The organism is Paenibacillus lacisediminis (assembly GCF_046567315.2).
On record NZ_JBKIAX020000011.1, the window covers coordinates 1 to 57,671 of the forward strand.

Below are 57,671 nucleotides of genomic sequence, written 5' to 3' on the forward strand. Positions count from 1 at the left end.
GACGAAGCCGTTTGGCCACTTCATCGCGATCAGCGCCTCCATGCAGGCCTGCTCGCTGTTATAACGGCTGGTGAATGGCTGAAGTTCCGTTCCCGCATTGATCTCCATGTTTGCTCGCCCCCAGATCAAGAATTTACGAACATAAGTTCCATTTATTTCATTATACCAAACGTACGTTCTCTTATCAAGCCGAAAATCTCACCTGAACCGCCTCATTTTTTTCCTCATCTTTTTATTTTTTCTTCTCTCTTTTGTTGGAACCTTTGCCTAGCCCCCACCCCCTGCCCTCTGAACGAAAGGGATAATTGTACAAAGGCTGCTGCAGGGACACCAAAACACCAAAACACCAAAATACGAACCCACTGGGCAGCTCCCCTCACCTGGCGTCGATTTGTGACACTGCTCGAGGGCGGCTACAGTGCAAAAGGTAGATGCGCTAACCTCGGCGGATCGTGATGGCCTCTTCATCGTTGACGCTTCCATGCTTCCATGTTTGAGCGGAATCGCAGCAAAGCGGTCGAGTTGCTTGCCCGATTTAGAGATCATGCAACCGTCACATTTTACAAGGGATCTCCTATGCTCTTGATCAACGAAGTAGCCCGAAAAGCCGAGAAGACACTGTCCGCCTCTGATTCAGCGTAAACTCCGGCAATGGATTGCTGCTTTGCCCAGCTAAATCAAGGCTTGTCCGCCGATTTTTTGCTGCGAAAGTTGAGTTATAAGTACAAAAAATGGCGTTATTCCGACGATACCCCCGACTTTGAGTAAAATAAAGGAAATTTATGTCGCTATTTTCTCAAATCGCAGAGTGGTGGCCGCTTTTTGCACCATTCATAGGAAAATAAGAACAAAAAATTCCGCTAATGGAGACGAACATGCTCATATCCGGATAATAAGTACATAAAGTTCCGCTATTTATGTGAAGGGGGGTTTTAGGCAGCCGCGTGGGCCATCATGCAAAGCCGCCGATATCATTGCCCGCCCCGGCTCCGGTAGCCGCTGGGGGAATGCCCGGTAATTCTCTTGAACACCCGCGAAAAATAAAACATATCGTGATAGCCGAGCGCCTCCCCGATTTCCTTGATGCTCATTTCCGTATTGAGCAAAATGTTTTTCGCTTCGGCCACCTTCAGCCGGTGGATAAATTCGCCTAGCGGATACCCTGTGTACTCGTGAATGATTCTGCGCAGCGTCGATACGGAAATATGATGCCTGGCCGCCAGCTCCCCCGGCTCCCGGCGGGCGTACAGCGACCCGGAGATGTCTTCGATTACCTTGAGTACGAACCGCCCCCGATTGCCCGTTTCAGCCTGGTCGGCCTGGGCTGCCAGCTCGTACAGGAACGCTTCGAGCAGCAGCGAGGCGCGGTCCAGATTGCTCGGCACGCCGCTCTCCAGAAGCATGAACATCATCTCCATCCGGTTTACGGCCGAATCATCGATCGCCGCCTTTTGGACCTCCCCCGGATGCTGCAGCCAGCTGCCCAACCATTCTCCAACCCGTTCCCCTTCGACGGTAAAATAATACTCGTCCCAATCCCCGCCCGCATGAGGACCGTAATTAAACTCGGCGCCGGGGAACAAGCAAAACCAGGAGCCTGCGGAAACCTCCTGCTTCTCCCCGCCGTTAACCTGGTAATAACCTCCGCCGCCGGTAATCACCACAAAAGCCCAATAGTTAAACTTCGCTTGGATGCGCTGCATCGTTCTGCCGGGCAAGTGGCCGGCGTTGACCACCGTTAGCGAACGGATTTTCCGCCTGCTGGAGTCGACGACCGGATTGAATACGCGGATTGGATGCGGACTGATCATATAATCCAGATATTTTGTCATCCTGCACATTCTCCCTTTAGAATTCCTGTGCTAAATTAAGGGTGCCTGAACAAATAAAACAAATTCGCGGCGAATTTTGCTTTATTGTAGCAAATTCATGCCGATGACGAAAGGGAGCTAAGCACGGAATATGAGCGAACTCAAAATCGGACTGATCGGCGCCGGATCGATCTCGGAATCCCATCTGCTGGCCTATCAGGCCAACCCGAAAGCCACGCTGTGGGCCATCTGCGACCTCAACGAAAGCAGAGCCCGGGCCATGGCGCGGAAGTACAACATTCCTCATGTGTACACCGACTATCACGACCTGCTCGCGAACCCTGATATACAGGCGGTCAGCATCTGCACCTGGAACAACAGCCACGCCGAAATCAGCATCGCCGCCCTCGAAGCGGGCAAAGACGTCCTTTGCGAGAAGCCGCTCTGCATTACCGTAGACGAAGCGCTCCAGGTACAGGAAGCGGTAAAGCGGACCGGCAAGCTGCTGCTGGTCGGCTACGTGCGGCGTTATGCTTCGAACATCGCCGTGCTCAAAAAGTTCATCGCTGCCGGGGACCTCGGCGAGATCTATTTTGCCAAAGCGAGCCTGGTCCGGCGCCTCGGCAATCCCGGCGGCTGGTTTGCCGACAAATCCCGCTCCGGCGGCGGCCCGCTAATCGATATCGGCGTGCACGTCATCGACCTGTGCTGGTATCTGATGGGCCGGCCCAAGGTGAAATCGGTTAGCGGCAACACCTATTACAAGCTGGGCAACCGGTCCAACATCGAGAACTACGCATTTTACCAAGCGGCGGACTACGATGCTTCCCTGAATACGGTGGAGGATATGGCCAATGCGCTGATCCGTTTCGAAAATGGGGCCTCCCTGATGGTGGACGTCAGCTTTTCGCTTCATGCCAAGCAGAACTCCGCTCTGGTCAATATTTACGGGGAAAAAGGCGGCGCCGAAATTGAACCGGAACTATCGATCGTTACGGAACGCCATAATACGATCATCAATATCGACCCGCAAATCAGTACGCCCGCTTTCGATTTCCAAGGAAGCTTCCAGAACGAGATCAACCACTTCGTGGACAGCTGTCTGGACGGCGTGCCGCCGATCAGCCCGGTGGAAGACGGTGTGGAGATCATCAAAATATTAAACGCGATTTACCAATCGGCCGAGGAAGGCCGAGAAATCCAGTTTTAGGAGGCCGTTAGCATATGAAGCTGAACAATAAGATCGGTATCATCGTCGACAGCTTGGGCCTGAGCGTTACGGAAGGCCTGAAAAAAGCGAAAGAACTCGGAGCCGAAGGCGTGCAAATCTACGCCGTATCCGGCGAAATGGACCCAGCCGCGCTGAGCGCGGCCAAACGTAAAGAGCTGCGGAGCTATATCGAAGGGCTGGGCCTGGAAATATCGGCGCTTTGCGGCGATCTGGGCGGCCACGGATTTCAGGACGCCGCCGCCAATCCGGCCAAAATCGAAAAGTCGAAGCGCATTCTCGATTTGGCCGTCGAGCTCGGCACGAACATCGTGACGACCCATATCGGCATCGTGCCGGAGGACCGGAACAGCCCGATCTACGCCGCCATGCAGCAGGCCTGCGAGGAGCTTGGCGTCTACGCCAAAAGCTTGAACGCCTATTTCGCCATCGAGACAGGCCCGGAGCCGGCCGCTCATTTGAAAAGCTTCCTGGACACGCTGAGCACGAACGGCGTTTCCGTCAATTTTGACCCGGCCAATATGGTGATGGTGACGGGCGATGATCCGGTGCAGGGCGTCACGACGCTGCGGGACTATATCGTGCATACGCATGTGAAGGACGGCGTACACCTGCGCCCGGTCGACCCCCGGGACGTATACGGCTATCTCGGCTACGAGGCGATGGATCACGAAAAGATCGCCGACATGGCTTCCTCGGGCGGCGCCGGGTTTGAGGAAGTTCCGCTGGGCGAAGGCCGGGTGGATTTTCCGGCTTATTTTGCCGCCCTGCAGGAAATCGGCTACACCGGCTATCTGACGATTGAGCGGGAAGTCGGCGACAAGCCGGAGGAAGATATCAGCAAAGCGGTCGAATTCATCCGGTCATTCCGGGAGCGAGGTAATATATGAAACTCGGAATAAGCTCTTATAGTCTTTATCAGGCCATGCAGGCGGACGGTATGACCATTCTGGAGGCGATCGATTGGATCGCCGGCATCGGCGGCGAGCATGCCGAAATCGTGCCGCTGGGCTTCGATTTAAGCCAAAATTCCGAGCTGATCGGGCAAATTCGCGAGCGGGCCGCAAAGGCCGGCATCGCCGTTTCCAACTACGCCATCGGCGCCAACTTCATAACGGACTCGGAGGAAGCTTACGAGGCGGAGATCCGCCGGGTCATGCGGGAAGTAGACATTGCCCATGCCCTCGGCGTCAAGCTGATGCGCCATGATGTCGCTTCCCGGCAGGATACCTCGATCGTGCGCTTTCAGGAGGATCTTCCGCGCATCGCCGAGGCCTGCCGGCGGATCGCCGATTATGCCGCGCAGTACGGCATTACGACCAGCCTGGAAAACCACGGCTATTACGTCCAAGCCAGCGACCGGGTGCAGGCGGTAATCCACGCGGTCGGCCGGCCGAATTACAAGACGACGCTGGACGTCGGGAACTTTGTGTGCGTGGACGAACATCCCGTAATTGCGGTAAACAAAAACATCGGCTACGCGTCGATAGTTCACGTCAAGGACTTCTACATCCGTCCGGCGGACCACAATCCCGGAGAAGGCTGGTTCCGCAGCGCGGGCGGCCAATATTTGCGCGGCGCGATCGCCGGCCAGGGCGACCTCGACCTGTGGGAGATTCTCCGCAACGTCAAGCGCTCCGGCTTTGACGGCTTCCTGTCCATCGAATACGAGGGCATGGAGGACTGCCGCAAAGGGACAAAAATCGCTTTTGACAATGTGCGGCGGATTTGGGAGGAAGTGTAGGCAGGCGGCCGTGAACTTCATTAGAAACATGCGTTTATAGGGGCGGGGTATACTAAAGTATACCTCGTAAAATCCAATAGAATTCCCTCAAACTGCCCGTTTTGCCGCTCCAACGCATATAAAAGGGACGGCCATCCGTCGGTATTACGACTTGACGGTGCCGCCCCCCTTTTACGTAATACAATTTACAGGTGAAAAATAAATCGGGTATCGCCGAGGTTATTACGGAATCAGGTCAAGCGCCTGCTGCGGCACAAAAGCTTCAGTTCCGTTGTACACGACCACGCCTTCCAGTTGCGTTTTCTTGCCGTTTAGGATGGCGATACTTTGGTACAGCGGCAATTCCAGCTTATCGCTGCCTTTGGTGACGACGATCTTGCCGTTTTTGTCATCGAGCTTGTAGGTCGCACCCTTGGCCGTGAAGGCTGGCTTGGCTTTTACAAACAATTTGTCCGTCGCTGCGTCCAAATCAAGCCCCATCACGCGTGCCATGTACTTGGCCACATCGGTGTTGTCGATCACACCCGTCGGACGGTCGCCGTTTGGCGCATAGGTGTACAATACCACATCGCCGCCCGTATGTCCGCCGGTCGTCCAGCCAATCCCCGACCGTTTGCTGATCATCGGACCCACCGTATAATTCAGGCTGCCCGCTTCGGCCTCTTTAATGGCTTTAATCTCGTCCGCCGTCAGGTCGGTAATGCCGAAATACTGGGCCATCACTTCTTTGATGTTGGTCCGCTTCGCGTTCAGCCTGGCTTCCAGCCCTTCGCCGGTCAGCTTGGCTTTTTTGAGCGGGCCGATAAACGTGGACAACGGCTCCTTGTCATAACTTCCGGTCGTCGACGCGTTGCCGATCGTCAATCCGCCGTTGCCGTGGTCGGTTACGGCCACAAGTGCGGTCTGCCCGTCTCTTTTGGCGAAATCGAGCGCAACCTTGACCGCCTCGTCAAAAGCCAGCACATCGCTAATGACCCCGATCGGATCGTTGGCGTGGGCGGCCCAGTCGACTTTGCTGCCTTCAACCATGAGGAAGAAACCGTCCTCGTCTTTGGACAACAATTCAATCGCTTTGGCAGTCATTTCCGCCAGGCTCGGCTCCTTGGACGGATCACGGTCCATGTCGTAGGCCATTCCGGCCGGTGCAAACGCTCCCCATATCTTGTTCGATTTCGACGACTTCAGTGCCGCCGAAGTCGTCACATAATCGTAACCGAGCGCTTTGATGGATGCGACCAAGTTGGCCCCGTCATTGCGGCCTTTAGCGTCCAAATATTTGGCGCCCCCGCCCAAAACGACGTCCATCCCGTTGTATACTTGCTGCATGCTAAGCGCGTCATAATTTTTGCGATCCGGATAATGGGCGGAAAAGTCCGCCGGAGTGGCGTGCATAATTTCGGAAGTAGCGATAATCCCCGTGGCTTTCCCCGACAGCTTGGCCGCCTCAAGCACCGAAGCGACCGGCTTCTTTTCGTCACCTGCCTGGATTTTGGCTTGCCCCGGCATTGTCGCTTTGTCCGGCAGCACTCCAACATAGCCCGTATGCGACTTATGCCCGGTGGCAAAAGCGGTCCCCGCCGGAGCCGAATCCGCGATCGCCGCGTCGGCCGAATGGGTGCGAACGAGACCGCTTGCCATTTGATCCAACGTCAGGCTGCCGCCTTTATACCATCTGGACAACGCCGTAGCGTCGTTCGCCATTCCGTCCGGAATGAGAATAATTACATTTTTGATAGCCGCCTCCGTCTCCTCCGCGGCCACGGTACCGCTTCCACCCGCCGATGCCGTGAAAATGACTGCCGAGGCAATCAGCAAGCTTGCCACCCTTTTCAAACCTTGTCCAAGCATGAACCATCCTCCATCTCATAAAATTCGCATGATTTTACATTTTCTAGTTTAATGGTTGTGCATTAACAACATGTAAATTGATTTCCTTATTTATGTAAAATTTCAACTACCCACCCGCTCGGACTGGTCGTGGGAATGTTAATAAAATGGTCAATGTTTTTAATACGATTGTATTATTTTTCCATTCCCCTTTGACGATAAATATGGTGTCAGTACCACAATCATTAGGCGGAATGGAGGTGAAATCGATGAATATACTTACGCCGGGAGTGATCAGCGGATTGATAGGAGCTTCCAATTATGTGCATGCGTCCAATACACCTATGGCGGTTTACAATAAGGAAGCGGCGAAAATTAATCCCGATACGGAAAAAATGGGAAGAGCTTTAGGCGTTGCCGGCAACGCTCTCAACTCTGCCAGAAGTGAAAGCGATAATGCGGCGGAGGAATTGGAAAAGGCACAGGAACAAGCAAAAAAGCAAGAAAAAGCCGAACAGGAAGCAAAACTGCAAAAGGATATGGAAGCGAAAATAAAGGCGCAGCAAGAGTATGCAAACCAACCTGCCGATACGGTAGAGATTAGCAAAGAAGGGCAGTTAGCACTCCATGGCAACGATCCGGCCAGCGTGCAACAAAAACCGGCTGCTGTTGAGACCAAGAGCCAACCCGCAGTTGAGCCCAAAATATACACATCCGACGGTACGGCCTCCACAGTATCCGCAGACATAAATATATCGCCGGCCATTTCGGTCAGGGTATAAGCTAGGAGAAAAAAAGGGCTGCGTCCCCGCTTGACCAACGGGGCAGTAGCCCAAATCATTTATCCGTTAAAAAGTCTTCGTCCGGCTGCGTTAACGCCGAATCCCGATCGTGACGATTTCGCAAGGTCCGGTCATTAGGGACAGACAGCCGACGGCGTCTTTACCCAGCGGGGTTCCCTCCTCCTCCAGAATCGTCGTTTTATAAAAATGCTCGTGGTCAAATTCCGCGCAGAACGTCAGCTCTCCCGGCAGCCGGCTCATATTGTACCAACGGAGCAGCAGATCGCCGGTTTCCGCGTTCATTTTCAGCGAAGAAAAAGCCAACTCCTTGCTTTCCCAACGGAACGGGGCAAAATTCGGGGCAAAGGTTCCTTCATGCACCCCGGTTTGGCACACGGTCCAAGGCACCTGGAACTGGTATGCCTCCGCAAACGTCCCGGAAGTGATGACTTCTCCACTGTGCGGAATCAGCTCCATCCGAGCCGTATGCGTGCCAAGGCACTGGGCTTCCGGCGTCGGGAACAAGCCCCAGTCGCCAAGTTCGCCCACGCAGCGCAGCAAAGTAACAGCGATTGTGTTACGGCCGTCACGCAGTATTTCGTATTCGTTCAGGCCGAGGTTAGCGACCGTCAATCCGCCCTCTTCCCCGCTCACGTCCACAAACGCTTGCTGATGCTGCGTGTTGCTCGGGTTCTCCCACTCCGGCGCCGGAACGTTGCTGCGCTCCGCGATTTCGAACATCGAATCGGCGCGGTGGACGGAAGCCTCCAGATCGGTCGGGAACAGCGCCCGAATGCGGTGGTCTTTCGCCGTATTGTCGATCGTCGTTTCGAGCTGCACGCCTCTGCCGCCGGCTTCAAGCGAAATGACCGTGCGCAGCTTCAGCGTCGTCAGCTTGCTGCTGCGCTGCGCCTTGCGCTGCGGATAATACACCAGCTCGCGCATCTCCTCGTCCAGCTTCTCATCGGCGGATGCCGGGATTTCCCATTCATGGCATACTTCCACCGCAGCGCGGTACGGCGTATCTTCCAGCACGCGAATTTGCGCCGCAAGTCCTTTGGTGGTCAGTGCTTTTTCGCCTTCCGGCTGCTTGTACATATATTCGTTGCCGATATCGCCGGTATCCTCATAGATGCCGAGATCGCGGTAGATTTTGCCGGTCGCTTTATCGGTCAGCGCAAACGATCCGTCGCCGGCGATCTCCACTTTCAGCCCGGCGTTTTCCATGGCCAAGCCGCCGGTGAACAGCGAGGCCGGTGCTGCCGCGGCGGCCGTTTGGCGGCGCACCCAGGCATAGGCGCGATGCCCCAGCGCCGGCACCTGCTTGGCCTGGAACGTCAGCTTCACCCGGCGGCACATGTACGGCTGCCGGAACTTGTCGTCCGGCAGATCGTAGCCAAACAGCAGGCCGAGGTCATCCACCGTGCAAGGCACAGCGTTCCCCGCCTCGTCCACCAGCTCACGGCCGGATAGGTTCACCGCCTTCATACGGCGGGCGGTTTCTTCAAGGCCGAGCCCCTCGCGCAAGTACAGGCGGGCGGCGTCCAGCTCCACGGTCACCGTGCCGGTGCGGTTCCAGCCGGTCGTGTTCATAACGACCAGCGGCAGCGGATCTTCGCCGTACCCGGCGAAGACCGAGGTGTTCACCGCCTCGGCGATGACTCGCTTGCTGTCGTCGATAATCGCCTCGGCGACGTGGCGGCTCTTGGCGAAGCGGGTGACCATCTCGCGGTGCACCTCGTCCACGCTGCAGCCGCAGATGCTGTCGTGCGGATGGTTTTGCATCAGCGTTTTCCAGGCATAGGTGAACAGATGGTGCGGATAGGCTTGCCCGAGCATATTCGCCACCGAAGCAAGTGGTTCAGCGACTTTTTCCAGCAGGGCCTGGCCTTCCTGGTTCATCTGCTTCAAATACACGCGCGCGGAAGCGGTATTGACCAGCGTGCCCCAGCCATCGGTGCGCTGGCTGCGCAGCTCGCCTTTGACGGTGGACAGTTCGCGGCCGCTCAGCGCCCCCTCCAGCGCCTTCAGGTAGTCCGGCAGGTTCGAATGCACAAACTTCGTGTCCGGGTACATCTGCTCTGCCGTGCGGATCGCTTCCGGCAGGTCGAGCTGCAGCGGCTGGTGGTCGCAGCCGTTCATGAACAGCAGCTCGCCTGTGGCCGCGTATTTTTCCGCGTCCGCCAGCTTGCGGTCCCAGAACGCCTTCGCCTCCGCTTCGTGTACCGGCACCTCGTTGCCGTTGGAGTACCAGTTGGCGAACAAAATGCCCAGCACCTTCGAGCCGTCCGGCCCTTCCCAGATCAACTCCGAGAAGGAGGATTCATACCCGCTGTCGGAGACGGTGTTATTGAAGCCGGTCGGCTTCACACCGCGGCCGAAAAAGGCGTTGTCGATGCCGGATTGCCGCATCAGCTGCGGCGTTTGGCCGACGAGCCCAAACGTGTCGGGGAAATAACCGATTTTCGCCGGCGCGCCGTATTGTTTTGCGTCTTGATGGCCGATCTGCATGTTGCGGATATTCGCTTCCCCGCTCGTCAAAAAAGCGTCCTGCAAAATGTACCATGGCCCGATCAGGATACGCCCTCTGCGGATATACTTCTCCAGCCGCTCCTTGTTTTCGGGGCGGACCTGCAGGTAATCCTCCAGAATAATCGTTTGCCCGTCGAGGTAAAAGCTTTTGAACGCCGTATCGCCGTCCAATTTGTCCAGCAGCGCGTCCACCAGCTGAACGAGGCGAACGTGGTGCTTCTCGTAAGGCAGATACCATTCCCGGTCCCAGTGCGTATGGGAAATGATATGCGCCGTTCTTTTCTTCTTCATTCCGTGACCCCCTCATTAAAATAGCGGAACATTATGGTCTTATTTTCGAATTTGAGCTTGATTTATCACCATTAGCGGAATTTTTTGTTCTTATTTTCCAACGAACGGCTTAAAATAGACGGCCATTTCCCTGCGATTCGAAAAAATAGCGACATAAAATTCCTCTATTGCACTCTAGTGGGTGATGTTTCCGTAATTGCGACATTATTTTCCCTTATTTGTTCAACAGACTAATATTTGCAATTATTCGCCAGTTCGGTACGTTCAAGCTTCCGTTTCCAAAGGATACTCTTCCATGTATTTCAGCAACTCGTCCACGGTCGTGAACGCCAGGCCGGTTACCGTGTCGGCGCAGCCATAGTAGATGGCGATCCGGCCGGTTTCGGCGTCGGTCAAAGCCGCGCACGGGAACGTGACGTTCGGCACGTCGCCCACGCATTCGTACAGCGTTTCCGGGCCGAGGATGTAGTTGCGCGAGCGCGCTTTAACGATCCAGGGCTTGTCGGTGTCCAGCAGGGCGCAGCCCATGCGGTAAACGAATCCATTGCACGTATTGATAACGCCATGGTAAATGAGCAGCCAGCCTTTGTCGGTTTCGATCGGAACCGGCCCGGGGCCGATTTTTTTGGATTGCCATGCGGAGGCGTCGCCGTTAATTGTACCCATCACATAACGGTGTTTGCCCCAGAACGTCAGGTCCGGGCTTTCGCTGTAAAAAATATCGCCGAACGGCGTGTGACCGGTATCGCTCGGACGGCTGAGCATCGCGTAGCGTTCGCCGATCTTGCGCGGAAACAGCACGCCGTTGCGGTTATATGGCAAAAAGGCGTTTTCCAGCTGATGGAACGTTTTAAAGTCAGTCGTATAGGCGATGCCGATCGTTGGGCCGTGGTAGCCGTTGCACCAGGTGATGTAATAGCGGTCGCCGATTTTGCAAACGCGTGGATCGTAGCGGTATTCCCGCTTGGTCACTTCCTCGTCCCCTTCGAACTGAATCGGGTCGTGGTTGATTTTCCAGTTGATCCCGTCGTCGCTGAATCCGGCAAAAATGTCCATGCTGACCGAACGGGAATCGCAGCGGAACACGCCGGCAAATCCGCCTTCAAAAGGCACAACCGCCGAGTTGAACACGCTGTTGGAGTTCGGGATCGCGTGGCGTTCGATAATCGGGTTTTGCGAGTAACGCCAGACCGGGGCGTTCAGGCCTGCCGGTTTGTCTTGCCAAGGGATGTTTTTCAGGGCTTCGCCAATAATTTTGCTCATCGTCATGTCTCCTTCTTGTATAAAAGGTTTATTTATCGGATATGATGCCAGGTCCAGTCTTATCGAGTCCAATCGAGTCCTATCCGCCGGCTAATTTACACCCATGCGTCTCATTCTAACGGACACCAGCGCCGTTATTTCGGTAAAATCCAGAGCTTTTAGAATGTAACGGACACAGTTGACCTTATTTAGCATTTCGGTGCGTGTTTTCGGTCATTTTGGCGCAAATAAGTGCACATGAGTCCGTTAGAAGTTGAAACGCCGGGTTTTCGGGCCAATAAGGGCGCTGGAGTCCGTTAGCCGTATGTGGCCTGACCGATACGACTTTCCAACACGTTCCCCCGACACGCCCTACAAATGTGCCCTACTGACACGCCTACTGACATGCCCCACTGGCATGCCCATCGGACACGCCCCTACAAAATGCCTTCCTGCATCGCCCGGTACACGAGCTGCGAGAACAGGCTGTTCGACCAGGCGAACCATTTGCGCGTGAACGTGTTCGGATCATCGGCGTGGAAGCCTTCATGCATGTAGCCCGTGCCGGCGTCGGTCGCTTCCAGCATCGCGATCATCTCCAGTTTTTCTTCCTTCGATTGCGCCGTCAGGCCCTGCATCGACAAGGCCATATGCCAGATGTAATCCTTCGGCGTATGCGGGCTGCCGATGCCTTTTGCCGCTTTGCCTTCGAAGTAGAACGGGTTTTCCTTGCTCAGGGCAAAACGCCGCGTATTTTGATAAACCGGATCGTCCGCGCAGGCATAACCGAGATACGGAATGGACATCAGGCCCGGTGTGCCGGCGTCGTCCATCAGGCAGTAATTGCCGAAGCCGTCGGTTTCATAAGCGTAAATCGGGCCGAATTCCGGGTGCCGGTAGATGCCGTACAGCTTGATCCCATGATCGACCTCAAATTCCAGCTCCTTGAGCTCAGCCAGGAAATCCAAGTCGCGGAACACCCATTCGGCGAATTCCTGCATCTGGCGCAGCGTAACGACGGCGAACATGTTGCCCGGAATGTTGTAATGGAAATCGCAGGCGTCATCGCTCGAGCGGAAGCCCGACCAGATCATCCCGGTGTAATTGACCGGCATGCCCAGACCGCCGTTCCGCAAGGAATCGGTCGGAATGCCGTTGTTGCGGGTGAACCGGTACGGCGACTGCTCAAAATGGCGCTGCTCGGTTTTGAATAGCTCGTAAATTTTCCGCATCGCCGCTTTGAAGCCGGCATCGAAAATGTCGGTCAGTTCGGTTTCTTTCCAGTACGCATAAGCCAGCCGGACAACGAAACAGAGGGAGTCGATTTCGAATTTCCGCTCCCACACCCAAGGCGACATCTCCGTTCCGTCCGCCGTGTTCCAGTGCCAATCGTTCGCCGTTTCATTAAAAGCGTTGGCATACGGGTCAATCTGGACGTATTGGATATGACGCTTGATCAATCCGCCGATGATGCGCTGCAGCTCGGGATCGTGTTTGGCCAGCGGCACGTAGTGGATGACCTGTTCCACCGAATCGCGCAGCCAGGAGGCCGGGATGTCTCCGGTGATGACAAAGGTCGTGCCGTCATCCATCAGCTTGGTCGTCGTTTCCAGGGTGTTCGGGAAACAATTTTTGAACAGCTGCAAAAGCTTCGGACGATGCGCAAGCTTCACCTCAGCTTCGGCCAGCACATTCTGAACGGCCTGCGGCAGCTCCAGCTTCGGCATCGGGATTTTCGGGAGTCTAAATTGTTCCATGAGCAGTCTCGCTCCTTTATCGGTCTGATTTATTCATCCGTTGATTTTAATCGTTTTGATCTCGTACGGGGCAAAATCGAGCCGGATCGAGTCCGCTTCGGCTGCCAGCGGCTCAAGCTCCTGTTCGAGCGCATTCGATACGTATACCCTGCTGTACGGCTGCTTCCAGCTCAGCTCCACGCGCTCGCGGCCGCCGGCGGATTCATAGAACCGCAGGATAACGCCGCTTCCGTCCTCGGCCGGTTTCACCGTATCGAGCACGACATGCTCGCCGGTAAAGCCGATCAGCGATTGCGCGGGCGGCAGCGTTCCCTGGTGCGCCTCTTGGGCAAAGACCGCCGGAATATGGTTCAGTTCAGCCGCGGCGCGCACCGTATGGGCCGCCTGCCAATCCCCAAGATGCGGGTACAGTGAATACGTGAATTCGTGCTCGCCCAGATCCGCCGTAACGTCCGGCCATTTCGGCGCGCGCAGCAGGGATAGGCGGATGGTGCTGCCCTGAACGTCATAGCCGTATTTGCAGTCGTTCAACAGGCTTACGCCATAGCCCCGTTCCGAGACGTCCACAAAACGGTGGCCGCACACTTCGTATTGCGCTTGCTCCCAGCTCGTATTGCGGTGCGTGACGCGCTCAAGGGCGCCGAACGGAATTTCGTAGGCCGCTTTGTCCGTAACGACATCGATCGGGAACCCAACCTTCAGCAGCTTGTGAGCTTCGTTCCAGTTCACCTTCGTCCGGAAATCGATCCGCCGGTCATGATGATACAGGATTAGGTCCTGCGTGATTTCCGACTGCCCGATGCGCCAGCGGAATTGCAGCACATCTTTGACCTTGCCGCGGGCCACGAGCCGGCTTTCCAGCAATTTCGCTTGCCCGGCCGGCTGCTGTTCGTAGCGGCTGTCGATGTCCCAGGCGTCCCACAGCGTCGGGCGGTCATGGAAGAAGTGGAAGCAGTTCGCCGCTTCGCCCGGTTTCACGATTTCACGGTTCGCCGCTTTGTCCCAAAGACTTACGATTTCGCCGCGCTCATTAAACGTTAAGCGGTAGTGGTCCGTTTCCCAACGATCAGTGAACATCCGTTCCTTGGCGGCCAGGCTCTTCTCCTGCAGGACCTGGCCGACGGCAGCGAGGATATCCGCCTTATCCGCCCCTCCGTCTGCCGCTCCTCCAACTGGCGCAGCTGTCAACGAATCCGCTTCACTTCTCAGCCAAATCGTCTTGTATCCGAACGCCGGAACCTCCGGCACGCGCACCCAAGCCGCCTCGGCATTTCCGCCCGTTCCCGGCAGCAAGTCGAGCGCAAGCCGCGCGCCGTTTTCGTCATAGGCGGCAACGGAGCGGCCAAAGCCGTTCCCGGGAACCTCGATCACCGCGTCGCGGGACCAGCCGAGGCTGTTAAACACGATGTAGGGCTTGCCTTCGCCCGCCGTGGCGATCTGCCCGGCCAGCGCCGTCAGGCCTTGCCGCAGACCGGAGTTCCCTTTTGCGAAAATTTCCGTATATTCTTTTTCCGACGTTTCGTACGCTTCCGTAATCGCCGAACCCGGGATGATGTCATGAAACTGATTCAGCAAAATCAGCTTCCAGCCGTCATGCAGCGTGTTTTGCACCTCGCGCTGACGTTCCGCCGTCAGCAACGAAGCCGACGAAGCCGACGAAGCCGCCAGCGTATTCCACACTTCCGCCTCGCGGTACAAAATTTCCGCTTTCCGGTTGTTCCGCTTGTTGCGGCCATGGGTCGTGTACGTTCCGCGGTGCAGCTCCAGGTACAAGTCTCCGTGCCACGACGGCAGCTGCGGCTCCGCCGCTTCAATCCCGGCAAAAAACGCCGCCGCCGTGCTGTATTCGCTAGCCGGCTGGCCGGTCATCAGTTCGGAGCGATCGATATACTCCAGCATTTCGCGGGTTACGCCGCCGCCGCCGTCGCCGTGCCCGTACAGCAGCATCTGCTCGGGATGCGCGGCTTTCTCCCGGTAAGACTGCCAGTGATCGTGCACGTCTTTCGGCAGTGTATTTTCGTTGACACCGTGGTTCAAATAAGACAACATCGGCGTGCCGTCGATGCCGACCCAATGGAACAGATCGTACGGGAACACATTGGTGTCGTTCCAGCCTAGCTTCGTCGTCATAAAATAGCGGATGCCGCCATGCCGCAAAATCTGCGGCAAGGAAGCGCAGTAGCCAAACGTGTCCGGCAGCCATTCGATGTCCGAGGTTTGGCCGAACTCCTCCAGGTAGAAGCGCTGACCGTACAGCATTTGCCGCATTAGCGACTCGCCGCTCGGCAGATTGAGGTCAGGCTCGACCCACATGCCGCCGACCAGTTCCCATCGCCCTTCCTTAATTCTCGCCTTAACCCGCTCGTACAGCTCGGGGTCGTTGTCCTTCAAATAAGCGAACAGCTGCGGCTGGCTTTGCGCGTACCGGTACTGCGGGTATTCGCGCATCAGAGCGTCAACCGTCGCGAACGTGCGGCTCGCTTTCCGCACCGTTTCACGCGCCGGCCACAGCCAGGCGATATCGATGTGCGACTGGCCGATCATATGGATCAGGCCTTCGGCGTTGCCGCCGATCGCCTTAACCCGCTCCGCCAGCCGCCGCTCGATTTCGGCGATCCCGCCGCCATCTTGAACCGCATCAGGATCAAGCGCCACGAACTCGTCCATCGCAGCGTGCAGCGCCTCGATCAGCCGCGTGCGCCGCATATCTTGCTCCGGCAGCAGCACGGCGGAATCGCGGATCACGGTCGCCGTATACATCAGGCTTTGCACCGGACGGTTGACCAGCACCAGCTTGCTCTGGATCGAAGAAATCGGCGGCTGAATGACCGCCTGCCGGTTCAGCGGATCGATTGGCTCCGGAATCGGATCAAACAGTTCGATTTCAAGCTGAAGCGGACGATTCCCCTGCTCCCGGGGCAAAGTCACAAAAGTGTGGTTCCGGTCGAGGCCTTGATATGACTTTCCGTCGATTCTCAGCAGCCCTTCGCCCCCGGAGGCAAATACAAGGCCGGCATGGCCGCCCTGCCAGCGGTCCGGGATCGTTAACTCGCTCCTAAAAAAATACGTCGTTCCCTGTGTGCTCGGAAACCGCTCCAGCCCTTGACCCTCCGGGTAGCCGGTCTTCTCGGTGTACTTTCCGGGAACCAAATATGCCGACTTCGTGATCTTCCAATTGCGCAGCTCGATTTGCTCCAGCCACGCTGTGTCCGACAGTTCCCGAATAAAACGTCTGATCCGTTCCATTTTTCATTAACCCTCCCGCACAAAAAACTTGGCGCTCAGCGTATCGTTTACGTTTTTACCTACATGAACATGAAATTCCCCTGGTTCGACGACCGGTTTGTAATCGGGGCCGATATATTGCAGTTCCTCCGCGCCGAGCGTAAACTCGACCCTCCGGGTTTCCCCCGGGGCAAGCCACACCTTGCGGAATCCTTTCAGCTCCTTCGCCGGTCTGGTCACAGTGCTGGCCACATCGGTGATGTACATCTGCACGACTTCCGCTCCGGCGCGCTCACCGGTATTCGTGACATCCACCGTCACTTTGACCGTTTCACCCGGCAAAATCGCCTCCGGCTGAACGGTCAATCCGGCATAGCTGAATTCCGTGTAGCTTAGCCCGTACCCGAACGGGTACCGCGGCTGCGAATCATCCTCGAGGTATCTTTTGCCCCGGGAACGTTTGCCGTTGTAATACACCGGAAGCTGCCCGACATGCTTCGGAATCGAGATCGTCAGGCGTCCGGACGGATTCACATCGCCGAACAAAATGTCAGCCACGGCGTGTCCGCCCTCCTGCCCCGGATACCACGCCTCCAAAATGGCGTCGGCATGCTCGTCGACCCACGGCTCGGCGATCGGCCGCCCGTTAATGTAAACCACTACCAGCGGTTTACCCAATTTGTGGATTTCTTGAATCAGCTCGCGCTGCACCCCGGACAATGCCAGCGACATGCGGTCGATACCTTCCCCGCAATCCATGTCGCTCCAGGAGTTCCCGGTGACCTTTGAAGCCCCGGTCTTCAAGTCGATGCTGCCTTCGCCAAAATCACGCGCGCTGGAGCCACCGACGACCATGACTATGGTGTCCGCCTGCTCCGCGCAGGACAAGGCGGTTTCGAAGCCTTCCCGGGAGTCGCCTTTAATCCGGCAGCCCGGGGCGTACACCACCCGCTCCGGCGCAGCCGCCAGCTTGCTGCGGATGCCGCCGAGCACGGTGGTCACCTTGGATCGCGGCTGCGGCGAGGTGTAGTCGCCAAGCTGGTTGTAGCCCACATCGGCGTTGGGGCCGATCACGGCGATTTTCCCGGCGTCCGGGGACAGCGGCAGCACGCCGCTGTTCTTCAACAGCACGATGCCTTCGCCCGCCAGCTTCCGCGCCAGCTCCACATGCTCCGCGCTGCCGATCACCCGCTCCGCCCGGTCCGGGTCGCCGTAAGGGTTCTCGAACAGGCCCAGCCGGAACTTCAGCGTCAGCACGCGGCGGACCGCCCCATCGAGCACCGCTTCCTCCAGTTCGCCGGAACGCGCCGCTTCCAACAGATGTTTGCCGAACATTTCGCCGGACATTTCCATATCGATGCCCGCGCAAATTGCCTGGACAGCGGCGTCGCGCCCGTCCGCGGCCACATCGTGACCGGAAGCCAGCATGTCGATCGCGCCGCAGTCGGTGATGACCATGCCGTCAAAACCCCACTCACCGCGCAGCACGCCGTCCAACAGTTCCTTATTGGTCGTGCAAGGCACGCCGTCAATTTCGTTGTAGGCCGGCATGACAGACGCCGCCCCCGCTTCGACTGCCTTGCGGAACGGCAGCATATCCACCTCCAGCAGCTCGCGCCGCCCCATATGCACCGGCCCCGCGTTGCGGCCGCCCTCGGAGCTGCCGTAACCGACGAAATGCTTGAGCGTCGCGGCCACACTGTCCACGCCGTCCAGGCTTTCGCCCTGCAGCCCTTCGACCGAGGCCACGGCCATCTCGCCGATCAAATAAGCGTCTTCGCCAAAACATTCCTCGGTCCGGCCCCAGCGCGGATCGCGCACAACGTCCAGGACCGGCGAATACGTGACCGCGCCACCTTGGCTGCGCGTCTCACGGGCCACCGCCCGGCACATCTCGCGGTACAAGTCCACGTTCCAGGTGCTGCCGAGCGACAGCGGCACCGGGAACACGGTCGCGCCGATCGCCATATGGCCGTGCGAGCATTCCTCCCCGATCAGGATCGGGATGCCCAGCCGCGAGTTCTCGATCGCGTAACGCTGGATCGCGTTCACGGCCTCCGCGCCTTCGCGCGGCGACAGGCCGGTTTCAAGCGTGACGCCCGTCCACGGGTCGGCCCGCAGCACGCCGTACAGCGAGCCGATGCCGCCGTTTTTCACCTGCTCCTTAAACGTCTCCGTGAGCCGGATCTCGCCGTTCACATGCTCGTAGGTCTGCCAGCCGAACGGCTGAACCAATTGCCCGACCTTCTCTTCCACGGTCATCAGCCCAAGCAGATGTTCGACCCGTTCCGGGATCGGCTTCGTGCTGTCTTTGTAAAGCAACCGCTCCACCTCGCTTAATTTTAAATGCGTGTTAAGAACAAAAAATGTCGCTATATCGGCAATATCAGTCCATTTGCGTGCCTCTCCTATTCTTTAACGGCCCCTACTGTAAGCCCCTGCACGAAATAACGTTGGAAAAACGGATAGGCGAAAATAATCGGCAGCGTCGCCAGCACGACCATCGCCATGCGCGCCGTGTCCTGCGGAATCGACGACAGCGCCTGCAGGCTCAGCGAGCTGTTTTGCGAGTTTTGCTGGATGAACTGGATGCTCGATTCGATCCGCATCAGCATGGATTGCAGCGGCACGAGATTCGGATTGTCGATGTACAGCAGGGCGTTAAACCAGTCATTCCAGTAGCCCAAGGTGCTGAACAGGCCGATCGTGGCCAGGCCCGGCAGCGACAGCGGCAATACGATACGCAGGAAAATATAGAAATCGCCCGCTCCGTCGATCCGCGCCGATTCGATAACCGCTTCAGGCACGCTGGTGCTGTAAAACGTACGAAGAATCATGATGTAGAAGGCGTTCATCGCCAGCGGCAAAATCAACGCCCACAGCGTATCCTTCAGACCCATGAGCTGGGACACGACCATATAAGTCGGAATCATCCCGCCGTTAAACAGCATGGTCACGATCGCGAACACGGAGAAAAACCGCCGGTAGCGGAAGCTTTTCCGCGATATCGCATAAGCGTACAGCGCGATCAGCACCAAGCTGAGGATCGTGCCCGCCACGGTAACCAAAATCGTCACCCCGTAGGAGCGAAGCAGCGAGTCCCCGCTTTCGAACACGAAACGGTAAGCCCCCAGGCTCCATTTGGCCGGAAACAACCGGTACCCATCCGTGGCCAGCGTTTTTTCATCGGTTAAAGAAATGATGACGACGAACAAAAAGGGGAACACGCACATAAAAGAGAATATGCCTGCGATCAGGTGCAAAACGGTGTTCCATCCGCGTGAGACATTATGAAAATCCTTATGTTTTCTGACAACCTCCGCCATAGTCTGACACTCCTTTCATCTTGAATTAGAATAGGGCACTGTCTTTGTCGATTTTGCGCACAATGAAGTTTGACACGATGACGAGCACAAAACCGACGACCGATTGATAAAGTCCCGCCGCCGTACTCATGCCGATTTCCCCGGTCGTTTTCAAACCGCGGTATACGTAAGTGTCGATGACGTTGGTCACGGCGTAGAGCGTACCGGAATCCCTCGGCACCTGATAGAACAAACCGAAGTCCGCGTAGAAGATCTTGCCCACCGCCAGCAGCGTCATAATAATGATGATCGGGGAGAGCAGCGGAATCGTGATGTTGCGGACCTGCTGCCATTTGCTCGCGCCGTCGATCATGGCCGCCTCATACAGCGATTTGTCGATGCCCATGATGGAAGCCAGGTACACGACGCTGTTGTAGCCGACCATTTTCCACAGATTGACGAACACCAATATATACGGCCAATACTTTGCTTCCGAATACCAATTGATCGGTTCCGCGCCAAACCAGCCGAGGATTTGATTGAGCATCCCCCGGTCCATGCTCAGGAAGCTGAACGCAAAGTAGCCGACGATAACCCAGGACAGAAAATACGGCAGAAACATCCCGGTTTGATACACTTTGGCCATCACTTTACCGGCCAGTTCGGAGAGGATGATCGCCATCGCCACGGAAAGCACCAATCCGATAAAAATAAAAGCAAGGTTATACAGCAGCGTGTTGCGCGTAATGGTAAAAGCATCGTCCGTCATAAACAGGAACTTGAAGTTGTCCCACCCGACCCATTCGCTTTTAGCAAGGCTGGCCCAGAACCCTTCGCGGCTAAAGCGGTACTGCTTGAAGGCAGCCACGGTGCCGACCAGGGGGAGATATGAGAAAAAGAAAAACCAAATGGCCCCCGGCAACACCATAAATAACATGACTTTGTTTTTGAGCACATTTTTGAAAAATGCGGCCATCTTTGTGTTCCCCTCCTGTCTTCATAATGAAAAAGGATCGGGCGCAACGTTCACCCGCCCGATCCTCAAATGTTCAGTTTCCCTAAATGTTATTTGTTGTTCTCAGCTCTCCAGGCATCAAGCTGTGCTTGGGCTTCGGCCATGACCTTGTCAAGACCCGCCTCTTTAAATTTTTGAATCGCTTTCGGAAGATATTCTTCCGGATCGACGGTCCCGGTCATCAGCGAGGACCAAAATTGCTCTCTCACATTTTGAACCGCGGCCATTTCGGTGGCTACTTTCGTGCTGTCGAAGTTAAAGCTCAGAATCGGCGAGTTGACGCCGGAAGCGTTAAACTGCTTGAACTGCTCCCATTTGTCGTCGGGATCGTTCGGGTTCAAATAGAGCAGCATGTTGTTGCCCAAGGAGTAGGACGGCATGTCGTAGTTTTTCGATTCCGCCAGGTTTTCCATGTGCTTGTCGTCGACTTTCTTGTAATGCACGCCTTCGATCCCGGAGTCGATCATGTTGCGCAGCACCGGATCGGTATTCAGCAGGTTCAGGAATTCCATCGCTTTCTCCGGATATTCGGAGTTGGCGGAAATGGCCATGATCGAGCCTTGAACCGATGTATTCGTAACGATGGCGTCGCTCGCCGGCGTGGATACAACCGGGTATCCAAAACTTGCGGACAACATATTGTCGGCCAGCGGCTGAGTTTGTTGCCGGAATAACAGCCAGTTGCCGGACTTTTTCAGATCCTCGATGGATCCGGTCGTTGCTGCTTCAGGAGCGACATAACCCGCTTTATAATATTTGTGCATCGTTTTCAGGGCTTCCTGCATTTCCGGAGTTTCCAAAATGTTGACGATTTTATAGTCAGTGGTGTCCAGTTTTACCGCCATCGGCAGGTCTTGGATAATGTAATCATACGGAACGTAAGGAATATACTTTTTATCCATCGCAAACGGCGTTACGCCAGGCTCTTTTTCCTTGATCGTTTTCAAGAGCGGTTCCAGACTATCCAAAGACCGGACACCTTCGATATCCAAATTGTATTTGTCAAGAAGGCTCTTGTTAAAGAACCATGCCTCCAGCTGTGGAAGCTCTTTATTGGCCGGAATACCGTAGTTGTGACCGTCGACCTTGGAGCCTTCCAGGAACGCCGGATTGATTGTGCTTTTCAGGTCTTTTCCGTATTGCTCAAGCAAATCGTCAAGTTCCATAAACGCGCCTTTTCTGGCGTTTTGCACATAATCAAAACTACCGGATCCGGAAGCGGTGAACAAAATGTCCATCGGTTCCCCGGAAGCAACATTTACCTGCATCTTTTGCGAGTAGTCGCCCCAGTCGACCATTTTCATCGTAACCGTGGCATTGATTTTTTCCTTCGTGTACTTGCTGACTTCTTCCATGACTTTGTCCACGTCTTTTTGCGGAGTGCCGATCGTGTACCAAATGAGGTTTACGGTTTTGCCCGAGTCCCCTCCGGCTGCCGGCGAGTTGCCCTCAGCGCTGTTTTTGCCTCCTCCGCAAGCGCTTAACACAAACACCAGAGCCGTTAGCATCGCGAGTGCGAAAGAAAAGCTTCTTTTGCTTCTACTCATGCTGGATCCTCCCTTTTGAATGAATTTCTGTAGTTTATCTAATACAACCTTACCGGATGAAAGCCGTTTCAAAAAGAAGCTAAATTTAATAAATCAGGGTACAAATTAAAGAAAAGATTCGCGGCAAAAAAAATACCCCGGAATAAAGAATGGAATCCCTTACATAAGGAGTTAGTTCCTTTCCTTTACCCCGGGTGCTCCCGTTGTTGTATCGTATGCTAATGAAGGGCTTTGAAATCGGTGGGCGAGATGCCGACATATTTCCGAAACTGCTTGTAAAAATAGCCGATCTCCCAATATCCCACATTGCGGGCGATCTCATGCACCTTCAAGTTGGTGTTCTTCAGCTGCTGCTTTGCTTTTTCGATCCGGTATTTATTGATATATTCCGCAAAAGAACCCCCCGTCTCCTTATGAAACAGCTGGCCTAAATAAACAGGGTGGATATGATACTGCGCTCCCAGCGTTTTCAAGGAAAGCTCGTCGGCATAATGGCCGTGGATGTACTCCAGCACCTGGCTCACCACCGGATTTTTGGCATCCTGCAGCAGCGAACCGACCGTTTCCTCCGCCACGCCCTGAAGATGCCGCACCAGCTCGGAGAACGCGGCGCTGCCCTGCACCCGGTCCAGCCCTTTTCGGAAGATGTCCGTCTCGTCGGTGTGCTTGATTTCTTTTAGCTCCATTTTAAATCTCACAACCAGTTCAAGTGCAACGTTGTGCAGGTCCTCCGGACGGATGCCCGGCGTTTGCTGCAGCTCCGCAAAGTCGGCTTGGATCCGCTGCTTTAATCCTTCCCCGTCCCGGGCCAAAATAAGCTTGGCATACTCGTCCCAAGGGAGGGATATTGCGCCGCCTTCGCCCCCCTTATCAAGCTCCAGCGACTTATACTCCATGATCAGGCGGTCCGGATAGATCATAAAATACTCCAGCGCCCGTTTAGCTTCCTGATAGCTTGCAGCGCCTTCTTCACACGGCAGCGCACCCTCCTGCCGCAGCTTGCAGGCGCTTCCGACACCGATTTGCACCGGTGTATTCCGGGCGGCAAGCGCTTCCTTAAGCTCCTGCAGCTTGGCGAGAAAATCCTGCTTCCCTTCGGCTTCGGTCTGCAGCATGCCAATCAGCACGATGTCGCCGTCAACGTCGCGGAAAGGCGTAATTTCATTGTTCGCTTTCATAAACTTAACTGTTTCATCAAAGGTTTCATTTTGGGTGCCGCCCGTTCGCAGCACAGCCACGGCCATGAAAGGCCCGTTTAAGGAAAGGCTCAGCAGTTCGGCCCGCTCGGCAAATTCCCTGGCCGCAATCTGCCCGGTCAGCCAGCGGTATAACGTATTGTCTTTGAGAATCTGCACGTCGTAAGCGTCGTACAATTCCTCGGACCGCTGGCTGTCCAATTTTTTCACCGTATTGCGCAGCGTGGATTCCAGTTCCTCCACATTGATCGGCTTCAGCAAATAGTTTTCGATGCCCAGCCGCATGCCTTCTTTCAGATAATCAAACTCATTGAAGCCGCTCAGAATGATGGCCTTGAGATCCTTATACCGCTTTCGCGCCTCGGAAATCAAGCTCAAGCCGTTCATCACCGGCATCGAAATGTCAGTGATCAGCACGTCGGCCGGCGTGGTTTGCAGCACGTCCAGCGCCTGCTGCCCGTTTTCCGCGTGCCCGACAATTTCCAGTCCGAACGACGGCCAATCCAAAATATCGTACAGCCCTTCAATGATAAAAGGCTCGTCATCGACAATAAACACTTTATACATCTTCAGCATCCGTTCCTTCCCGATTTGGATAACGTACTACAATCGTTGTCCCTTCTCCAGGCGGGCTTTCGATTTCGATCCCGTATGCAGGCCCGTACAAAAACCTTAGCCGGCTATGAACGCTGCGCAGGCCGAACATTTCCTCCGGCTCTTCTTTGCTCTCCAGCGCTTCGCGAATTTCGGCCAGCCTGCCTTGATCAATGCCTTTCCCGTTATCTTGAACAACGGCCGTCAGCATATCCCCCTCCTCCTGAACTCTGACCGTCAAGTGGTTATCGTCCCGATCGGTTCTGATGCCGTGGACGATGTAATTTTCAATGATCGGCTGCAGCCAAAGCTTCATCACCGATTTGCCGAAAAGGGCCGGATCGGCTACGATCTTATAATTGAATCTGTCTTTATAGCGGATTCTGAACAACTCCAAGTACAGCCGGCAGGCCTCCAGTTCGTCTTTCAGGGTGTAGATTTTTTTCTGCTGCACCAGGCTTTTGAACAGTACGGACAAACTGTAGATCATCTCGCCGACGTCCCTCGCCCCTTGGGAGATGGCCCGCATGCGGATCACCTCCAGCGTGTTGTATAGGAAATGCGGGTTGATCCTGGCCTGAAGCGCCACCAGCTCGGTCTGCTGCTGCTTGATTTCGGCCTTGTACACCCTTTCGATGTATTGATTCAGCTCATCAAGCATCTCGTTAAAGCTCCGGGAAATCTGCCCCAGCTCGTCCTCCCGCGGATCGGCGATCCGCGCTGTCAAATCCCCGCCGCGCACCTTGCGCGTAAACCGGATGATCCCGTACATCCGTTTGGCGAAATTGCTGATGAACAGCGACGGAATCATAATCGCAAAAAAGATGCAGATGATGCTGACGGTAAGAATCGTATTCCTTAGCCCAACGTACGTGTTGGCGAGTTCCTGTTTCGGCACGGCGCTCAGCACCGTAAATCCGCCCTGGCTTTGCGTCAGCTTGGTGACGATCGTCCCCCCGCCCAACACACCGCTGTCGTAAATCGAGTTCAACTGCTCGTTGTAGGGGTATTTCCGGCCGTAGTATGTGCCGGAGGAATCGAACAGCACGTCCCCGTTGGCGGAGATGACCAGAATAGAGCCTTTCAAGTCTTGTTTGTAATAAGCCATGCTGTTCCAAATCTTGTCCGTATCAAAATAAACCACAAGCTGTCCGATATTCCGCAGCGACTGGTTGTTGTTGACCGGCACACGGACGGAATACATCGGCGTATCCGGCAAACTCGCCGCTTTGCGCACCCAAATGTTGGCCGCCGCCACGTTCGAACTGTCCTGCTGGTACATAACATCCGGGATGTACGAGCGGGCGGCGTTGGTGGAGATGATTTTAAACTGCTTGTCGTTGCCAAAGGCATACAAATGCTGCTGATCCGCGCTGTACAGCATCAGGCTGTAGATATCCGGATTATCCTCCACCTGATTGCGGAAATACAGCACCGTATCCGTCAAGGAACTATTCTCTGTATAAAAACGATCCAGCCGGTACCTCACGTAATCCTGATACGGGTGCTCCAGGAAATAGGACGTATTGGAGGCGAGCTCGCTGTCCCGGTAGATGTCCCGCACCATGGCCTGCACTGAGTCGTATTTGCCGCCGATATAATTGCTTACGCTTTCAATCGCCCGTTTCTGAATGTCCAGCTGTCTCTGCACCGCGGACTCCGACATGAACTTGAACATCAGGTAGGAGAACGTAATGATCGTAACGATCGTAATGACCGAAAAAACCAGGATGATTTTCATGAACAAGTTGTTTTTGAAATAATTGCGGTAAATGCTGCGGATCATCATAACGCCCCTCCTCCCGCATAGGTCAATTATATCACGCCAAACGGAGCATGTGATTTGCATATCCTGGGGGGCCTGGCCTTGGGGAGCCTGACCTGGGAGAGCCTGGCCTTGGCGGCTCTAGGTTGCCATAGCGCTTATTTCGCTGAAACCCGGCTCATTTTGCTTAGATTCAGGCAAATAACGCTTCTCACAACCGTTAAAATTTTGAAAAGGGCTTTTTTCGTAAAATAGTCGCTGCTACAACCGTTAGATTTCCTGCAAGCTCAATTTTAATTCGAACACCTAAGCCTTTGCGGAAAAACTGAAATGTATCAAGGCAATAAGTTGTCTTGTGCAAGAGTTTGAGTTTATGCAACGCCAGTGCTGACGGCGTCCTTTAATGGCTCTGACTTCTACTTTGGAGCGATTGGAGGCTCTTCCTAAACATTGGACGTTTCTCTAACGGACACCAGCGACCTTATCCGTCCATTTCCCGGGTATTTCCCAGCCTAACGGACACAGGCGACCCTATTTCGCTCTAAACCCGTTCATTCAGGCCGATTTGAGGTAAATAAGAGCATCTGTGTCCGTTTACATTTTGCAATCCTCCGTTTTTCCTCAAATAACGGCTCTGGTGTCCTTTAGCCCACAGATTCCTCTTCTCCTCCCCTCTCTACCTGCACAGCACCCTCTACCATGTCCGAAATTTTACAAATTCTAGAAGATTGAAAAAACGCCCGTTCCCAAAGGAACAGGCGCCGCTGCAGGCAGATCGGAGATTAAAATCACATATGCGCTTACCCCCGGATGCGCTTACCCCCGGAACTCCTGCAGCCCTTCATTCAGCGACCGGGTGGCCGCGTAAACTTGTTGGTACAGCTTAAAGAGGCGGGCGTACTTCTCCACATTGGCGACGATCGGCTCGTACGTGGCCGCGTAGCCGATAAACGCGTCGGCGCATTCCTTCAAGCTGGCGAACCAGCCGCTGCCGACGGCGGCCATCATCGCCGCGCCCATCGCCGGGCCCTGCTCGTTCTTCAGCGCGACGACCGGCTTGCCGAAAATATCGGCCTGCATTTGCAGCCAGACCGGATTTTTCGCACCGCCGCCGATGGAGATAACGCGCTCAACCGCGATACCGGCTTGGCGGAACAGGTCAAACGACTCCTGCAGCGAGAACGTGATGCCCTCCATGACCGCGCGGGCCAAATGCTCGCGGCGGTGTGTGCCGGACAAGCCGATGAAGCTGGCGCGAATGACGCTGTCCGCATGAGGCGTACGTTCCCCGGCCAGGTAAGGAGTGAACAGCAGCCCCTCTGAGCCCGGAGCGATGTCCCCCACTGGCTTCAGCAGCTCGTCAAAGCTCAGCTCCGGCGCCAGCGACTCCTTGAACCAGCTCAGGGAGTACCCCGCGCCCAGCGTCACACCCATCGCGTAAAACGCCCCCGGATGGGCATGGTTAAAGAAATGCACCTTGCCGCCGAAGTCTTTGTTTTTGTCCTCTTCGTAAGTCAGGACAACGCCGGAGGTCCCCACGCTGCACAACGCGTCGCCCTTACGGACGATCCCCGCGCCAACCGCGCCGCAGGCGTTGTCCGCGCCGCCGCCGAACACCTTCGTCGCCGGGGACAGACCGGTCTGCGCCGCAAACTCCGGCAGCAGCGTCCCCGTCTCCTCGGTGCTGCCGACAAGCGGCGGGCAAAAGCCTTCCGGAAGGCCAAACGCGGCGGCGATTTCATCGCTCCATTTGCCTTCCGGCACGTTCAGCAGCAGCGTTCCGGCAGCGTCGGAGATTTCCATCTGCACTTTGCCGGTCATCCGATACCGCAAATAATCCTTCGGCAGCACGAAACGAGCTGCTTTGGCGAACAATGCCGGCTCATGCTCCTGCACCCACAAAACCTTCGGAAGAGTAAATCCTTCAAGAGCCGCATTGCGCGTAATTTCGAGCAGACGATCGCCCAGCTTCGCCTCGATTTCCCGGCATTGCTTGGTCGTGCGCGTATCGTTCCACAAAATCGCGTTGCGCAGCACGTTATTTTGCTCGTCCAGCAGCACCAGTCCGTGCATTTGGCCCGAGAACGACACGCCCTCGATATCGGCCGCGGAAACGCCGCTCTCCTGCAGCAGCCGCTTTAAACAGTCAACTGTGCCGTTCACCCACTCTTCGGGATTTTGCTCGCTGTACCCGGGACGCTCCTGAATAAGCGGATAAGCCGCGGAGGCTTCCCCTTTGATTTCGCCGTCTTGGCCGACGAGCAGCGTTTTGACCGAACTCGTGCCAAGATCGATGCCGATCACATATTTCATCCGTTCGATTCTCCTTTCATATTTCCCCGGCAGGCAGGGGCGTACGACCACAAAAAGGGACGGCAAGCGTCCCTTTTCATACATATAAGACGGACAAGACGTCCGGCCAACCTGATTACTTCGTGCTGAAAATATATTCGTTCAGGCGGGCTTTGATCAGTTCAAGATGATTGGATTTGTTGACGATTTTGCTGTTTTGCAGCGCGTAAGCTTCCAGCGTTTTGAAGTTGGCTTTGCCGGATACGATATCGGCGCCGATGCCGGTTTTGAAGCTGGCGTAACGTTCATCGATCAGCTTGTCGAAGAATTTGTCCTCGATCAGCTTGCCGGCAACCTTCAAGCCTTTGGCGAAGCTGTCCATGCCGGCGATATGCGCATAGAACAAGTCTTCCGGTTCAAAAGATCCGCGTCTTACTTTGGCGTCGAAGTTCACGCCGCCGGAGCCCAATCCGCCGTTTTGCAAAATTTCGTACATCGCCAGTGTAACGGCGTAGAGATCGGTCGGGAATTCGTCCGTATCCCAGCCGAGCAACGGGTCGCCTTGGTTGGCGTCGACCGAACCGAGCATGTTGTTGATGCGGGCTACGCGCAGCTCGTGCTCGAACGTATGGCCGGCCAGCGTCGCATGGTTCGCTTCCAGGTTCAGTTTGAACTGATCCTGCAGGCCGTATTTTTGCAGGAATGCAATCGTCGTGGCCGCGTCAAAATCGTATTGGTGTTTGGTCGGCTCTTTCGGCTTCGGCTCGATCAGGAACTGGCCTTTAAAGCCGATTTCTTTTGCGTAATCGATGGCCATGTTGAAAAATCTTGCCAGGTTATCGAGCTCCAAGCCCATATCCGTATTCAGCAGAGACTCGTAACCTTCGCGTCCGCCCCAGAACACGTAGTTTTCCGCGCCCAGCTCAAGCGCCGTTTCCAGACCTTTTTTCACTTGCGCCGCGGCGTAAGCAAACACGTCGGCATTGGAAGTCGTGGCCGCGCCGTGAACGAAACGCGGGTTGGAGAACATGTTGGCCGTGTTCCACAGCAGCTTCACACCGCTCGCTTTCATGCCTTCCTTGATTTTTGCCACGATGACGTCAAGGTTTTCGTTCGATTCCTTGAGCGTTTCGCCTTCTGGCGCGATGTCCACGTCATGGAAGCAGAAGTAAGGAGCGCCGAGTTTTTCGAGGAATTCGAAGTTGACTTCCACGCGCACCTTGGCCAGGTCCAGACCGCTCACGGTTTCCCACGGGCGAATCATATTGCCTTGACCAAACGGGTCGCTGCCGTTCATCGTCAGCGTGTGCCAATAAGCCACCGCAAAACGCAGATGGTCCTTCATCGATTTGCCAAGCACGACTTCGTTTTCGTTATAATGTTTGAATGCCAGCGGATTCGTGGATTCTGCGCCTTCATACTGGATTTTGTTGATGTTTTTAAAATAACTCACAATAAAGTCCTCCCAACCGGTTTGGTTTTTAAGTAAGCCTTTACATCCATTGGTTTATAAGCAGCATGCTCGCCGTTTCCAGGCAGCATGCCCTGCACAACTAGATCGTATCATGTTCAACTTAGTTTGTCTAGCCAATAAACTAAGTTGTTGTTTTTTGTTGATTTTCCGGGGGACTGTTGTGTATGATGCGTATAAAGCACGTAAATAAGATACAGGCAATATAATATACGCAATGCAACTTTGGAGGAAAAAATGAAGATAACAGGCGACCAGCAGCTGATCAAAAAAATGAACAAAACGATCGTCCTCGACACGATCCGTCAGCGCCAGCCCTTGTCCCGGGCGGATATTTCCGCCGCGATCGGGCTCAACAAGGCGACGGTGTCGTCCCTGGTGTCCGAGCTGATCGACAGCCGGCTCGTCGCCGAAATCGGCCCGGGCGAATCGAGCGGCGGCCGCAAGCCCACCCTGCTGCTGTTCAACCGCAGCGCCGGATACGCGATCGGCATCGATATTCGCGTAAACGATCTGCTGGCCGTGCTCGTTGATTTGGAGGGCAACGTCCTGCAGGAGAAGACAGCCGCGCTTACCGATTCTTCCCCGGACAGCGTGCTGGAGCAAATCCGCAAAACGATCCGCCAGCTCGCCAAAAAACTGCCCGACTCCGCCTACGGTATCGTCGGGATCGGCATCGGGGTACCCGGGCTCGTCGACGAGAAAAGCCGCGTCGTGTCCGCTCCCAATTTGGGCTGGAACCAGGTCGATTTGCTCGGCCCCCTCGCCGCCGAATTCGGCGCCAACATTCATATCGATAACGAAGCGAACGCCGGCGCGATCGGGGAAAAACTGTACGGAGCCGGCCGGGACGCCCTCAACCTGATCTACCTAAGCATCGGGATCGGCATCGGCTCGGGGATTATCGTGGGCGGGGAGCTTTACCGCGGCACCTCGAATTTTTCCGGCGAGGTCGGCCATATGACCGTTGCCGAGGACGGGCCGCTCTGCCGCTGCGGCAACCGCGGCTGCTGGGAGACCTTGGCCTCGGAAAAAGCGCTGCTCGACCGGGCCAGTAAGCTGTGGGGCCACGCGGTGCCCGACCTGGAGCAGATCGTCCGGCTAGCCCGCGAAGGCGACCCTGAGGCGGTCCGACTCCTGAACGAAACCGGCGCCCAGCTTGGCATCGGATTGGCCAACCTCGTCAACATCCTGAATCCCGAACTGATCGTCATCGGCAACCGGCTCTCGCTGGCCGGCGATCTGCTGCAGGAAGCGATGCTCGAAACGCTGGAAAACCGCAGCCTTTCCTATCATCGCAAAAAATCGCATGTCGCCTTCGCCAATCTCGGCATCCGCTCAACCGCTTTAGGCGCCGCATCCATGCCGATCACCGCTTTTCTGGCCGACCCGCATAGCGAACCGGCGGAAGCCTAGGCGCTGACTTAATACAATCCGGAGGATCAATCATCCTCCGGAGCTTAATAACCTTGAATCACGTTGCCCTTCGCCCGCCTCAAATGCCGTGGCTGTTCCACGGTTTCCACGCCTTCCACTACCACCTGCAACCTCATTTTGCGCTTCGAACGAAATATTTTCTAGGCAACGAAATCAACGTTTGTCTTGCGGAAGATCGCCTGCCTCCTGGGCATCCAAATAAGGCTTGTTCGCAAAGTAATACATAAAGCCCATCAACATCACCCCTCCGATCAAATTGCCTATCGTCACCGGGATTAAGTTGTGAACCACGCCGGCAAAAGAAATCGTCCCCGGATGATTCAGCACGAGCGCGATGGCGAACGTGCACATATTCGCGATGCTGTGCTCGTAGCCGGAAATGAAAAAACAGAAAACAAACAGCATCATGGCGAACATCTTGGCGCCATCGCCCTGCAGCGACATCGGTATGAAGAAGGCCAGGCAAACTAGCCAATTGCATAGAATGGCGCGAAAAAATAGCTCAAGGGTGGGCGTGACCATTTTATGCTCTACGACGCTCAGCAGAAAGCTGTTGACCGAGGCATCGGTAAACAACCCCGTCAAATAAATCAGCAAAGCAAAAGCGGCGGCTCCCATGATATTTCCGATATAGCTTAGCACCCATAGCCGGCCGACATCCGACCATTTCAGCTTCTTCCTTAACGCGGCAAAGGTATAATAAAACGTATTCCCGGTAAAAAGATCCCCTCCGCCGTAAGCGATCAGAATAATGGCCGCGCCGAACGTAATCGCTGCCATCGGGTATGTAAGCGGAGAGTGTTCGAGGTAGAAATAGTTGCCGCTTTTGAAAGCAACGATGACGCCAAAACCGATAAACATGCTGGCCAGCATCGCCCTGGCGATATAACGGATTTGGCTTTGGCGGAAAATTTTGTACTTTTTTAGTGCCAGTTCTTCCACTTTTAATAACGATTCGGTCTCCATAGCTCCTCCAGTCGATTTCCTTCAATTTTTATATATCTTAATATTTTGTCCGGTGCCGGTCAAAACAAAATCTTTGGAACCTCACACTCCGGGGAATTGTTCCCAGCGGATAGTGTATTTACAACCGGCCGGCAAATATGCATAATGATATCAGGACTTATGATAATGATTATCATTATTAGATAATGGAATGAGGAGATGAAGGCCGCGATGAGATTATCCGTTCGGAGAAAAACGGCGCTGTGCACCGACGATTACCTCGATTTGCTGAATCTTGCCATTCAACTCGGCGACAAGCAATGGCAAAAGGAAATCATCAGGAAGCTGGAAATGATGCAGGCAGAGACCTGCAACGTTGCGATATAAGGAGTGGTCGACCGCCGTCATGCGGCGCAACACCGCGCTGAGGGGAAGCCCACGAAATGCAAAAGTGCAGGCAGTTTTCGTCGAAATTCCTCGAAACAGGTGGTTCAGAAGTAAAAGCGAAAATAAAATGCATTTTTGCAGTTGATCCCATCGGGCCGCCCTTCTTCTTAGTAAAAACGGACAACTGCTGGAGCTAATCCACAAAGGTAGGTATAAGGAGAAATTGGCCCATCAAAGCAAGAAGCCCCTTGATCAAAGGGACTTCTTGCTTTGATGATCCTCTGCTTACAACTTGATGCTCTCATCCGTGCTCCCTTCCACCAGGCTAGAAATCACCAAATCAGTTTTACGCATTAAATCCACTTCGTAGGGGGCGGTTACGAGGCTCCCGTCGGCTTCGCGGACAATTTTGACGACGGGCCGGTGCACCAGGCTCGTTTCCAGGGAGGTTACAACCCCCAACTGGCCACTGCTCAGCCTGACTACACTGGAGAGCGGATAAATGCTGATATGTCTTAAGTAGGTTTGAATCAGATCGAGGCTGAAATACCGGTCTCCCGCGGCCAGCAAGTATTCGATTGCTTCTCCGGGCGTATAGGCCAGCCGGTAATTTCTGCGGGAGATCAACGCATGGTACGTATCAGCGATGGCCACGATTTCCGCGTATTCATCGATCTCCCCGTGTTTCAGCCGCGAAGGATACCCCGTGCCGTTATACCGCTCGTGATGCTGCAGCGCGCATAAAGCCGAACGCGGGGAGACCCCTTCCATCCTGCTGATGATGCGGTGGCCTGCCTCCGGATGCAGCCTGACCGCCGACCGCTCGGCGCCGGTCAAGCCACCGGTGCTGCTGAAGGTATGTGCCGGCAGCTCCGTCATCCCGATATCGAACAGCAGAGATCCGACGCACAACTCAAGCATCTCGGCGCCGGCATACCCGTTGGCCAGACCGAGAATAGCCGCATACGCTGTAACGTGAAAGGAATGCTCCAGCAAATACGGGTCGGCTTTCTGCAGCCGGATCAAACCGTCAACCACCCCGTCATGGCTCATAATCTCATATAAAGTGTTGCGGAACATCCGGCGAAACTGCTCCTCCAGTTCCGGGGTCGACGGCCGGCCGAACCCCAGCTCCGAGTCGGCCAGCCGGTTCAAGGCCTGCCTCATTTCCTGGCGCGTTTCCCACTTTTCACTGATTCCTTGAACAGGCTCAGGAGCATGCAAACCTTCAGCGGCAGGCGCAAATTGGAGCTCGGTTTTGGGCCGGTTATCCTGCGCTGCTTTATTTTCGATGAACGCGTCTTTGATTCCCAGTTTTTTCAAGCGGTTGATATGGGCTTCGGTCAGCGCCGTTCCCGCCCCCAACATGACGATTCCGCGCTGATTCAAAATCGGCTCGGCCAAAACATCCCCCGGCACAAGCATCGTGATATGAACCTGTTTCATGGCAACACCTCTAAATGTAGTCCAGACCACAGAAATTTCCGATTCGACAAATTAAAATTTATCATGGTTATAACCGTCGAGAAATTACCCCAAAGTATACTTTCAAGATCCGATTTTTCGACACGACTATACAAAAAGTCACTATTCCTTTACATAATTCAACGATATCCTTAAAGATAAAATAGGAAATATCTACGAAATTTGAGGGTGAATAGCCATGAGTATGCAAATGCATGAGAGAGCGGACGCAGCGCTGGGCTCCCGTTTGCTCGGAAGAGAATGGGAGTTGGAGACCTTTTCCGTTTATTTGAGCCACTATTTGAAGATGGAACGGATCATAAACATCTATGGGGCCGCTGGAGTCGGAAAAAGCGCCTTGTCGGAGGAATTTCAAAAACAGGCCATTCGTCAAGGCGCTGCTACCGTTGCCCTGGATGCCGCCCGTTTTAAGGCCAAGCCCGAGGATTTCTGCCGGCAAATACTTAAACAGCTCGGGCTTCTGGGTACGCTTCCTTCCACTTCCGATCCCGGTTTTGTCGTCAGAGCCGCCATCGAAGCCATCCAGCGGAGGGCGGAATCGGGCCCGGCCCTTCTCTTTCTCGACTCGTACGAACTGCTGGATGATCTGGACGACTGGTTTCGCGATTTCTTTTTTCCGCAGATTAAAGCCGGCTGCCTCACCGTCATTTCCGGAAGAAATCCGCTATCCGAGCATTGGCTGAACTCCATGGTCTGGAAACGCAGCATTTACCGGATGCCCTTGGCGAACTTGGACTACTGCAGCGTCGTCACGTATTTGCGCGGGCGCGGTATCACCGACCAGGAACTGATTTTTCGCGTCTGGAAACAGACCGACGGACATCCGTTGGCGCTGGCAGCCTTATATGGCAGCCGGGAGAATGGCGGGGAACCGGGGGCCGGGCAAGAGGATTCGCCTGCCGCAGACAACTCCCTTTCCTCGGGGCTTTTCCCGGAGTACCTGCCCAAAGCGAAGCCCGAGGAGGTCATTTACGCCCGCAGCGATTTAACCCACCGCGAAAAGGAGGTGGCGGCGCTTGCCGCTGAAGGAATGACCAATCGGGATATCGCCTCCAGGTTATTTTTAAGCGAGGTAACGATCAAAAAACATATGCGCTCGATTTTCCAAAAAGTCGGGGCCAGCAACAGGACGCAGCTGCTAAAGCTGCTTATGGACTGAACTTCCGTAACTGAAGAATTCCATTGCTTTCCTCCTTATGACGCATGTATGATGAGTATATAAAGTTTTGTTACGGATGTTCTCCCGTATGCCGGACATCGTCAGAGTTCTTGTTAACACCATTTGCGGTTCATTTCGAGGAGGCTTTTAAAAGTGGACGACCAGCTAGCCTATCAATCCAACTTTGAGTCAATCATCGACGCCTCGACGCTGCTGCACGCCATCGATTTGATGGGTGTGGGGCTTGCGATTACCGACCCTCGTTTGCAGGACAACCCCCTCGTATATGTAAATCGGGGATTTGAGGAAATCACCGGCTATTCCCGCGAGGAAGTTTTGCTGCGGAATCCCCGGTTTCTTCAGGGTGCAGAAACGAACAAAGAACAGTTGGAGGTTATACGTCAAGCTATCCTAAGCGGCCGGCCGTCGACCGTCACGATCAAAAATTACAAGAAAGACGGCAGCACCTTTTGGAATCAATTTACCATTAGCCCCATTTTAGATCCGGATGGGGAACCCCTCTATTTTATCGGGCTTCAACTCGACGTCACCCGGGAAATGGAAGAACGTAAGGCCTCTACGGAGCAGATCCGCCAACTCTCGAATTTAGATCCAATCACCCGTTTGTTGAACATGAGCCGCTTCCGGGAATTGATGCACGCTGAGCTCCTCAAGGCGGAATCCGAGAAAAAAACCGCAGCCGTGTTTCACGTCAACCTGAACCGGTTTCGGTATATCAATGAAAGCTACGGAGAAAGCACGGGAAACGAACTGCTCAGGCAGGTCGCCGATCGGCTGCGGAGCTCCTTCGCCGAAGAAACGCTAATGTGCCGCAGCTTTGCCGACGAATTTATCGTGCTCGTTTCCGACATATCCGATCCTTTGTTTATACATACTTTAGCGCTCGGTCTGAGCGATGCGCTGCATGAGCCTTACGTTTTGGCCGGGGAAGAAATTCAAATCGGTTTCGGCATGGGCATCAGCCTTTTCCCGGACGACGGTCCCGATGTCACCCAATTGTTGAAGCATGCCGAGCTTGCTCTAAAGGAAGCTAAGGAGGAAGCGCTTAACGGACCGCACTATTTTGACTACTACTTAATGGACAAGCTGCTGGAACGGGTTTCTTTAGAGCAAAAAATGGCCCGGGCGCTCGCGGAAGGGCAATTTGAGCTGCATTTTCAGCCCAAGGTGGACTCCGCCACCGTGAACCTTACCGGTTACGAAGCGTTGCTTCGTTGGAAAGACCCGATCCAGGGAAATATTCCGCCGAATACGTTTATTCCGATCGCCGAGGATACCGGGTTTATCGTCGAATTGGGAGAATGGGTGCTGCGCGAGGCCTGCCGGGCCAACAAACAATGGCAGGACAACGGCTTTCCGAAGCTGCCGATCTCCGTAAATGTATCCGCTGTCCAATTCAGGCATCCCCAGTTTTTGCGCACCGTCGAAAATGTGCTGAAGGAAACGGGGCTGGAGCCGCAGTATCTGGAGCTGGAGGTCACGGAGTCGCTGCTGAACAATCCGGTGATCATTAAAGAAACGCTGGTCGCCCTGCAGGAACGGGGAATTTCCCTCTCCGTCGACGATTTCGGCACAGGTTATTCATCCATCAACTATTTGAAATCCCTGCCGCTGCAGGTGCTGAAAATCGACCGGGCGTTCATCCAGGAGACCCCTTGCTCCGAGCGGGACAGCCTGCTGCTGCTCTCGATCATTCAATTGGGGAAGTCGCTGGGCATGACGGTTTTGGCCGAAGGGGTGGAAACGAAGGAACAGTTCGATTTTTTGCAAAAGCATGGCTGCGACCAAATTCAGGGGTTTTATTACAGCCGCCCTCTAAACGTTTCCGATATGGAAAAATTGTTGAAGGAGCGAAAAATAAAGCCGCTGGATCATATGGATTCGGCTTAAATTAAAGTGATAACGGCAAGGCGGGCGAAATGAAGTTCCTCTCGGCCTTGCCGTTTTTTATATGTCGGCGGGATTCACGGCCAGATTGCTCGAGCTATAGGCCACCTTCCGCAGCGTTCATGCGCATTACCGATGTTGCTGCAGCTTCCGCAAATCCCGCCACCGGATCATGACGATGCCTTCCGAACTGATAGTTTCCCGTACCTCAGGATCGCGAAACAAGTCAAAATCCCACTGCCGCTTCTCCCATTCCCCGTGAATAGCCTTCAATTCCTCCGACGCCAAAGCGGGATGAATAATGATCTCGGAGACGCCGGGCCGCAGGGACCGCAGCACGCGGACCATGTCCCGTTTATAGCTTTCGTACGTTTCCCCCGGCTGCTTGCCGAAGGGAAGGCCGATCAAATGGTCCAGAATCACAACGCCCATCCGGTCGGCGAGTTCGGTGGCTTGCCGGGCCATCGCGGCGGCTTCCGCCGGCATCTTGCCGATATCGGGCAGCGCACGCGGCATGCGGAACGGCAGTCCATAGCGGGCGCAAACCTCAAACACGGCGTCAAGGAAATGATGCCCGGTCGCAAGCCCATACAAACTGCCCATATGATTGTCGAGATGGGTTGGCGCAAGCCCCAGCGCCAGCGCCGTTTCAACCTGGTTGACCATTTCCAGGCGAACATGATGGCGCGCGGCCTGCCGTTCAAACGTAGCGGTATCGGCGGGAAAATACCCCTCCTCCGTCACCAGCGTGCTGACATCGCCGTTTCTTGTGACCGGTCCCCATTTATAGCCGCTCCATTCGCTCGTAAACGTCAAATGCACGCCGACATCGTAGTCGGGATGCACCGCGCTCCAGGCGGCCGCCTCCTTGGCCCAGCCGCAAGGAATCATCACGGTAGCCGAGGATACAGCCCCTTCCTCGAGCAATTGCATGATAGCCACGTTTTCGGCATGGCACATGCCAAAGTCATCCGCGTTAACGATGAGCAGCTTCGCTCCCGGTTCATATCCCAACTGCTCGGCCAATGTCATCGCAAAGCCTCCGTTTCGTTAATGGATTTGGTTGAAGCGCTTACATTATGAGTAGGAATCGCGGGTTTCTGATCCAAGGATATCCAAAGACCAAGCCTGCTCTTCCTGAAAATGTATTCGTCCGCCCACCCGAACATTCCTGCTTGCAGCTACCCGACATATTCGCCGATCATTAGAATTGTGGCGCTTGCCGCGCCGTATGCATACGCCAGGTCTCCCGAAACCCGGTCAATCCTTCATCCCACCACTCATATTGGAAAGAATCCAATAGATTGACAGAAGTTGCACGCTTTTTCGAGCTCTAATTGGAGAAAATCCAATAGATTTCGCTCAAATCGCCCATTTTACTCCCTTCCGAGCCTCATCTATTGGAAATTATCCAATCTAGTCGCTGAATCCACCAAATATTTTCCAGTTCTATTGGATATTTCCAATGGGCAGGTGTCTTAGGCCGATCTTGGGCTGATCCAACCCAGTCCAGTACTTACGAGCCAGTCCCCAGTCTCCCTCCCCGCTATTTGCCAATCCGATAATGATATCCCGACACGGCGGAAAAACCCAGTTTCCCGTAGAGCTCCAGCGCCGGGGCGTTCTTCTCAAGTACTTGCAGATACATCCCTTCCGCCCCCGCTTCGGCCGACCAGACTGCGAGGGCGAGCAGCATCCGGGCGGCCGCACTCTTGCGGCGGTGGCGCGAATCGACGACAACGTTGCTGATTCCGGCCCAGCCGGCCTCGACTACCGCCGTGGCCACCCCTATCGGCTCCCCTTGATCCACGATCGTAACAAACACTTTAGGGGAAGGCATAGCGGCAAAGATCGACCTGTAGCCTTCACGCCGTGATTCGGGGAACCCTTCCATCCGTAAAAAATCGTCCAACCACGGCTCGCTCACCTCCGGCGCAAGGATGACCCCGTTTCCAGGGAAACGGAATTCCTCTGTCCCTTCCGCCGCGGCCATAGCGGGGCAAACAAGCCCCAAGTCTGCGGCGCGGTTTATGATTTCCCGGCAGGAAGCCGCCAGCATCAGGCAATGCATCGCCTCTTCATAGTCCGAAGCCGCGAGTAGACTATCCAGCTCCGGAGGCGAAGAATCGCTTACATGAAAGCAAGGCGGTAGCCCCCGGTCCCGATAGAAACGCTCCGCCTCCTCCAGCCAATCCCCTTCCGGGAACGGGCCTGCGGCAAGCACGCTGTTGGCCCGCCTCGTTACGCCGCCATTGGCTCGAAGCTGCCAGGAGCCTAGACGCCGCAGCTCTCGCGGCGGCCAGCCGCTCGCAGCCAACTCCTCAAGCCGGTGACCCAGGGCGCTATGTGCCATCCGTCCGCTCATTTCAACCACCCCGCAAAAAAGTCCCGGTAGCCCTGCTTCATCACCGTGGCCGAAAATTTCGCAAAGGCGTACTCGCGGTTGTCGGCGGAAAATCTCTGCGGCGCGGCCGCCGCCATATTGACCAGCTCGAACCAGTTTCGCTCGTTGCCCGCAAAGGCGTGGCGGGAGCTGATATGGTCGTAACAGGGATGCTCGGGTTTGACGACGATTTTCCCCATCGCCAGCGCTTCCGTCAGCGGCATGGCAAAGGTATCGAATTTCGAGCAGCTCCAATACACCTTGGCTGAATTCATCAAGGCGAAAATCTCATCCTGCGCCAGGGCGAACCGTAGGGTTACGTTGCCCGGAATGTCGTATTTTTTCATGCTCTCCCGGTAACGCTCACCGCCGAAAACCATGACAACATCCTTGTCCGGATTTTGCCGCGCGTACTCCAGCACCAGGTCGGGGCGCCGGTTTTCCTCATCCCGCCCGATCCAAAGCACCCGGTTGTCCACGATGGCCGCCGGATCAAAATGCTTCCGCGCCAGCGTCTCGTCAAAGCCGATCGGGATCACGTCAACGTCCGTCACCCCGAACACGTCACGAAGCTGCCGCCGCAAAAACTCCGTCTGCACGACCGCCTTGTCCACGATCCCGTAAAACGGCTTCATCATTTCATAGCCGGTCAGCGCCGGATCGGGAAAGCTGTGCGGGAACAGCACGCTGTTTTTGATGAACATTTTGAGAAACGTAAACCCGGAGACCGTATAGATCACGTGCTCGATCCCCTCTGCGTAAATTTGGTCCAGCACGATGTCGTAGTTGACCAAATCCCCTTTTTCATGCTCGTAACCCGGAATCCAGTCATGTCCGCTGACATGGCGCTCCGGAGAAATAAACACGATCTCGACGCCAAGCTCCGCCGCGATGCTGCGCAGCCGTTCCGCAAACACGCGAGGCCCCTGCGCTTCTGTAAACTGGATTTTCCGCATGACCAAACCGACTTTTTTCATATAATCCCGCCTTATTTTCTGTGTCAATTACCTTGTGTTGTGATGCTTGCAAACTTCCATCTATCCAAGCTTGCGCTAACTGCCCATAAGAACCATGCAGCCGGCCAAATTGGCCGCCGTTTCTCCCCGCTGCGCCAGCAGCCGTTCCCGGGGCCAAACGCATTCCGCCCGCTTAAGATCGCTTTGAATCAGCAGCAGCATCCAAAGGGCGAAAAGCGCGGCAAAACTCCCGTATTCGCGGACGAACGCCCTCCGCTCCCACTCGGCCCCGTACACCCGGGCTTGTCCCAGATACTCGCCAAGAATCCGCTCCCGGTCGGAAGCGGTCATACGTTTGGCAAACATCGGGTGCGACATATCGATCAGGTGAAAGAGATCCCAAAACAGAGAGCTCAGGTGGGCGTGTTCCCAATCCAAAATATACAGCCGCCCCTCGTCCGTGACGGCGTAATTCCCTTGGTGGAGATCGCCGTGCGACAACACCCTCGGCCCGCTAAACCGCTCTCCCGCGCTGGCCGCGCGGGCCTCGGCGAATATTCCCGCCGGCTGGCCAAGCCCAAGCTCGCTTAAAACCGCGGCGGCCTCGTTTTGCCGGTCCAAAAGCTCGGCGGCGATGGTCTCGATGACGGGCTTGGGCCCCTGCATGGACAAACCGCTCCATTCGGCCGCCGGAAGGCTATGCCACCACGCCATCCGCTCTGCAACCTTCAAAGCATTCTCCAATCGATACGCGTGTCCCAGGGCGCCGAGATCCTCAAAAATCGCCCAGCCGGCCGCTCCCTTGCCCTCCCCGGAGGTCGCCAGCATCTGCGGATAAATCGGCGGGAAAAAGGGCAGCACATGTCTATACACCCAAATTTCACGATCGATCGACTCGCCGTTCGTTAACGGCTTAAAAATGCAGCTTTGCCCCTTCGCCGGATAAAAGCGCTCCACAAACCTGCCGTTCATCCCCCGGTAAAGCGGCTCTCTTCTCCATATTTTGCTGTCGTCGAGCGTTCCTTCCGCCCGAACATATTCGTACAAATTCCCCATCATGCGGCTCCCGTTTCTTTCCCCTGCGTGTCCTTAAAATACATATCGCAAACTATCGCCGAACGCGGTCTGTCTTCTTTGAAGGTATAGCGATAGATGTTTTTCTTACTAGGGTACATAAAATTTGAAAAGAATGTCAAACGTTTGCCGCAAATTCCATAAGTTTAATCCAACGCACGAAGAGCGGCCCAAAATATTGGGCCGCTCTTCGGTCTTGTTTATTATCCTGCCTGGTACGGCATCACTTCATCACTTCGCTTGCGGGGTCGGCTTCGCCGTTCTCGCAGGCTGGGCTGCCTGGACCTTCGGATAGGCAAAAGATGCGGATAAATTATATTGCTTCGCATTTGTCATATCGGGTACCGACAAAATATAGATGCTGTAGGCCGACTGACTGTTAATCGCTTGATCTACGAAATCCTGAGTAAGCTTAATGTTGGTAAACGACGCATCTTTGAGTACCTTAGTGCCTTTATCCACAGACGCCTTAGCCGACGCAAGATCGATGGAACCGCCGGATGGAACGGCGAAAATAACGTAAGAAGCGATATTTTCAGCGTCTTGCGGCGCAGTGAAGCTCACCGATATCCCGGAAGCATCGGATTGTACCGACGCCTGGCTTACTTTCGGAACCGTTACCTCCTCCGGACTCGCTGGTAACGTAAATTGATTTGACGCGGTGGACAAAGCATTTTCGTATCCGGAGCCCGCTTTCGTTACCGTGAGCACGAACAACTGATAATTCGTCCCTGCTTTGATTGGATCACCGAATGCGTCTTTGTCTTTCTGCAATGTGAGCTGGACATTGGACCCGTTCGGTTTTACCTGGGTGTAATTGTCCGTAAGCGTTACGTCGTTGGCATCCGCTACTTTAAAGTTCGCGGCTTTGGCTGCCGGCACGACCATAATTCGGTACTCCTCCACTTTGCTTTCGTCGTTCAGCTTATTGAATCCAACGGAGATATCGTTAACTGTACCCTTATTCCCGATGATGTCGAAATGCAATCCGGTCACGGCCTCTATGACTTTAACTTCAGTCTTCAAAGTAATCGCGCTGGATGGCGAAGACAAGGCGTTCGGGCCCGAGTAATTGCCGCTGCCTACCGTCAGGACGAACACATTATAGCTTACGCCTTCTTTAATCAGATCCCCGTCAACGTCACGGGCGCTTGCGCTCAGTTCTTCCGTCAGTGTATTTCCGCTTTTGATGACACGCGTATAGTTATTGTTGGAAACGTCATTCGCCTTGGACAAAGTAAAGCTGCCCGCCTTCGATGATTTGACGACCATAATCCGGTAATGATCGACGTACGACTCATCCGAGGCCCGGGTAAACGATACCTTCAGGTCACTGCCGTTCCCGTTATCTCCCATATCGCTGACCTTCAGGTCCGAAACAGCCTCAATATTGGCTTTCTTGGGTAACGTGATCTCGCCGGATGCTGCGGACAGCGCGTTTGTGCCTGAGTAATTGCCGCTGCCTGCCGTCAGGACAAATACCTTATAGCTTACGTCTTCTTTAATCAGATCCCCGTCAACGTCACGAGCATTCGAATCCAACACTTTGGTTAACGTATTTCCGCCTTTGTTGACAAGCGTATAGTTATTGCTGGAAACGTTATTCGCATTGGACAAAGTAAAGCTGCCCGCCTTCGATGATTTGACGACCATAATCCGGTAATGATCGACGTACGACTCATCCGACGCCCGGGTAAACTCGACGCGCAGGTCACTGCCGTTGCCATTATTGCCCACGTCGCTTACCGTCAGGTTCGAAACGGCCCCAATGGTAACTTGCTTCGTCAGCGTAATGTCGCTGGATGCATTCGACAGCGCGTTCGTTCCCGAGCTGCCTTTGCCTACCGACAGGACAAACACCTTGTAGCTTACGCCTTCTTTAATCAGATCCCCGTCAACGTCACGGGCGCTTGCGCCCAGCACTTCTGTTAACGTGTTTCCATTTTTGTAGACGCGCGTATAGTTATTGCTGGAAACGTTATTCGCATTGGACAAAGTAAAGCTGCCCGCCTTCGACGACTTGACAACCATAATCCGGTATTGGTCGATGTACGATTCATCCGAAGCCCGGGTAAACTCGACGCGCAGGTCACTGCCGTTGCCGTTATCCGCCACATCGCTGACCTTCAGATTCGAAACGGCCCCCACTCTGTTGCCATTCTTCAGCGTAATTTCGCTGGATGCATAGGACAACGCGTTGGAGTAACCGCTTTTGCCTACCGACAGGACAAACACCTTGTAACTTACATCCTGTTTAATCAGATCTCCGTTGACGTCACGGGCGCTTGAGCTCAGCACCTGCGACAACGTTTTTCCGTCCTTGTAGACGCGCGTATAGTTATTGCTGGAAACATCATTCGCCTTGGACAAAGTAAAGCTGCTCGCATTCGACGATTTGACGACTATAATCCGGTATTGGTCGATGTATGACTCATCCGAAGCCCGGGAGAACTCTACCCGCAGATCGCGGCCATCCCCATAATTGTCCACGTCACTGACCGTCAGATTCGAAACGATATCAACCTTACCGTTTTTGCCGCTGCCGTTTTTGCCTCCGCTGTAGCCGTTATCCAGCGTTATCGAGCTTGATGCCGAGGACAGGACGTTGGCATTTGACCCGTTTCCTACCGCCATGACGAACACTCGGTAATTTACATCATTGCGGATATAATCTCCGTCGACGTCCCTGGCTCCGGAGGACAAGCGGTAATCGTTAATGTTGTACCCTGTTTTGCTGACCTGGGTATAATTGGAGCTCGATACGTTATTCGCCTTCGACAGGGTAAAGTCGCTGTAGTTTTTGCTTTTCACGACAAAAATCCGGTAAGAGCCGATTTTGGCTTCATCGTTCACTTTTGAAAAGCTCACCTGCAAATCCCGGCCGTCCCCATAATCGTTCACGTCCTCCACTTCGGTGACTACGGGGTAATTCAAGGAGCCGCTATCCAGCCTGATTGAAGACGATGCCGCCGACAGCCTGTTGGCCTTAACGCTCGTATTGTTGCTGACCGACATCACAAATACGGTGTACGCTGCTCCGTTTTTGATATAATCCCCGGACGTGTCGCGGGAAGACGAAGTAAGATCCACGCTAAGCGTTTGGCTGCTCCCGGACTTGTATACGACCGTTGAATAAGAATTTGACACGTTGTTTGCCGTGTTCAGGTCAAATTTGTTCGCGTCCGCAGTCTTCACGACGAACACACGGTAGTTCGCAATGTCGCTTTCATTTTGCGCCCGGGTAAACTCGACGCGCAGATCGCGGCCGTCACCGTAATCGCCGATATCGGAGACTCTGACATTCGTAGGCGCCGCTGCCGACGAATCACGCTGCAGCGTAACGACCTGTGAAGTGCTCGACATGGCTATTTGGCCGCTCGTTTTCCCTACAGACAATACGATAGCGACATAAGATTGGTCTTCCCGGATATAATCACCGTCCACATCCCGCGAGTTGGACGTAAGCGTGAGCACTTGATCCGAACCGTTAGGATATTGGGTCGTATAGTTTCCTGAAGTCACGTTGCGCGCCGCAGCCAGACCGAATTGAGACGAATTGGCCGATTTAACGATCAGAACACGGTAATGGTCTATATTCGATTCGTTGTAGGCTTTGGAGAAACGGACTTCCAAGTCGCGGCCGTCCCCGTTGTCCCCGATGTCACGCGCAGAAACGTTGGCTACCGGGCTCGGCACGGTAGCGTTGCCGCCTCCGACGTTACCACCGTTACCACCGTTGCCGCCACTTCCGCCGGAGCCCGACGTGGTGATTTTGACGATTTTCGTTTTGTTGGTATAACCCACTTTTTCACCCAGCGCCTCGGTGACGAAACGTACGGGAACCATCGTTGTGCCCTTTAAGTTTTGCGCCGGAACATCAAGTTTCACGGTTTTGTTGCCGATGGTCGCCGTTTTCGCTTTGATTTTGAGCTTGATCGTCTTTCCGTTCTTTTGCGCCGTTACCGTTTGCGATTTCTGGTTCCAATTGATCGATGCGCCCAGCGCTTCGAAAATAGCACGCATTGGCAGCATTACCCGGCCTTTAATGGCAATCGGCGCCTGCTTTGTCGCCAGCCGGCTGCCGTCAATATAGACGGAGATCGGTTTGGCCGCCTGAGCAGGCGGCGGTTGCAGCAGCGGAACCGCTATTATCGCAGCAAAAATTCCAGTCCAGATTTTTTTCACGAACTCATCCTCCAAACTCCTAATCATCATATGGAAAATCATTCCTCACTTTTAAGACGAACCGGAACGGAAAAAAGTTTCCGTTTTTGGGTTTTTGCCCAAAAAAATTTTGGCGGTATGGTCCGGTTTTACCGGCATAAGATGAAGCAAAAAATCCGCCCTCCCTTTTCAAACAAGGGAAAGCGGATCTTCCTCGGCGGCTAAATCGGCATATGTATTTTTCCGCTCCGTCCGTTCACTAGGCTTCTGCCCGCTGAAGCCGGGCGGTCAACGTCTCGCGCCAGCTGGCCGATAGTGCGTCCACCTCCAAAATGCGCTTCAGACCATCGGCATTTTCTTTGTCCAAAAACATGATCCGATTGGCAAAAGACAGCGTCACGCCCGCAGGATGCCTTTCGATCAATATCAGCGAATCGCCGGGAACGACCTGTCCCTCCTGTACCACCCGAAAGTAGTAGCCGGTATAACCGGTCTGCTGGACTTTCAAGGGGAGCTCGGGCATTCCATGTTTGACGCTCAATTTGAAGCATGGTTGTCTCGGCTGGCTGACCTGCACGACCGCCTCGCCCAGCCGGAACATATCTCCGATGCAAATATCGTCCTCCAGCATCCCTTCCGTCGTTAAATTTTCGCCAAAAGCGCCGAAAGCCAGCGTTTTCCCTAGCTCCCGCTCCCAATACGCGTATCTTTCGAAAGGATAAACGCAAACGGCTTTATCCGTACCGCCATGATGAACGAGATCGGCCTGACCGTCCCCCGCAAAATTCACCGCCGACAGATACAGCGGACCGGAAACCGGGGTTTTGTATATCCCTGTCGCGATTTCCTTGCCGCGATGCTCCACCTGCACCGGTCTTCCCACATTGATCGACCGGACCGTCATTTGTTCCGTCATAACCGCACCATCCTCTCCTAATTTCAAAATAAATCCGCTTTCCCCCTGCCGTTTGCCCTCTGTCCGAACAGCTCATGAAACCCATTATACCGACTACCCTTGCACCAACACCACCCTGAATCCGGAAAAGTAGCTGAAACTTCTTGAAGGGCTTATTCGTAATAATAATAGTTATGACAAATTCAAACAGCAATCCAACTACCCGATCGGAGAGGATCTCTCATATGAAACTGAAAAAAGTCGTCATCGTCGGCACCATGGCCGTTGTCATTACCATCACCCCAAGCTTGTCCGGTTACCTGTCCAGCATCGCCTTTGCGGCTCAAGCCTCCAAGGCGTCGAGTCTTAGCATCGCAACGCTGAGCCCCCAGAGTGAGTTGAACGATGTGCTTGGCGTCTCTTCGGACAAGGAGGTCTACGATGCCCTGCTTGAAGGCCGGTCGCTGGCCGATATCGCTGAAGCCCATGGCCAGGACGCGGACAGCGTCATCGACCTGCAAGTCAAGGAAATGCAGGAGCAGCTGCGGCAGCGGCTGGAGCAGGGGAGCCTGACGCAGGAAGCGTACGAACAGCAGCTCCGGGAACTCCCCGAGCTCATCTCGGGCAGCGTGCACAGCAAGTACAGGATATTGACTTAACCGTGACTTTGGCGGGGCGGCGCACCGTTTAATCCATCGTCTAAAGCCCCTCCCTGTCTAAACCCACCCGGGGAAAATAGAAGAACTTTTTGCTGCTATTTCGGCGATTGGGGGTATTCTGACGGCAATAAGGGACTTTTTTTCTCTTATTCTTCGATATCGGAGCAAAAAACCGGCAAGTGGCTTGCCCGATTTAAAAATAACGGCATAATTTTCCTCTATTCTGTTCAAAACCTCAAAACCGCAGGAAATAGCGCCCTTTTTTGTGCTTATTTTGAGGGTCAAAACTGGAATCGGGGCTAGACGAGTGTTACACAGGTGTTGCCCAGGTGTTGCCCAGGTGTTGCCCAGGTGTTGCCCAGGGGCTCGACAGTTGTTGGACAAAACGATTCGCAGTACCTGGGGCGGGCTAACGGACCGAAGTAACCTTATTTCGTCATTTCGTCAAAATTAAGCGGTTATGCACTAGCGTTGCATCAAATCCGATCTGACAAAGATACATTTTCTAGCCATACAAATTTTCTAACGGATGCCACAAACATTATTTGTTCCAAAGACGTTGATTTCACATTCTAACGGTTGCCATGGCGCTTATTTCACTGAAATCCGGCTATTTTTGCTTAGATTAAGGCAAATAACGGCGTTCACAACCGTTAGAATTTAGAAAAGGTCTTTTTTCCGAAAATAGCCGCAACTACAACCGTTAGATTTACGGTCAGCTTTTACAGGACAGCCCTGAGGCATATGCCTCAGGGCTGTTGGCACCTTACTGCCCCCGCTTGGGAAGCAGCTTCACGTATTCATCCGAGAGCTTCATCAGCTCCGTGACATAATCGTAGTCGCCGCGGTAAGGCAAGATATCGGTCACTGGCTGCAGCGTCTTCAGCGACACGGCTGTACCGTCGTCGAAGCCTTGGCCCGGTACAAACATCACCTCATCGTTGAAAAACGATCCGGTCGGCAAATAATAGCGCATGCCGATCACGTTCCGGTCGATGTTGAGCAGATCCTGGCCCAGGGTGGTAAAGCCTTCGTCGGGCAGCGAAACGCCAAGCAGATTAGCGATCGTCGGCAGGATATCGACCTGGCCCCCGGTACGCTCCACAACCTGCCCGCTCTTCGCTCCGGGAACATGGACGATCAGCGGGATGTTGAAGCGGCTAATCCTTTCGTCATAAGCGATTCCGAGCTTTTCGCGGATTTCCTCGGCGCTGACGTCATTCGGCTGCAATCCGAAATGATCCCCGTAAAACACCAGCATCGTATTCTCCCACATACCGGCCTGCTTCAAACGATCGATCAACGTCCCGATCGCATAATCGGTGTAGTTGACGGCCTGAATGTAGTTGCCCAGCATCGTCCCCTCCATACCAGCGGGAAGCTGGATATGCTGGCGGTCCTTCGGCACGACAAACGGAGAATGGCTGGACGTCGTCACAAACTGGGCGTAAAACGGCTTGGACTGCGCCTTGATTTCCGTCAGCTTCTCCACGCCAACCCGGTACATCTCCTCGTCGGAAGCCCCGAAGTCGTTAAAATGGTCGTTCGTATAGTACGGCTTGTCATAATACTTGTCAAAATGGAGCGCCGGATACAACTTGTTGCGGTCCCAAAACGTCACCTTGTTGATATGGAACGTATTCGCCACGTACCCGTGCCCCTGCAGCAAACGCGGCAGACTCGGCAGCTGGCGGTCGCCAAAGCTCGTCGACATTGCGGCCGCGGCCGTCGGGTAAATCGACGTGTTGGACATAAACTCGGCGTCCGATGTATTGCCCGGCCCGATTTGCTGGAATACGTGCGGGAAATAGAACCCTTCCTTAGCCAGCTTGTTCAGCACCGGCGTGATCTCCTGCCCGTTCAAGGTCAAGTTGATCGGGAAGTTCTGGAACGACTCCATCTGCACGACGATCAGGTTCATCCCTTGGGCCGCGCCGAAAAAGTCGGGGGTCGCTTTCTCCGTATCCGCCCGGTAAGAGTAAGTGCTCTGCAGCTGCCGGATTTTGGCGATCGTCTCCTGCAGATTTCCTGCCGCGATCATCCGTTCCTCTTCCTGGTCGCGGATGGCCGCATCCACCTGGAAATTGAGGAAGCCGACGCTTTCGGCCCGCACCAGCTCGTTATCGATCCCTTTGCCCGCACGGATGTACAACCCGGACAGCAGCAGGCTGGCGATCAGGATAAACGCAACGCCCACCTTCCAAACCAGCCCTGCTCGCGGACGATCGGTCCGGAAGTTCAACCCTATCCGCGAAGCCCGGCTGCCGAAACTTAAAGTTCCCTGCGGCAACCCTGCACGGGACGTACCGCCGCGGCGGACAAACCCGATGATTTTGACCAAGACCAGCACCGCCAGATCGGCGAAGTACAGGAACTGCTCCGGCCGGAGCAAAGTGCCGATGCTTGCTTTCACCTCGGGTACCTGGCCCAGTCCGCTAAGCACCTTATAGGTCGGCACAGTCCCGAAGTAGGCGAAATACACCGTGGCGGCAAACAGAATGAACGACAGGACAAAATTAAAGCCAAAGAATGTCCACCATTTGCCCTTGGCCGGCGTCACCAGTTCCACCAGGCAGAGGAGCGCCAGCACCGACAGCAGTTCGCCGGGCAAACCCGCCAGATGGAAGCCGCCGTAAAAAAAGTACCGCAGCAACAGCAATTTCACGCCGATCAGCACAAACGTTCCAACGATTTTGTAGCGACTGGATGTAAATATCTTTCCCATCTTTTTACCTCGATTTTATTCCGTTTTTACAAAAAACACGGTTTTTTATCTGTTTATTATAGCACGGTAAAATCGAGAATCGAACTTCCATAAATTGCGAATAAATTCAATCTACACAAAATCGGCCATGGACCGGACTCGGATTTCCCCGGGATCTCCCGGGATAAACGCCTCGTCATCTACGGCGGAGCCGCGCAAGCGGAACTCCACCGTCAGCGGCACGCCCGGCATCAAATCAAAGTAATTGTCAGAGAAAATCCCTTCCCGTTCGGCCTGAATCCAAACCTGCCGCGCCAGCACACCGCTTACAAGCGTATACTTGCCGCCGCTGCCCGGCACTTCCCGCACCTCGATTTGCGCCTGCGGCAAAACTAGGTCTTTGCCGGAAACAAAGTAAAACGGCTTGCTGTCCGCTACTTCACCGTTCAGTTCCAGGCTGGCGAGCAAGACGACCTGCCGCGGATCATGGTTTTCCAACCAAACTTCTCTAGCGAATGAGACCGCCTCCCTAGCTGAGTCCGCCGCGATGTCGACCACCTGCACCGTTTCCTTGAGCACCCCGCCTCGCACATCGTAAAGCGTCAGGCGCAGCGTACCCGATACGTTCTCCCGTTTGTCGGAAACGATGCTAACGGCAATTTTGCCGTCCTCCGGTTCGTACACCGACAGCATCACGTCCCCGAAGCTGCGGCGAACCGCATACTGCAGCGCCTTCCAGCGGCCGAAATAATCCATGCCCGCCCAGGAGGCGACCGGCCAGCAGTCGTTCATCTGCCAATACAGCGTGCCCATGCAATAAGGCTTGTTCCGGCGGTGCGCCTCGATCGCCGTGCGGATCGCCTCTGCCTGCAGCACCTGGCTCATGTACAGGAACGCCTTGAAATCCCGCGGCGCCGGCAAATAGATGTCCATATATTCCTTAATCAGCTGATTGCCCCGGCCGTTTTTTTGATGCGCCAGCATAATGTCCGATTCCAGCTCCAGCGCGATCTCCGGCGCGTATTTTAATACCGAATCCAGTTCGGGGAACGATTGAAAACCGTATTCGCTCATAAACCGGCCGATCCGGGTGTTGTAATTGGCGAACGGCTCGACCGCGTGCCACACGCCCCAGTAATGAATGTCCCCTTCGCCGGACACCTTATAGGCGTGCTGGTCCGCGTCGCCCGTCAGATCGCGCAGCGGCGAGGACGGCCAGTAAGCCACGCCGCCAGCCAGCCGTTCCACTGCCCGCGGCAAAATATCGTGGAATACGGCCTCATAATCGGCCCAAATCCGCGCGCGGACGTCGGCCGTATAGTTTTCCTTCCAGCCCCAGCCGGCATTTTCCACATAATGCGACCAGGCCGAATCGATCTCATTGTTGCCGCACCACAAGGCGATGCACGGATGATTGCGCAGGCGCTTGATATTGTGCTCCGCCTCCCGGGCGACATTCTCCAGGAACGCGGCGTCCCCCGGGTACATGCTGCAGGCGAACATGAAATCCTGCCACACCAACAGCCCGTATTCGTCGCACAGCTCGTAAAAGACGTCCTGCTCGTAAATTCCGCCGCCCCAAACGCGCAGCATGTTCATGCCGCTTTCGGCGGCCGAAGCGATCTCGTGCCGGTAGCGCTCCGCCGTCACCTCCGTAATGAAGCTGTCGTTCGGAATATGGTTTGCGCCTTTGGCGAACACGGGGACGCCGTTCAGCTCAAAGCGGAAGGAAGCTCCCGCCTCGTCTTGCTCGCGGACCAGCTTGATTTCGCGCAAGCCGGTACGCACCGCCGCTTCGGCTTCCGCCGTCCCGCTCGCACCAACAAGCTCCGCCTTAAACGTATACATCGCCGGTTCCCCCAAGCCCCGGCACCACCACAGCTTCGGCTGCGCCAGGGTCAGCGGCAGCTCCACCTCCTGTACTCCCTGCTTCAGAGCAACCTGCCGCTCCCATACCGCTTCCCCAGCGGAGACGCGAACCCGCCCTTCCCATGCGGCAGCCGCTTCTATCTCCACGATCGCCGTTAATTCGGCAGCTTCCGGGGCAACGCGGTCCTGGCGGATGAACAAATCGCGGATGACCAAACCACCCCACGCTTCAATCCGGGCTTCCCGCCAAATGCCGCTCGTCACCAACCGCGGGCCCCAATCCCAGCCGTAATGGTAAGGGGCTTTGCGGGCAAACACGCTGACTCTGCGTTCGCCCAGTCCACCGAGCTCAGATTGGTCGTTCGCGGCCGGCAGATCGTAGCCCAGCCGTTCCAGCTTGGGCAAATCTTCGGCGATCGGCGAGCGAAACCGCACCGCGATCGTGTTCAGCCCTTCGCGAAGCAGCGGTTTGATGTCCGCCCGCCAGCAGCGGAACATATTGTCAGCCGAAAAAACATGCAGACCGTTCACAAAAACGTCCGCATACGTGTCCAAACCTGCAAAGACGATTTCGATTCGCGGCAGCTTCGCCCACGCTTCATTCAGTTCAAACGAAGTTTGATATTCCCAATCCTTCTTGTCGATCCACTGCAGATCATGCTCATTCGTGCCATAAAACGGATCGGGAATGGCGCCGCAGCGCAACAGATCCGTATGCACCGTTCCCGGAACCCGCGCCGGCAGCCACTTCGTTTCATCGCTCGCCTTGAATTTCCAATCGCTGAGCACATATTGTTGGTTGTTCATAAGCCCTCCTCAAGTTGTAGGTTATGAACCCTATTATAGTTTATAATCGTTATTTTTTGTTATGTTTTTTGTTAGTATGATAATGGCCATATTTATTCCGATGTTATCATATATTAATATGTTGTCTTACATTCACCCGCTAAAAAACAAGCAAAACAAAGACAATAAATAATAACACAATACATTTTCATTATTATAACAAAGCGATACAATTTAACTGTAAGCGCTAACATATCTTCCTAAAAAGGGGCGATCACATTGAAAAAGCAACTCCTGATGACTTTCATGCTGATCTTTACATTCGCCAGCGTACTGGCCGGCTGCGGCGGCGGAGGGGACGGTGCTAACGGCGCCGGAAACAACGGAGCTCCACCGGATAACGGAACCGCTGCGGAAAACAACCAAGCGGGCGGCCCGGGCGGACAGCTTAAAGGCAAGGTAACTTTCCTCACCAACCGCACCGATATGATCGGCAAGGAATACGACGAATACGTCAAGCGATTCCACGAAAAGTATCCGGACATCGAAATCGAATTCGAAGCCAGTCAAACGGACTACAACCAGCAGGCCAAGGTTCGTATGGCCAGCGGCGAGCTGCCGGACTTGATGTTCGTGCCGGACATTCCGAACTCCGATTTGCCGAAATATTTTGCGCCGCTGGACGATTTAGGGCTGAGCGCGGGAATTACGTTCAAGGATTTCAGATCTTTTGACGGCAAGCTGTACGGCATCTCGACGGGCAACTCCACGTCCGGGATCGTTTACAACAAAAAAGCGTTCGCCGATGCCGGCATAACCGAAATCCCCAAAACCTGGGACGAATTTCTGGCTGCCTGCGAAAAGCTAAAACAAAACGGCGTCATTCCGCTGGCCTCCAACTTCAAGGACAAATGGCCGCTGAACAACTGGGTATTCGATATGCCGAGAGTTATTGAGAACAACAGCAACTTTCCTAACGAAATGATAAGCACGGACACTCCGTTCACCATGGATAACGGGTACGGCAAAGCGATGTCCCTCATCAAAGAGCTGGCCGATAAAGGCTACCTGGAAAAAGACATCAACTCCACCAACTGGGAGCAATCCAAAAAAGACCTGGCGAACGGCAAAATGGCGATGTACTTCCTTGGCAACTGGGTGATCAATCAGGTGATCGGCGTCGGCGCGGAGTCCGGCAACATCGGGTTTTTCCCGCTGCCGTTCGACGGCTCGGGCGAGAGCAGAGCCGCGCTTAGCCCGGACTTCTTCTACGCCGTCAACAAAGACAGCAAAAACCTGGAGGCGACCAAAGCTTTCTTGAAATGGATGCTTGAGGACTCCGGTTACGAGGATTTTGCCGGCTTTATCTCCCCGCTGGAAGGCCGCGAGTCCAAGTTGACCCAATTGGCCGAATTCCAGGCGACCGGCGTGCAACTGCAGGAAGGCCAGCCCGATGATCCGAAGGTGATCGAAATCCGCAACAAAGCGCAAATCGATCTGCCGGCGATCGTGCAGGAATTTGTGTTGGCCAAGGACCCGCAGGCCGTGCTCGACAAATGGAACAAAGCCTGGGCCAAAGCGAAGCAGGAGCTGGGCTACTGAGAAAGAAGGGAAACGGCATGTTTGGAACGCTGTCTTACAAAACGCAGAAAAATATTATCATCATCTCGTTTTTGCTGGTTCCGCTCGCTTTGCTCCTGCTGTTTACCTACTATCCCGCGTTGAAGCTGGTCATGTTCAGCTTTACCGATTGGGACGGGTACAGTCCGGAGAAGCCGTGGGTCGGGCTGGCCAATTACCGGGAAGTGTTCACCAATCCGGACATTTTTGGCGTATTCGCCCATAACTTCGCCTATTTTGTCATGGGCATCATCCAAAATATCATCGCGATTTACTTCGCCGTGATTTTGAACAGCAGGCTGCGCGGCCGGAACTTTTTCCGGCTCCTGCTGTTCCTCCCTTACATCATGAACGCCGTGGCCGTCGCTTTTATGTTCGGTTACGTTTTCGATACGACCCAGGGTTCGCTGAACCTGTTCCTGCAAAGCATCGGGCTGGCCAAACTCGGCGAAACGAGTTGGCTCGGCACGGCCGGCCTGGTCAACTATTCGCTCGCTTCAACCGGGCTGTGGCGGTTCATGGGGTACAACATGGTGATTTACATCGCCGCTTTACAGGCGATCCCCCGCGACATGTACGAAGCGGCTAAAATCGACGGTGCCGGGGCTATGCAAACTTTTTGGCGGATTACGCTGCCGAACATGAAGCCGGTTATCCAGCTGAATCTGTTCCTGACCGTCACCGGCGCGCTGGAGGTGTTCGACCTTCCGTTCGTTCTGACCAAAGGGGGGCCGGCCGGCGCCAGCCAAACGTACGTGCAGCGTGTGATGGAGACCGCCTTCGCTTACAACCATTACGGGCTGGCCTCGGCGATGAGCATCATTTTGCTGATGTTCGTGATCATCGTCGTAGGCCTGCAGCAGTTTGTTCTTAGCAGAGGAGGAAGCAGCAAATGAGCGGGCGTAAATTGACTTTAATGGATGCGCTGAAATACCTGACCTTGCTGATCGGAGTTTTTATCGTGCTGTTCCCTCCGTACGTTGTTATCGTCAACTCGTTCAAATCGAGTGATGAATTTAATACCGCCAGCACGATGGCGCTGCCGCAAAGCTTTTTCAACTTTGAAAATTTCAAAATCGTGTTTGAACGGGGGGGCCTGCTGAGCGGGTTCGGCAATACGCTGATCATTATTTGCGTGTCCCTGGTCTTCAATATCCTGTTCGGAACGATGGTGGCTTACGTGCTGGGGCGATTTTCTTTTAAGCTGAAAAAAGCGGTCTTCGGCCTGTATCTGTTCGCCACCGTTATCCCCGGCATTACGACCCAGGTCGCCACCTTCGGCATCATCAAATCGCTGGGGTTGTACAACACGCTGGGGGCACCCATCATCTTATACGTCGGCGCGGACGTAATCCAAATCATTTTGTATTTGCAGTTTATCCGCAACATTCCCGTCGATCTCGACGAAAGCGCCATGGCCGAAGGCGCCTCCCTGTTCCGGATATACCGTTCGATCATTTTCCCGCTGCTGACCCCGGCAACGGCTACGTTGATTATTTTGAAGACGATCAGTATTTACAACGATATGTACACGCCGTACCTTTACATGCCGAAGCAAAGCCTGGGCGTGGTGACGACGGTGCTGATGCGCTTTCAGGGCGTCAACGTGGCCGACTGGAACCTGATTTGCGCGGCGATTTTGCTGATTCTGCTGCCCACCGTGGTGCTGTATTTTTTCCTGCAAAAATATATCTTTGAAGGCGTTACCAGCGGTGCGGTAAAATGAGGTATGATCCTACGAGCCATGTTCCGAAAAGCCTGGTTGTTTTTTGCCAATTTATCCATGCAAAAAAAGCTGGTGATCGTGTTCGTTTTCCTTATTTCGCTGCCGATCACCTATTTCAGCTATACTTCGTACCGTTCCAGCTTCAGACTGGTGCAAAGCAGCACGACCGAGGCCGCCCATCTGATGACGGACAACGCGATGGACAAAGTGGACCGCTACATCGCCGATTTGAAGCGTTACACGAGCCTGCCCTTGTACAACAAAGAGGTGCAAAAATATTTGGACCAGCAGGGGACGGATTGGGACAAAAGCACTGCGATCGATATTTTTCTGATGTATTTGAACAATACCAAGGATGAGATTTTGTCCGCCTATCTGGTGGACCGCTACGATATGATTTTTTACTACCGGAAGTCGGGCATCAACATGCTGTACCCAGAAACGCGGCTGAACGAATGGAAGGCATTGGCGCGTAAATCCGGTTCGACCCCCGCCCTTGCCGGCACGCATGCAATCCGCGTGAACGAAACGGAGAACCGCCAGGTGTTTACCGTCGTCCGCCCTATCCGTTCGGTCAGTTCCTTGCACGATATCGGCCTGATTGCGATCGATGTTGACGCGAGGCTGTTCGAGGGGATCATCGAACCGCTGAATGCCGTAACCCACGGCGACGCCCTGATCGTGGATGAATACGGAAAAGTCGTGTATAACGCCGATCCCGCCAAGCTGGGCGAAGATTTAAGCGGCAGCCCCTTGCTGGCGCAGGCCGCGGGCACGCGGGGCAGCTTCCAACTTACCATCGGCGGCCGGCCTTACATTTGTGTGTACACCTCGTCGGCGCAAACCGGCTGGAAAACGCTGGTCTACATCCCTCTAACCGAACTGTTGGCGCCGATGAAGCAAAACCGCGATAAACTGATGATCACGACTCTGTCCGTTATTTTTTTCGCCCTGCTCGTGGCCATCGTTATCTCCTACGCGCTCACGAAGCCGCTAAAACGGACGGTGCAGCTGATGAAGCAGGTGCAGCGCGGCAAGCTCGACGTTCGGGTCAACGTCAAATACAATGACGAAATCGGCCTTCTGGGCAGCCAGTTCAACCGGATGATCGCCCGCGTGAAAGACCTGATCCACGAGGTGGCTGAAACGGAAAAAAGCAAGCAAAAAGCCGACATGCTGGCGCTGCAAAACCAGATCAACCCGCATTTTATCTACAACACGCTGGAATCGATCCGCATGCTGGCCGAGTTGAACGACGATGACCGGGTCGCTGAGCTGACTTATCTGCTGGGCCTATTGCTTCGCTACAGCATTACCCGGAATGCCGACGAGCACGTGACGGTGGGCCAGGAAATCGACCATGTGCGCAACTATTTGCTCCTGCTGCAGCTCCGTTTTCCGGACAAATTCAACTTCCGTGTGGAGATCCCGGAGCATTTTTATCCGCTGCCGATCGTCAAGTTGGTGTTTCAGCCGATTGTGGAAAACGCGGTGTTTCATGGTTTGGAAAAAAGAGAGGGCTCGGGTACCATTACGATCCGGGCATGGAACGAGCTCGGCGACGCCATTTTCACGGTGCAGGATGACGGTATCGGGATGACGGAAGAACGGCTGGACTCCCTGAATCATAGCTTGACGGACGGAAAAACGGATAAATTCGGGATCGGGCTGCGCAATGTCCGGGAGCGGATCCGGCTCCATTACGGCGCTGACTCCCGTTTAACGGTCAGCAGCCGGCCGGGCGAAGGCACGACGGTTACGGTCAGAATCGCCGGCCTGCTCTGTAACGGCGCGGGGGGAGTTGGATGAGCAAGTTAAAGTATGGCCACGGCTGGCTTGGAGGCCTGACCACGGCTTCGACCAAGTCGTAATGCCGAGACGTAATGCCGT

The 57,671-nt window shown here is 54.7% G+C and carries 37 protein-coding genes and 1 pseudogene; 14 read left to right on the forward strand and 24 right to left on the reverse strand.

Annotation, left to right across the window (positions count from 1 at the left end; all coding sequences use genetic code 11):
• Positions 1-375 precede the first annotated feature (375 nt).
• A pseudogene (locus ACLD72_RS20535) lies at positions 376-582 on the forward strand (IS4 family transposase); the annotation flags it as partial.
• Positions 583-971: 389 nt separating this feature from the next.
• On the opposite strand, the gene ACLD72_RS20540 reads toward ACLD72_RS20535, so the two are convergent.
• A complete protein-coding gene (locus ACLD72_RS20540; RefSeq protein ID WP_410999497.1) occupies positions 972-1,832 on the reverse strand; it encodes a helix-turn-helix domain-containing protein in 861 nt (286 codons plus the stop codon).
• A 130-nt stretch (positions 1,833-1,962) separates the two neighbouring features.
• Here ACLD72_RS20540 and ACLD72_RS20545 point away from each other — a divergent pair, with 130 nt between their 5' ends.
• Genes ACLD72_RS20545 through ACLD72_RS20555 form a run of 3 tightly spaced genes read left to right on the forward strand, consistent with a single transcriptional unit; the run spans position 1,963 to position 4,783 of the window.
• Complete coding sequence (locus ACLD72_RS20545; protein WP_410999495.1) at positions 1,963-3,021, forward strand: Gfo/Idh/MocA family protein; 1,059 nt, start codon at positions 1,963-1,965, stop codon at positions 3,019-3,021.
• 14 nt (positions 3,022-3,035) lie between these two features.
• Positions 3,036-3,929, forward strand: a complete 894-nt coding sequence (locus ACLD72_RS20550) for a sugar phosphate isomerase/epimerase family protein (RefSeq protein WP_410999494.1) — start codon at positions 3,036-3,038, stop codon at positions 3,927-3,929.
• The gene (locus ACLD72_RS20555; RefSeq protein WP_410999492.1) at positions 3,926-4,783 is read left to right on the forward strand and encodes a sugar phosphate isomerase/epimerase family protein; all 858 of its coding nucleotides are present in this window, start codon (positions 3,926-3,928) and stop codon (positions 4,781-4,783) included. Before ACLD72_RS20550 ends, ACLD72_RS20555 begins: the two co-directional genes overlap by 4 nt.
• A 222-nt stretch (positions 4,784-5,005) precedes the next feature.
• Here ACLD72_RS20555 and ACLD72_RS20560 read toward each other — a convergent pair whose 3' ends face one another.
• A complete protein-coding gene (locus ACLD72_RS20560) occupies positions 5,006-6,631 on the reverse strand; it encodes an alkaline phosphatase (RefSeq protein WP_410999490.1) in 1,626 nt (541 codons plus the stop codon).
• 248 nt (positions 6,632-6,879) lie between these two features.
• Between ACLD72_RS20560 and ACLD72_RS20565 the strand changes: the two genes are divergently transcribed.
• Entirely contained in the window at positions 6,880-7,392 is a 513-nt protein-coding gene (locus tag ACLD72_RS20565; RefSeq protein ID WP_410999488.1) for a hypothetical protein, read from the forward strand.
• 90 nt (positions 7,393-7,482) lie between these two features.
• On the opposite strand, the gene ACLD72_RS20570 is transcribed toward ACLD72_RS20565, so the two are convergent.
• The 12 genes from ACLD72_RS20570 to xylA form a co-directional block, all read right to left on the reverse strand.
• The gene (locus tag ACLD72_RS20570) at positions 7,483-10,215 is read right to left on the reverse strand and encodes an alpha-mannosidase (protein WP_410999486.1); all 2,733 of its coding nucleotides are present in this window, start codon (positions 10,213-10,215) and stop codon (positions 7,483-7,485) included.
• Positions 10,216-10,479: 264 nt separating this feature from the next.
• On the reverse strand, positions 10,480-11,478 hold the full coding sequence (locus ACLD72_RS20575) for a glycoside hydrolase family 130 protein (RefSeq protein ID WP_410999484.1): 999 nt from the start codon (positions 11,476-11,478) through the stop codon (positions 10,480-10,482).
• A 416-nt stretch (positions 11,479-11,894) separates the two neighbouring features.
• Positions 11,895-13,214 carry a glycoside hydrolase family 125 protein gene (locus ACLD72_RS20580; RefSeq protein ID WP_410999482.1) on the reverse strand — a complete coding sequence of 440 codons (1,320 nt, stop codon included), beginning with the start codon at positions 13,212-13,214 and terminating at the stop codon, positions 11,895-11,897.
• A gap of 33 nt (positions 13,215-13,247) precedes the next feature.
• A complete protein-coding gene (locus ACLD72_RS20585; RefSeq protein WP_410999480.1) occupies positions 13,248-16,460 on the reverse strand; it encodes an alpha-mannosidase in 3,213 nt (1,070 codons plus the stop codon).
• 6 nt (positions 16,461-16,466) lie between these two features.
• Positions 16,467-18,761 (reverse strand): glycoside hydrolase family 3 N-terminal domain-containing protein, encoded by a 2,295-nt coding sequence (locus ACLD72_RS20590; protein WP_410999478.1) that lies wholly within the window; start codon positions 18,759-18,761, stop codon positions 16,467-16,469.
• An 86-nt stretch (positions 18,762-18,847) separates the two neighbouring features.
• The gene (locus ACLD72_RS20595) at positions 18,848-19,765 is read right to left on the reverse strand and encodes a carbohydrate ABC transporter permease (RefSeq protein ID WP_251592997.1); all 918 of its coding nucleotides are present in this window, start codon (positions 19,763-19,765) and stop codon (positions 18,848-18,850) included.
• 25 nt (positions 19,766-19,790) lie between these two features.
• Positions 19,791-20,720, reverse strand: a complete 930-nt coding sequence (locus ACLD72_RS20600) for an ABC transporter permease (protein WP_410999476.1) — start codon at positions 20,718-20,720, stop codon at positions 19,791-19,793.
• 89 nt (positions 20,721-20,809) lie between these two features.
• Positions 20,810-22,306 (reverse strand): ABC transporter substrate-binding protein, encoded by a 1,497-nt coding sequence (locus ACLD72_RS20605; protein WP_410999474.1) that lies wholly within the window; start codon positions 22,304-22,306, stop codon positions 20,810-20,812.
• Positions 22,307-22,524: 218 nt separating this feature from the next.
• A complete protein-coding gene (locus ACLD72_RS20610; RefSeq protein ID WP_410999519.1) occupies positions 22,525-24,069 on the reverse strand; it encodes a response regulator in 1,545 nt (514 codons plus the stop codon).
• Positions 24,062-25,885, reverse strand: a complete 1,824-nt coding sequence (locus ACLD72_RS20615) for a sensor histidine kinase (protein WP_410999472.1) — start codon at positions 25,883-25,885, stop codon at positions 24,062-24,064. The genes ACLD72_RS20610 and ACLD72_RS20615 overlap by 8 nt, the downstream gene beginning before the upstream one ends.
• Positions 25,886-26,677: 792 nt before the next feature.
• Positions 26,678-28,174 (reverse strand): xylulokinase, encoded by a 1,497-nt coding sequence (gene xylB, locus ACLD72_RS20620; protein WP_410999470.1) that lies wholly within the window; start codon positions 28,172-28,174, stop codon positions 26,678-26,680.
• A 115-nt stretch (positions 28,175-28,289) separates the two neighbouring features.
• On the reverse strand, positions 28,290-29,606 hold the full coding sequence (gene xylA / locus ACLD72_RS20625) for a xylose isomerase (protein WP_410999468.1): 1,317 nt from the start codon (positions 29,604-29,606) through the stop codon (positions 28,290-28,292).
• A 255-nt stretch (positions 29,607-29,861) separates the two neighbouring features.
• On the opposite strand from xylA, the gene ACLD72_RS20630 reads away from it, so the two are divergent.
• Entirely contained in the window at positions 29,862-31,040 is a 1,179-nt protein-coding gene (locus tag ACLD72_RS20630; protein WP_410999466.1) for an ROK family protein, read from the forward strand.
• Between the two features lie 174 nt (positions 31,041-31,214).
• Here the strand turns inward: ACLD72_RS20630 and ACLD72_RS20635 are convergent, their stop codons facing one another.
• Positions 31,215-32,027, reverse strand: coding sequence for a formate/nitrite transporter family protein (locus tag ACLD72_RS20635; protein ID WP_410999464.1), 813 nt, complete (start codon positions 32,025-32,027; stop codon positions 31,215-31,217).
• A 210-nt stretch (positions 32,028-32,237) separates the two neighbouring features.
• On the opposite strand from ACLD72_RS20635, the gene ACLD72_RS20640 reads away from it, so the two are divergent.
• Positions 32,238-32,393: a hypothetical protein gene (locus tag ACLD72_RS20640; RefSeq protein ID WP_410999462.1), complete on the forward strand. Its 156-nt coding sequence runs from the start codon at positions 32,238-32,240 to the stop codon at positions 32,391-32,393.
• 285 nt (positions 32,394-32,678) lie between these two features.
• Here the strand turns inward: ACLD72_RS20640 and ACLD72_RS20645 are convergent, their stop codons facing one another.
• The gene (locus ACLD72_RS20645) at positions 32,679-33,839 is read right to left on the reverse strand and encodes an HD-GYP domain-containing protein (protein ID WP_410999460.1); all 1,161 of its coding nucleotides are present in this window, start codon (positions 33,837-33,839) and stop codon (positions 32,679-32,681) included.
• Positions 33,840-34,056: 217 nt separating this feature from the next.
• On the opposite strand from ACLD72_RS20645, the gene ACLD72_RS20650 reads away from it, so the two are divergent.
• Entirely contained in the window at positions 34,057-35,037 is a 981-nt protein-coding gene (locus ACLD72_RS20650; protein WP_410999458.1) for a LuxR C-terminal-related transcriptional regulator, read from the forward strand.
• A 153-nt stretch (positions 35,038-35,190) separates the two neighbouring features.
• Positions 35,191-36,948 carry a putative bifunctional diguanylate cyclase/phosphodiesterase gene (locus ACLD72_RS20655; RefSeq protein ID WP_410999456.1) on the forward strand — a complete coding sequence of 586 codons (1,758 nt, stop codon included), beginning with the start codon at positions 35,191-35,193 and terminating at the stop codon, positions 36,946-36,948.
• A gap of 126 nt (positions 36,949-37,074) precedes the next feature.
• Here the strand turns inward: ACLD72_RS20655 and ACLD72_RS20660 are convergent, their stop codons facing one another.
• The 6 genes from ACLD72_RS20660 to ACLD72_RS20685 form a co-directional block, all read right to left on the reverse strand.
• Complete coding sequence (locus ACLD72_RS20660; protein ID WP_410999454.1) at positions 37,075-37,977, reverse strand: polysaccharide deacetylase family protein; 903 nt, start codon at positions 37,975-37,977, stop codon at positions 37,075-37,077.
• 514 nt (positions 37,978-38,491) lie between these two features.
• Positions 38,492-39,310: a GNAT family N-acetyltransferase gene (locus ACLD72_RS20665; protein WP_410999452.1), complete on the reverse strand. Its 819-nt coding sequence runs from the start codon at positions 39,308-39,310 to the stop codon at positions 38,492-38,494.
• Entirely contained in the window at positions 39,307-40,305 is a 999-nt protein-coding gene (locus tag ACLD72_RS20670; RefSeq protein ID WP_410999450.1) for a glycosyltransferase, read from the reverse strand. The genes ACLD72_RS20665 and ACLD72_RS20670 overlap by 4 nt, the downstream gene beginning before the upstream one ends.
• Positions 40,306-40,380: 75 nt before the next feature.
• Complete coding sequence (locus ACLD72_RS20675; RefSeq protein WP_458476126.1) at positions 40,381-41,340, reverse strand: phosphotransferase; 960 nt, start codon at positions 41,338-41,340, stop codon at positions 40,381-40,383.
• A 249-nt stretch (positions 41,341-41,589) separates the two neighbouring features.
• The gene (locus tag ACLD72_RS20680) at positions 41,590-45,543 is read right to left on the reverse strand and encodes a copper amine oxidase N-terminal domain-containing protein (RefSeq protein WP_410999446.1); all 3,954 of its coding nucleotides are present in this window, start codon (positions 45,541-45,543) and stop codon (positions 41,590-41,592) included.
• A gap of 238 nt (positions 45,544-45,781) precedes the next feature.
• Complete coding sequence (locus ACLD72_RS20685) at positions 45,782-46,438, reverse strand: MOSC domain-containing protein (protein WP_410999517.1); 657 nt, start codon at positions 46,436-46,438, stop codon at positions 45,782-45,784.
• A 224-nt stretch (positions 46,439-46,662) separates the two neighbouring features.
• On the opposite strand from ACLD72_RS20685, the gene ACLD72_RS20690 reads away from it, so the two are divergent.
• Positions 46,663-47,076, forward strand: coding sequence for a hypothetical protein (locus ACLD72_RS20690; RefSeq protein ID WP_410999444.1), 414 nt, complete (start codon positions 46,663-46,665; stop codon positions 47,074-47,076).
• 766 nt (positions 47,077-47,842) lie between these two features.
• Here ACLD72_RS20690 and ACLD72_RS20695 read toward each other — a convergent pair.
• Positions 47,843-49,801, reverse strand: coding sequence for an LTA synthase family protein (locus tag ACLD72_RS20695; protein ID WP_410999442.1), 1,959 nt, complete (start codon positions 49,799-49,801; stop codon positions 47,843-47,845).
• Positions 49,802-49,912: 111 nt separating this feature from the next.
• Positions 49,913-52,456, reverse strand: coding sequence for a beta-mannosidase (locus tag ACLD72_RS20700; RefSeq protein WP_410999440.1), 2,544 nt, complete (start codon positions 52,454-52,456; stop codon positions 49,913-49,915).
• Positions 52,457-52,732: 276 nt separating this feature from the next.
• Here ACLD72_RS20700 and ACLD72_RS20705 point away from each other — a divergent pair, with 276 nt between their 5' ends.
• From ACLD72_RS20705 to ACLD72_RS20720, 4 genes are read left to right on the forward strand one after another with little or no spacing between them, the layout of a single operon-like run.
• Positions 52,733-54,037 (forward strand): ABC transporter substrate-binding protein, encoded by a 1,305-nt coding sequence (locus ACLD72_RS20705; protein WP_410999515.1) that lies wholly within the window; start codon positions 52,733-52,735, stop codon positions 54,035-54,037.
• A 17-nt stretch (positions 54,038-54,054) separates the two neighbouring features.
• Positions 54,055-54,951, forward strand: coding sequence for a carbohydrate ABC transporter permease (locus ACLD72_RS20710; RefSeq protein ID WP_410999438.1), 897 nt, complete (start codon positions 54,055-54,057; stop codon positions 54,949-54,951).
• Positions 54,948-55,781, forward strand: a complete 834-nt coding sequence (locus tag ACLD72_RS20715) for a carbohydrate ABC transporter permease (RefSeq protein ID WP_410999436.1) — start codon at positions 54,948-54,950, stop codon at positions 55,779-55,781. The genes ACLD72_RS20710 and ACLD72_RS20715 overlap by 4 nt, the downstream gene beginning before the upstream one ends.
• An 18-nt stretch (positions 55,782-55,799) precedes the next feature.
• Positions 55,800-57,590 carry a sensor histidine kinase gene (locus ACLD72_RS20720; RefSeq protein WP_410999434.1) on the forward strand — a complete coding sequence of 597 codons (1,791 nt, stop codon included), beginning with the start codon at positions 55,800-55,802 and terminating at the stop codon, positions 57,588-57,590.
• Positions 57,591-57,671 lie beyond the last annotated feature (81 nt).

Bases quoted from the DNA above. Each gene is read 5' to 3' on its own strand.
- ACLD72_RS20540 (WP_410999497.1), bottom strand. From the start codon at position 1,832: ATGACAAAATATCTGGATTATATGATCAGTCCGCATCCAATCCGCGTA.
- ACLD72_RS20545 (WP_410999495.1), top strand. From the start codon at position 1,963: ATGAGCGAACTCAAAATCGGACTGATCGGCGCCGGATCGATCTCGGAA.
- ACLD72_RS20550 (WP_410999494.1), top strand. From the start codon at position 3,036: ATGAAGCTGAACAATAAGATCGGTATCATCGTCGACAGCTTGGGCCTG.
- ACLD72_RS20555 (WP_410999492.1), top strand. From the start codon at position 3,926: ATGAAACTCGGAATAAGCTCTTATAGTCTTTATCAGGCCATGCAGGCG.
- ACLD72_RS20560 (WP_410999490.1), bottom strand. From the start codon at position 6,631: ATGCTTGGACAAGGTTTGAAAAGGGTGGCAAGCTTGCTGATTGCCTCG.
- ACLD72_RS20565 (WP_410999488.1), top strand. From the start codon at position 6,880: ATGAATATACTTACGCCGGGAGTGATCAGCGGATTGATAGGAGCTTCC.
- ACLD72_RS20570 (WP_410999486.1), bottom strand. From the start codon at position 10,215: ATGAAGAAGAAAAGAACGGCGCATATCATTTCCCATACGCACTGGGAC.
- ACLD72_RS20575 (WP_410999484.1), bottom strand. From the start codon at position 11,478: ATGAGCAAAATTATTGGCGAAGCCCTGAAAAACATCCCTTGGCAAGAC.
- ACLD72_RS20580 (WP_410999482.1), bottom strand. From the start codon at position 13,214: ATGGAACAATTTAGACTCCCGAAAATCCCGATGCCGAAGCTGGAGCTG.
- ACLD72_RS20585 (WP_410999480.1), bottom strand. From the start codon at position 16,460: ATGGAACGGATCAGACGTTTTATTCGGGAACTGTCGGACACAGCGTGG.
- ACLD72_RS20595 (WP_251592997.1), bottom strand. From the start codon at position 19,765: ATGGCGGAGGTTGTCAGAAAACATAAGGATTTTCATAATGTCTCACGC.
- ACLD72_RS20600 (WP_410999476.1), bottom strand. From the start codon at position 20,720: ATGGCCGCATTTTTCAAAAATGTGCTCAAAAACAAAGTCATGTTATTT.
- ACLD72_RS20605 (WP_410999474.1), bottom strand. From the start codon at position 22,306: ATGAGTAGAAGCAAAAGAAGCTTTTCTTTCGCACTCGCGATGCTAACG.
- ACLD72_RS20610 (WP_410999519.1), bottom strand. From the start codon at position 24,069: ATGTATAAAGTGTTTATTGTCGATGACGAGCCTTTTATCATTGAAGGG.
- ACLD72_RS20615 (WP_410999472.1), bottom strand. From the start codon at position 25,885: ATGATGATCCGCAGCATTTACCGCAATTATTTCAAAAACAACTTGTTC.
- xylB (WP_410999470.1), bottom strand. From the start codon at position 28,174: ATGAAATATGTGATCGGCATCGATCTTGGCACGAGTTCGGTCAAAACG.
- ACLD72_RS20630 (WP_410999466.1), top strand. From the start codon at position 29,862: ATGAAGATAACAGGCGACCAGCAGCTGATCAAAAAAATGAACAAAACG.
- ACLD72_RS20635 (WP_410999464.1), bottom strand. From the start codon at position 32,027: ATGGAGACCGAATCGTTATTAAAAGTGGAAGAACTGGCACTAAAAAAG.
- ACLD72_RS20640 (WP_410999462.1), top strand. From the start codon at position 32,238: ATGAGATTATCCGTTCGGAGAAAAACGGCGCTGTGCACCGACGATTAC.
- ACLD72_RS20645 (WP_410999460.1), bottom strand. From the start codon at position 33,839: ATGAAACAGGTTCATATCACGATGCTTGTGCCGGGGGATGTTTTGGCC.
- ACLD72_RS20650 (WP_410999458.1), top strand. From the start codon at position 34,057: ATGAGTATGCAAATGCATGAGAGAGCGGACGCAGCGCTGGGCTCCCGT.
- ACLD72_RS20660 (WP_410999454.1), bottom strand. From the start codon at position 37,977: ATGACATTGGCCGAGCAGTTGGGATATGAACCGGGAGCGAAGCTGCTC.
- ACLD72_RS20665 (WP_410999452.1), bottom strand. From the start codon at position 39,310: ATGAGCGGACGGATGGCACATAGCGCCCTGGGTCACCGGCTTGAGGAG.
- ACLD72_RS20670 (WP_410999450.1), bottom strand. From the start codon at position 40,305: ATGAAAAAAGTCGGTTTGGTCATGCGGAAAATCCAGTTTACAGAAGCG.
- ACLD72_RS20675 (WP_458476126.1), bottom strand. From the start codon at position 41,340: ATGGGGAATTTGTACGAATATGTTCGGGCGGAAGGAACGCTCGACGAC.
- ACLD72_RS20685 (WP_410999517.1), bottom strand. From the start codon at position 46,438: ATGACGGAACAAATGACGGTCCGGTCGATCAATGTGGGAAGACCGGTG.
- ACLD72_RS20690 (WP_410999444.1), top strand. From the start codon at position 46,663: ATGAAACTGAAAAAAGTCGTCATCGTCGGCACCATGGCCGTTGTCATT.
- ACLD72_RS20695 (WP_410999442.1), bottom strand. From the start codon at position 49,801: ATGGGAAAGATATTTACATCCAGTCGCTACAAAATCGTTGGAACGTTT.
- ACLD72_RS20700 (WP_410999440.1), bottom strand. From the start codon at position 52,456: ATGAACAACCAACAATATGTGCTCAGCGATTGGAAATTCAAGGCGAGC.
- ACLD72_RS20705 (WP_410999515.1), top strand. From the start codon at position 52,733: ATGACTTTCATGCTGATCTTTACATTCGCCAGCGTACTGGCCGGCTGC.
- ACLD72_RS20710 (WP_410999438.1), top strand. From the start codon at position 54,055: ATGTTTGGAACGCTGTCTTACAAAACGCAGAAAAATATTATCATCATC.
- ACLD72_RS20715 (WP_410999436.1), top strand. From the start codon at position 54,948: ATGAGCGGGCGTAAATTGACTTTAATGGATGCGCTGAAATACCTGACC.
- ACLD72_RS20720 (WP_410999434.1), top strand. From the start codon at position 55,800: ATGTTCCGAAAAGCCTGGTTGTTTTTTGCCAATTTATCCATGCAAAAA.